The following is a 56310-nucleotide window of genomic DNA, read 5'->3' on the forward strand; positions in this document are numbered from 1 at the left end:
GGCGGGCCGACACCCATCGGGGTCGGCCCGCTTCGTGCCTGAGTCGCTGCCGGCCCGGAGTACGAACGTGGATCTTTGAATCCTCCCCTCCCTGAAGGGGAGGGGATTCCTGGCTCAGGCAGCCTCTGGGAGCAGCGCTCCGGGAGGTCTTACGCCCTCGGCACCAGCCGGGTTGAGACCAGCCCGGACGAGCATCACACGGGCGGAGTTCTTGTCCCTGGGGGAGACGGCTCCGCACGCGGTGCAGGTGTAGGTACGTTCGGACAGCGGCAGTGCGTGCTTGGTTCTCGCTCCGCACGACGCGCAGTCCATGGTGGTGTGCGCGGGGTGCACGAGGCGGACATCCCGCCCGTGCTTGCGGCCCATCTCGATCAGGGCCTTCTTCGTGGCGCCGATCGCGGCGTCGGCAGCTTTGCGGGCCATGGTGGTCCTGGCGAGGAACTTCGGACGGAAGTCCTCCACGGCGATGGCATCGTGGTCACGCACGACCTTCTTGGCCCATTTGCGGCCGGTGTCCTGCCGCTGCCGGGCGATCTTCGCGTAAGTCTTCGCCCGCCACTTCTTCGCCCCGCGGTAGCCCCTCGATCCGGCGTAACCCTTCTTCGGTTTGCGGCGGGCCATCATCCGGTCGTACCGCGACAGCTTCTGCCGGGCCTTCCTGCCGTGCTGCGCGTGGGGAAGATCGTGGGTGTTCGAGGTGGTGGTCGCGGTCTCTGTCACACCCCAGTCCACACCGATCACCGCGCCCGTGGCGGGGAGCGGCTGAACCTGGGCGGCTACCACGAAGGAGGCGTACCAGTGGCCGATGCTGTCGCGGTACACGCGCACGCTGGACGGCTCGGCAGGCAGGCCTCGAGACCACACCACGCTCAGCACGATGCCACCCGCGAGGTGCAGACGGCCGTCCTTCAGACGGAAACCGCGCCTGGTGTAGTTCAGCGTCGGCTCGGCTTCGCGCTTCTTCTTCCACCCTGGCATCCCGGCCCGCTGTCTGAGGGGCAGACGTTCCTTGATGTCCTTCTGCGCCTTCGCACGCGACTTGCCGAAGTCCCGGATGATCTGCTGCTGCGGCACCGAGCTCCCCCCGCGCAGCCACGGCGTGCGCTCGCGGGCCTCGGTCAGCATCTTGTCGAGCTGAGCCGGGCCGCAGGTCTGTCTGCCCTCGGGGTGCGCCTTGTTGTGCGCGTACACGGCCTTGGACTTGGCCACGCACTCGTTCCACGCCCACCGGCACCGGTCCCACTCCGCCAGCAGCGCCGCGCGGGCGGTCGACGACACACGCAGCCGGTAGGTGTACCGGGCATGCCCGCCCTCCTTCACCCCCGGCACAACATCCCCTCCCACGCCCCGCCCGCTCACACGGCTTTCACGACAAGACCGTACGTGCGACGTGCGTACACCCGTACCCTCCTCACGTCGGAGTCACCACAACCAGCGACCACAGGCACGCACGTTCGCTTCACCCGGCTCCGCCGGCGGTCCAGCGGGCGCTCCGCGCCCCGGGAAACCGGACACGGCGACACTCCGCGTCGCCGCCACAGGATGCGATTCCTCCCCGGCGTGAACGCCGGGGCATCCTCGCGAGAACGCAGGTGAAGCCCATCCCCGAGAAGGGTCGTTTCTGCACGTCAGGGGCCCGTCTTCACCCGCGTGAGTGATCCCCAACAGGACAGAGTCGGGGTTGAATCGCAGATGCCACAGGCGAACAGCCCGTGGCATTCAGACGAAGGGGCAACTCTCCATGACCCTGCCGACTCGACAGCACATCCTCGTTGGACAGCGCGTCCTCGCCCTCTGTGCCGCGCTCGCGGCGCTGATCGGCCTGGCGCTCAGCACTCCCGCCCAGGCGGCGCCCGCCGCCGCCATCGCTCCCTCGGGGCCCGTGGTGATCACCAGCGTGGCCTACACCAACTACCTCATCCCGGACGACGCCACAGGCGGCAACAACACGTACCTGCAGGTGTACTACCGGGCCGACCATCCGTTCCCGCGCACCTTCCGGTTCACCCCGACCCGGACAGCGCAGGGCGAGACCGTCTACGAGTGGACGATCACCACCACCGGTAACTGCGCGGAGGTCCGGGGCGACGCCGGCACCTTCGTCCACCTGGCCCCGTGCCAGTCCACGAAGAAGGCTCAGTGGTGGCGGCTGCGGCCCACCACCGATGGTGATGCCTGGGCCCTGGTGCCCTACCTCAACGAGGACCTCGCGGTCACCGCCACCTACGGCGACGACAACGTCGCGCCCCTACGGGAGATGCCCGGCGGACGCGCAACCGCGTCCCAGCTGTGGTTCCTGACCGGCTGACACGGAACGCTCGTTCGGGGCGCCGAACAAGGCCATCGTGCGCTCCTCCGGTTGAACTTCCCGTTCAACAGGGGGACTTGCACGGTGGCCTTCACTTGTTCAGGGAGCACTCACCGGCAGTGGGCGCAGTCGATACTCAGGAAGACCACGCCGCGAGGAGTTCCGCCGGGCCGTACGCGGCGTCGAGCCCCGGGCGGTCGGTCCCGCTGCGGAAGACTGCGATCACAGGCACGGGAGCAGGCGTGAGCGCGGCGCGGTGCCGGTGCAGCGCCGCGAGATCGCGCCGGTCGAACGGGGGGATGGGGAATTGATTGCGCTCCGAGAAGCAGGTGGCAATCAACGTTCCGGTTGCCAACCTCGGTCATGGCGAGCCGCGGAACCCCTTGCTCTCCCGCGAGTGACCACCAACCCCACCGAGGAACTCAGGAGCGTACGCACGTGAGAATCACACTCAAGAAGGCGGGAGTCGCCGCTTCGGCCGGCGTCATGGCTCTCACCGGCCTGCTGTCCACCGCCGGTCCGGCCCAGGCCGCGGGGCCGATGGGCGCCCACAACATCCGGGGCATCGACCCGGGCAACCCCGACTGGCTGATCCACCTGTTCTGCGACCAGGGCCGGGCGGACGACATCCACTTCGGCGCGTACAACGTGAAGACTGGTGAGTTCCGCAAGGAGAAGGACTACATCGGCAAGATCAGCAGGAACCGCGCCCCTCGCGGCGACTGGGAGGTCTTCGCCGGCCGCTGCTACTACCCGCAGGCCTCCACCTGGACCTACACGGGCAAGGAGGAGCGCATCTCGCAGTGGATCGCCAACCGGGGCCGCACCGACGACAAGGAGACCTTCGTCCGCGGCTACTCCAGCAAGACCTCCGCGACGAAGAGCATCGGCGGCTCCCTCGACTTCGGCCTCGCCAAGAGCATCTTCACCGGCAAGCTGGGCGGCAACTTCAGCTACCAGTGGGGCTGGGAGGAGACCCGGTCGTTCGAGCGGCGCAGCGAGAAGTCCATCCCGCCCTGCACCCAGATCGCCGTGACGTGGAAGCCGTACAAGCGCGTGGTGCGCGTCAACCCGGTCATCGAGATCGGCTCGTACGCCTGGGAGAGGAACGGCAGGATCACGCAGGTCGGCACCTGGCGCGGCCGTGACGCCTCGTACAAGCGCATCTACTCGTACGGCTACTACATCGACGGCGTCTCCGACCAGCTCATCAAGACCTGGAACGGCACCAAGGAGCCCGACGGCGTGGAGAGCAAGATCGAACAGAGGCTCAACCCCAGCCAGTGCTCCCGCTGACGCGGCCACACCCTGACTCCCCGAAGGTCCCCGCCGCTCACGGCGGGGGCTTTCGTCCATCAGCGGACGTCGACCGGCGCTCGGTCCTGGCGGGCGGCCGGTCGAAAGCGGCAGTCGTCGAAGCAGCCGTCGAAGCACCCGGTGTCGATAACCTGACCGAGTGAAGACCGAGTTGACCCTCCTGTCGGGCGTGGCCTACCGCGGGCGGGAGATCACCGCGCCCCGGCTGCGGGGGCTGCTGGCGCTGCTCGCGGGTGAGCTGCGCTCCGGTTGCAGCACCGCGAGGCTGGTGGACGGGCTGTGGCAGGACGAGTTGCCGGCCAACCCGGCAGGCGCGCTGCGGATCCTGGTCTCCCGGGCCCGCTCCCAACTCGGGGCCGACGTCGTCGTCAGCACCCCGACCGGCTACCGGCTGGCGCTGGATGAGGAGCAGGTCGACAGTTCGGCGGTGGTGCGGTGCGCCGAGGCGAGTGTCCGGCAGGCACGGGCAGGGGATCATGCCGCCGCCCTGGCGAGCGCGGAGGACGGCCTTGTCCTTTGGGTCGCGGCGCCGGACTGCGAGGCCGCGCCGGGCGACCCTGTGGCGGAGCTGCGGGCCGAGCGGGCGCCGCGCTACCACTCCCTCGTCCGCTCCCGTGCGCTCGCGCTCGCCCGGCTGGGGCGGCGGGGCGAGGCCATGGCGCCGCTGACCGAGGTCTTCGCCGGGGCGCCGCGTGACGAGGAGGTACTGGCCGAGCTGCTGCGCGCCGAGGCGGCCACGGCCGGGCCCTCGGCGGCGCTCGCCCGCTACGAGGCGTACCGGCGCGAGCTCCGCGACGATCTCGGCACCGACCCGGGCGGCAGGCTGAAGGCCGTGCAGCAGGAGCTGCTGCGGACCGAGGCGCCCGTGGTCCGGTACGGGGTGCCGCACGATCCGAATCCGCTGCTGGGACGGGACGAGGATCTCGCGGCGGTGGCCGGGCTGTTGCGCTCCTCCCGGCTGGCCTCGATCGTCGGCCCCGGTGGGCTGGGCAAGACGCGGCTCGCTCACGCCGTCAGCCGGCGGGCGGAGCAGCGGGTGGTGCACTTCGTGTCGCTGGCCGGGGTCCGTGCGGACGAGGACGTGGCCGGCGAGGTGGCGTCGGCGGTCGGTGGCGGGGAGGCGCCACGCGGTGGCGGCGGGGCGTACGGCGGTGGGGGGTACGGCGGCGGGGCGGATGTGCCCGCCGGGATCGTCGCCGCGCTCGGCGCCGGCCCCGCGCTGCTGGTGCTGGACAACTGCGAGCAGGTCGTCCGGGGCGCCGCCGACCTGGTGCGGGAGCTGGTGGCACGGTCCAAGGACCTTCGGGTACTGGTCACCAGCAGGGCACCGCTGGGGCTGAGTTCGGAAACGGTGTACCAGCTGCCGCAGCTGGGCCCGGCGACCTCGATCGAACTGTTCGAGCAGCGGGCCCGGGCCTCGCGCCCCGATGTCGAGCTGCCGCCCGACGCGGTGGCGGAGCTGTGCCGGCATCTGGACGGACTGCCGCTCGCCCTGGAGCTGGCGGCGGCACGGGTGCGGGTGTTGTCCGTACCCGAGATCGGCCGCCGCCTCGGCGACCGGTTCGCGCTGCTGCGCGGCGGGACCCGGGACGCACCCGAGCGGCACCGCACCCTGCACGCGGTCGTTGAGTGGAGCTGGAATCTGCTGGAGGAGGACGCGCGGGCGGCGCTGCGGGCGGTGTCGGTCTTCCCCGGCGGCTTCGACGAACAGGCGGCGGAACGACTGCTGGGCGACGGCGGCGACGCGCTGTACCTGCTGGAGCAGCTGGTGGACCAGTCGCTGCTGAAGGCCGTCGACACCACGGCCGGGATCCGCTTCCACATGCTGGAGACGGTGCGGGAGTTCAGCGCCGCCCGGCGGGCGGCCGCCGGGGAGGAGGAGGTGGTCACCGACCGGTTCCTCGGCTGGGCACGGGACTTCGGACTGGCCAACCACGACCTGATGGCCGGCCCCGAGCCGCTGCGGCACTGGGCGCGGCTGCGCGCGGAGCAGGACAACCTCGTACTCGCCCTGCGGTATGCCCTCGCCCGCCGGGACCAGGCCACCATCGCGTCGGCCGGCGCGGTGCTGGCCGGCATCTGGCTCACCGACGCCACGAGCTTCCACCGGGTCCTGACCCTGGCCACCGACACCGCGGCGCCGCTGTCGCACTACCGCCCCGACGCACGGCACACCGAGGTCACCCGCACCCTCAGCGCCATCTGCACCGCCGCCCCTTTCATCGGGTACGGCCCGCTGCGGGCGCGCCATCTCGTCACCCTGCGCAGGCTGCCGCCCGCGGAGCCGGACACCCTGCTGCGAGCGCTCGCCGTCGTGCTGTGCGCCCTTCCGGACATGCGCCCGCCCGGCTACGAGGCGCTGCGGGAACTGTGCGCGAGCGAGGCGCCCCTGCTGGCGGGCGTCGCCGAGTGCGTGGCCAGCTATCTCTGGGAGTACGAGCACCAGCCGGAGCGTGCTCTGTCCTCCGCCCGGCGGCTGCTCACCGCGGTCGACGCCGTGCCCAACCCGTCGCTCAGGCTGCTCGGCCACTCCCGGTGCAGCGAGCTGTGCGCGGACGCCGGTCTCGGCGAGGAGGCGTACCGGCATCTGCTGGCCGCGCTGGAGACCCTGGAGCACCTGAACGACCAGTCGCCCATGACGGGCCTGCACCGGGGGCTGGCGCTGGCCTGCCTGCAGCGCGGCGAGCCGGACGAGGCCGAGGAATGGCTGCGGCGCGTGGAGCGGAGCCAGCCGGCCGAGCAGACCTCGGCCGTCGCGACCGACCTGGCCGCCTGGGCCGAGATCGCGCTGGCCCGCGGGCTGACCGAGCTGGGTCTCAAGCGGTGGCGGACGGCCGTGGAGCGGCTGCGCGGGGGCGACTCGCCGGCCGTCGACCCCACGATGGACGTGTGGGCGCGGGCGATGGCCGCCTATGCGGTGGCCGCGCACGCGTACGCCGGGCGGCTGGGGCCGGTCGCCGGACTGGTGGCCGAGCTGGAGGGCCGGCTGCTCGCCGACGGCTCCCACCCGGCCGGGGAGAACCCGCAGTCCGGCATCGACGTACTGGCCCTCGGTCTGGTCCGGCTCACCGCGGGCGACACCTCCGCGGTACGGCTGCTGGCACTGGCGCGGCGGATGCATGTGCCGCAGACGTTCCCCACGATGTCCGCCGACCGTGTCCGGCGGGCCGCCGAGGAGGCCGACGGGGCGGCGTACGCCGACGCGGTGTCGGAGTACGCCGCCCTGGCGTGGGACGGGTTGTGGGAGGCGACCCGCGCACTCATTTCGGGTCGCGGTTGAACTGTGCTGTCGACCAGCGGTGGCCCAGCGCGGTCAGGCCGACGCACCAGGCGAGCGCGATCCACCCGTTGTTGCCGATCCCGGTGCCGAGCAGCAGGCCGCGCAGGGTCTCGATGGCCGGGGTGAACGGCTGGTACTCGGCGATCGGCCGGAACCAGCTCGGCATCGTGTCGGCCGGGATGAAGGCGCTGGAGATGAGCGGCAGGAGGATCAGCGGCATCGCCATGTTGCTGGCCGCCTCGGGGTTCGGACTGGCCAGGCCCATCCCGACCGCGATCCAGGTGAGCGCCAGGGCGAACAGCGCGATCAGCCCGAACGCCGCCAGCCACTCCAGGGCCGTGGCGTCCGTGGACCGGAAGCCGATGGCCACGCCTACGGCACCGACGAGGACCACACTGGCGATCGACTGCAGCACGCTGCCGAGGACATGCCCGACGATCACGGAGCCGCGGTAGACGGCCATCGTGCGGAAGCGGGCGATGAGGCCCTCGGTCATGTCCATGGAGACGTACACAGCGGCCCCGATCACGGTGCTGCCGATGGTCATCAGCAGGATGCCGGGAACGATGTAGGCGATGTAGTCGGAACGGTCCGCGCCCCCGCCGCCGATGCCCGTGCTCATCACGTCGCCGAAGATGTAGACGAAGAGCAGCAGCATCATGATCGGTGTGAGCAGCAGGTTCAGGGTCCCGGACGGGTAGCGCCACGCGTGCAGCAGGTTGCGGCGCAGCATCGTGGAGGAGTCGCGGACGACGAGGGAGAGGGCGTTCATCGGGCGGACTCCTTCTGCTGGTTCTGCTGGTTCTGCTGGGCGGGGACGTCGGCCGGGCCGGTGAGGGCGAAGAAGACGTCGTCGAGGTCGGGGGTGTGCACGGTCAGCTCGTCCGCCTCGATGCCTGCCGAGTCCAACCAGTCGAGGATGGCGCGCAGTTCGCGCTGGCTGCCGCCGCTGGGGATCTGCAGCGCCAGCGCCTCGTCGTCCCGGGTGACCTCGCGCAGTTCGACGGCGGCGTGCTGGTACGCGGCGGGGTCGGTGAAGCGGAGCCGGACGTGTCCGCCGGGGACGATCCGCTTCAGTTCCTCGGCGGTGCCCTCGGCGGCGATCGTGCCGTCGTGCAGGACGGCGATGCGGTCGGCGAGTTCGTCGGCCTCCTCCAGGTACTGCGTGGTGAGGAAGACGGTGACGCCGTCGGAGACGAGTTCGCGGATGATCTGCCACATGGTGTGGCGGGAGCGGGGGTCGAGGCCGGTGGTCGGCTCGTCGAGGAAGATGATCCGGGGGCTGCCGACCAGGGTCATGGCGATGTCGAGGCGGCGCTTCATACCGCCGGAGTAGGTGGAGGCGGGCTTCTTCGCGGCGTCGGTGAGGTCGAAGCGTTCCAGCAGCTCGGCGGCGACCCGCCGTCCCTCCCGCTTGGGGAGGTGGTGCAGGTCGGCCATGAGCCACATGTTCTCCTCGCCGGTGATCAGGCCGTCGACGGCGGAGAACTGACCGGTGACCCCGATCGCGGCGCGTACCGCCTGCGGGGCGGCGGCGAGGTCGTGGCCGCCGACGCGGATGTCGCCGGCGTCGGCGGTGATGAGGGTGGAGAGGATCTTGACGGCGGTGGTCTTGCCGGCGCCGTTCGGGCCGAGGAGGGAGAAGATCGTTCCCTCCGGGACGGCCAGGTCGACGCCGTCGAGGACGGTCTTGTCGCCGTAGGACTTGCGCAGTCCAGTCGCGGTGATGGCCAGGTCGGTCATGAGAGGTGCCCCCTGTTTTCTTCTCAATTGCTGAGTGGCTGCGGATTCACAGGCTGCGGGCGGTGATGTCGCCGTAGGTGGTGGTGGCGCGGATGTCGAGTTCGGTGGTGCCGTCGTTCTTGAGGGCGTTGCTGACGCGGCCGTGGCCGGTGCTCGCGTCCAGGGCGGCGGAGGCGCCGGCGGCGGCGGTGACCGCGATGTCGCCGGACTGGGTGGTGAGGACGACCGTGCCGCGTGCGGCTTCGGCGATACGGATGTCGCCCCTGGCGGTGCTGATCAGTGCGGCGCCGCCCAGGCGGCCGATCTCGATGTCCCCGTCGATCGCGGTGAGGTGGACGCTCGCGGCCTCGTCGATCTTGATCTGACGGTGGGCCCCGTCGAAGGCGAGGTCGCCGAGGCGTCCGACGCCGCGGAGTTCGGCTGCGGCGGACCTGCCCTCGACGCGGGAGCCGGCGGGCAGCTTGACGGTGACGTCGACGGATCCGGTGTGGCCGAGGATCCGGTTCTTCGGCGCGGGGGCCTCGATCCGCAGGACGCCGTCGGCGTAGGTGACCTCGATCTCCTCGGCCGCCTTCACGTCGCGGCTCTTGGCGGCGTCCGAGGGCCGGACCTCGACCGTGGTGTCCATCCGCTCGGCGGCGATGAACTGGACGCGTCCCGCGGGGATGTCGAGGACGGTGGAGACCGGGGCGGGGGTGTCGAACTTCTGCATCGTGCTCTCCTTGGCTCGTCGTTCCTGGCGTTCCTGTTCCTGTCGTTTCCGACGATGGAAAAGCTACGTTGCGTTCATGGATTCGGCAACAAGCTTGTTGCGTGAGTTTGATGTATGTGCAGGTGAGAGCTAGGAAATCGTTGCAATGTGCTGAAGGTTAATGCAACATTCCCGCTCTGCTCGTTGCAATGGGGTGAAGGTGAACGCTATGCTGCGGGTGCCACGAACCATGAAGGAGGCCGCGATGCCGGGAGGCCGACTCACCCAGCAGGAACGCCAGCAGATCGGGCTGGGACTGGCCGACGGTCTCGCCTACGCGGAGATCGCCAGGCGTCTCGACCGCCCGACCTCGACCGTCACGCGCGAGGTGATGCGCAACGGCGGTCCCACCGCCTACCGCGCCGACCTCGCCCACCGCGCCACGGAACACCGCACCCACCGGCGCAGGCAGACCGCGCCCCGCGGGCCGGACACGTCCCCGCAGGCCCACGGACGCGACGCCGAGGCGGTGCGCGCGTACGAGGAGACGCTCACCACCGTCTTCATGCAGTCCGGCACGCCCAAGATGACGGCCCGGGTACTGTCCGCCATCTGCATCAGCGACGCGGGCAGCCTCAGCGCGTCCGAACTCGTCCAGCGCCTCCAGGTCAGCCCCGCGTCCGTCTCCAAGGCGATCACGTTCCTGGAGGAACAGGATCTCGTCCGCCGGGAACGCGACGAACGCCGCCGCGAGCGCTACGTCGTGGACGACGACGTCTTCTACCAGTCCATGATCGCCAGCGCCCGCGGCACCGCCCAGGTCGCCGAGACCGCACGGCAGGGCGTCGGCGTCCTCGGCTCCGGCACCCCGGCCGCCGTCCGCCTGGAGAACATCGCCCGCTTCCTCGACTTCGTCTCCGAGAGCATCACCCGCGCCGCGGACCAGGCCCGCGAAATCCTCCACACGAAGCGCAACTGACACGACGTCCAAGGGCGTTGGTGTGAGACTTGCGTCATGCGTACTGCCTTCTGTGTGGACACGGTCCGGAGCGCGGAGCGGGAGCTGATGGGGCGGCTGCCCGAAGGGGCGCTCATGCAGCGGGCCGCCGCCGGGCTCGCCGCCGCCTGCGCGGAGCTGCTGGGGCGGGTGTACGGGCGGCGCGTCGTGCTGCTCGTGGGCAGCGGGGACAACGGGGGTGACGCCCTGTACGCGGGGGCGCGGCTGGCCCGGCGGGGGGCCGGGGTGAGCGCGGTGCTCCTCGCGCCCGAACGGGCGCACGGCGGGGGGCTCGCCGCGCTGCGGCGGGCGGGGGGTTCCGTGGTGGTGGGGGCGGAGGATGCCGAGGCGGTCGTACGGCGGGCCGATCTCGTCGTGGACGGGATCGTGGGGATCGGGGGGAAGGGCGGGCTGCGGCCGGACGCGGCGCGGGTCGTCGCCGCCGTCGAGCGGTCCGGGGCCGCCGTCGTCGCCGTCGACCTGCCCAGTGGGGTGGAGGCGGACAGCGGGGAGGTGCGGGGGGCCGCCGTACGGGCCGATGTCACCGTCACGTTCGGGACGCACAAGCCCGGGCTGCTGATCGATCCAGCGCGGGAGTACGCCGGGGTGGTGCGGTTCGTCGACATCGGGCTGGGGGACGTCCTGCCGGACGAGGCCGACCTGGAGGCGCTGCAGCACGCGGACGTCGCCGCGCTGCTGCCGGAGCCCGGCGGCGAGAGCGACAAGTACCGGCGGGGGGTGGTGGGGATCGCCGCCGGGTCCGCGCGGTATCCGGGGGCCGCCGTACTGGCCGTCGCGGGGGCCCTGCGGGGCGGGGCGGGGGCCGTACGGTACGTCGGGCCGGCCGGGGGTGCCGTGCTCGCGCGGTTCCCGGAGACGCTGGTGTCGGACCGGGGGCCGGAGAAGGCGGGGCGGGTGCAGGCGTGGGTGGTGGGGCCGGGAGCCGGGGACGACGCCGGGACCGTGGCGGAGGTGCTCGGGATCGATGTGCCGGTGCTGCTGGACGCGGACGGGTTGCGGCTCGCCGAGCGGGGGGCTGTGCGGGGGCGGAGCGCGCCCACCTTGATGACGCCGCACGCGGGGGAGGCCGCCGCTCTGTTGGGGGTGGCTCGGGAGGAGGTCGAGGGGGCTCGGTTGGCCGCGGTGCGGGAGCTGGCGGGGCTTTATTCGGCGACGGTGCTGCTGAAGGGGTCGACGACCCTGGTCGCTGATGCGGGTGGGGGAGCGGTGCGGGTGAACGCGACGGGGACGCCGTGGCTGGCCACCGCCGGGAGTGGGGATGTGTTGTCGGGGCTTGCGGGGTCGTTGCTGGCGGCGGGGTTGTCGGCGGTGGATGCGGGGAGTGTGGGGGCGTATCTGCATGGGCTGGCGGGGCGGTTCGCGGCGGCGGGGGCGCCGGTGGGGGCGCATGACGTGGCGGAGGCGATTCCGGGGGCCTGGCGGGATGTACGGCGCTGAGGCCGGGCTTTTCTCGCCCCCGCCGCCCTTACCCTTCCCATCCCCCAGGGGGCTTTGCCCCCTGGACCCCGGATCGGCCCTGAACGGGCCTCGTCCTCAAACTCCCCCAGAGGGGGCACCCCCAGACGGGCTGGAATGCAGTGAGCGGCGTTGCCGGGCGCAGCCCCCTCCGGGTGGGTGGGGGATCGGGATGGTGCGTGCTCGTCCTCAAACTCCCCCAGAGGGGGCACCCCCAGACGGGCTGGAGTGCGGTGAGCGGCGCTTGCATGTGTACGCCGGTGGGTTGGAATGCGCTGAGCGGTGTTGAAAGGGTGGGCGCTGCGGCCCGGCACTCAAGTGGGGTGGGGGCCCTCTGAGACACTGGGCGGCGATGAGTGAGAACGCCATGACGTCTGCTGCCCCGTTGCGTGCCCGTGCCGAGATCGATCTGGACGCGCTGCGGGCCAATGTGCGGACCCTGCGTGCCAAGGCGCCGGGGGCCGCGTTCATGGCTGTGGTGAAGGCCGACGGGTACGGGCACGGGGCCCTGGCGTGTGCTCGGGCGGCCGTGGAGGCGGGGGCCGGGTGGGTGGGGACCGCCACGCCCGAGGAGGCGCTTGCCCTGCGGGGGGCGGGGGTGCTGCCGGCCGATGTCAGGGTCATGTGTTGGCTCTGGACGCCCGGGGGGCCCTGGCGGGAGGCCGTCGAGGCCGATCTCGACGTGTCCGTGAGCGGGCTGTGGGACCTGGAAGAGGTCATGCTTGCCGCGCACGCCCTGCGGAAGCCCGCTCGTGTGCAGCTCAAGGCCGACACCGGGCTCGGGAGGAACGGGTGTCAGCCGGGCGGGGACTGGGAGCGGCTTGTCGCCGCCGCCTTGGAGGCCGAGGAAGGCGGGCTGCTGCGGATCACCGGACTGTGGTCGCATTTCGCCTGCGCCGATGAGCCCGGGCATCCCTCCGTCGCCGCTCAGCTCGGGCTCTTCCGCGAGATGGTCTCGTATGCGGAGGCGCGGGGGGTGCGGCCCGAGGTGCGGCACATCGCCAACTCGCCGGCCACCCTCACCGTTCCCGAGAGCCACTTCGATCTCGTACGGCCCGGTGTCGCCATGTACGGGCTCTCGCCCAGCCCGCAGCTCGGCTCCGCCGCCGACCTGGGGCTGCGGCCGGTGATGACGCTGACCGCCGCGCTGGCGTCGGTGAAGTCGGTGCCGGGTGGGCACGGGGTCGGTTACGGGCATCGGTATGTGACGCCCGGTGAGACCACTCTCGGGCTCGTCCCTCTGGGGTACGCCGACGGGATTCCCCGGCACGCCTCCGGGACCGGGCCGGTGCTGGTGGCCGGCAAGTGGCGTACCGTCGCGGGGCGCATCGCGATGGATCAGTTCGTCGTCGATCTCGGTGGCGACGAGCCGGGGGCCGGGGCCGAGGCCGTGCTGTTCGGGCCCGGCGACCGGGGCGAGCCCACGGCCGAGGACTGGGCCCAGGCGGCCGGAACCATCGGGTACGAAATCGTCACGCGCATCGGATCGCGGGTTCCCCGCGTCTATGTGAACAAGTGACGTAGGCACTTCGCCTCGTGGACAGGAGGAGCGGTACGTGAGCGAGAGCAGTGCGGAGGCAGTGGCGGACGCCGCCTCGGCGGCCGTCGCCGCCGCCTCCGCCACGGGGGCGGCGGGGGGCTGGCGCCGGGCGACCGGTATCGCCGGCGCCGCGATAGGTGTGATCGCCGCGGGTGCCGCGGCCGGAGTCGCCATCGAGCGGATGACCGTGGGGCGCGGGATGCGGGCCAAGGCCCGGCTCGCGCTCGACTCGGCGGGGCCGTACGGGGCCCTGCGCGGTACGCCCGGCACGGCCGTCGCCGATGACGGGACCGAGCTGTACTACGAGGTCGACGACGTGGAGCCGCAAGGGGGGCCCGCGGGGCGGCGGCGTCGGCTGTTCGGGCGGAAGGCACCCCTTCCCGTCACCGTCGTCTTCAGCCACGGCTACTGCCTCACCCAGGACTCCTGGCACTTCCAGCGGGCGGCGCTGCGGGGCGTCGTACGGACCGTGCACTGGGACCAGCGCAGCCACGGGCGGTCCGCACGCGGGGCGGCCCAGCTCCAGGACGGCGTACCGCTCACCATCGAACAGCTGGGGCGCGATCTGAAGGCCGTGATCGACGCGGCCGCGCCCGAGGGGCCGGTCGTGCTCGTCGGGCACTCCATGGGCGGGATGACCGTGATGGCGCTCGCCGCGCAGTATCCCGAGTTCCTGCGGGAGCGGGTGGTCGCCACCGCGTTCGTGGGGACCTCCTCGGGGCGGCTCGGTGAGGTCAACTTCGGGCTGCCCGTCGCCGGTGTCAATGCCGTGCGCAGGGTGCTTCCCGGGGTACTGAAGGCGCTGGGGCAGCAGGCCGCGCTGGTGGAGAAGGGGCGGCGGGCCACCGCCGATCTCTTCGCGGGGATCATCAAGCGGTACTCGTTCGCCTCTAAGGACGTCGATCCGGCCGTCGCGCGGTTCGCCGAGCGGATGATCGAGGGGACGCCGATCGACGTCGTCGCCGAGTTCTATCCGGCCTTCACCGATCACGACAAGACCGAGGCGCTCGGGCTGTTCACCGACATGCCGGTGCTCGTGCTCGCCGGGATCGGGGACCTTGTCACGCCGAGCGAGCACAGCGAGGCGATCGCCGATCTGCTGCCGGAGGCCGAGCTGGTGCTCGTCCCGGACGCCGGGCATCTCGTCATGCTGGAGCACCCGGAAGTGGTCACCGACCGCCTCGCCGACCTCCTCACCCGCGCGGGTGCCGTCCCGGCAGGGGCTACGGTGGGGGGCTATGGAAGCACCCGCGGCACCGCACAACCCGGCTGAGACCGAGCTGACCGTCAACTCCCCCGAGCAGATGCGGGAGTTGGGCCGTCGCCTGGCCAAGCTGCTGCGGGCCGGCGACCTCGTCATGCTCAGCGGGGAGCTCGGCGCCGGCAAGACCACCCTCGCCCGGGGGCTGGGGGAGGGGCTCGGGGTGCGGGGGGCCGTGACCTCGCCGACCTTCGTGATCGCCCGGGTCCACCCCTCCCTCGGGGACGGGCCGCCGCTCGTCCACGTCGACGCGTACCGCCTCGGCGGCGGGCTCGACGAGATGGAGGACCTCGACCTCGACGTGTCCCTGCCGGAGTCCGTGATCGTCGTGGAGTGGGGCGAGGGGAAGGTCGAGGAGCTGACCGAGGAGCGGCTCCAGGTCCGCATCCACCGGGCCGTCGGTGACACGACCGACGAGGTGCGGCACGTGACCGTCAGCGGGCTCGGCCTGCGGTGGGCCGCCGCCGATCTGAGCGTGCTGGCCGCCTGAGTTCAGGGCTCAGGCTCAGGGGCTCACTCGAGGTGTTACGCCGCCCGGGGGTGCCTGGCGGGTTTTCTTGTGACCGGGTCGGGCAGGCGGGGCGGGGTCGAGACGGCCTCGGCCGCGGTGCACGAGGCCAGCAGTTCGCGCATGGACAGCCCCGCGAGCGCGAACGGCCGCGACGGCTGGACCTTGGGGGTCTGGGGCTCGTCGGCCGGCATGGCACCTCCCGGGACGGGGGCTGGTTAGGTAGACCTAACTAGCGGTGGGATACCATGTGACCACGCACAAGACGCCGTACGCAACATCTTGCCGACCTGTTGTCGGAAACCTTCACGCAAGGTCACCGGATCACGACGACCCGCTGTCCGATCGTCGCGAAGTCCCACATCGCGTCGCCGTCCGCCCGTGTCTGACGGATGCCGCCCGTGCGCACCGCCGCGTCGGGCGCCGGACGCGAGTCCCCCACCGCCGCGCTGAAGCCGATGACCACCCCGTCCACCGAGGCGAAACGGACGACGTGCTCCACCGGGGTGCCGTCGGTGCCGGTGGTCGCGCCCGAACGGGAGGTCACCCCGTAGGCGCCGGGACGCGGGTCGACCCGGCCCGGGGTGACCCTGAACGTGCGCTCGACGTTGCCCGCCATGCCCACCAGCCACACCCGGTCGCCGTCCAGCGAGTACACGACCCGCCGGCCCGTGCCGGATTTCCGGGGCAGCGCGGTGGGGTTGGCCTTGTGCCGGGGCGCCTTGCGGGCGGCCGAGGAGGCGGCGTGCGGCTTGCCGAGGCCCGGGGGCACGTTCGCGGACGCCTGATAGGCGAGGAACCCCACCGTCGCGACGGACGCCGCCATGAGCCCGGCGACGACCGTCGAGCTGTTGACTGCCACCGGCGACCACCTCATCGTCGTACACGCTCGTCGTCGTACACCGAAAAATCATCGTATGTCCTGCTTCTCGGCGACCGTAGCAGCCGTCGCGGGCCCCGCCCGGACATCCGACACAGGCGCCCGGGAGCCGTAGGCTGTTTGCGTGCTCTTGCTCGCTCTGGATACCGCCACCCCCGCCGTCACCGTCGCGCTGCACGACGGCACGCACGTCATCGCCTCCTCCGCCCAGGTGGACGCCCGCCGGCACGGTGAGCTGCTGCTGCCGGCCGTCGACCGTCTGCTCACCGAGGCGGGGCGCGCGCTGGACGCCGTCACGGCGATCGTCGTCGGCGTCGGCCCCGGCCCCTACACCGGGCTGCGCGTCGGGCTGATGACCGCCGACACCTTCGGGCTCGCGCTCGGCGTCCCCGTGCACGGGCTGTGCACGCTCGACGGCCTCGCCTACGCCTCCGACCTCGAAGGACCCTTCGTCGTGGCGACCGACGCCCGGCGCAAGGAGGTCTACTGGGCGCGCTACGACGACTCCCGCACCCGGGTCACGGAACCCGCCGTGGACCGGCCCGCCGACATCGCCGAGCAGGTCGCGGGACTCCCGGCCGTCGGCGCGGGCGCGCTGCTGTACCCGGACACCTTCCCGAACGCGCACGAGCCCGAGCACGTGTCCGCGGCGGCGCTGGCCGCCCTGGCCGCCGAGCGGCTCGCGGCCGGCGAGGAGCTGCCCGCCCCGCGCCCGCTGTATCTGCGCAGGCCCGACGCCCAGGTCCCCAAGAACTACAAGGTGGTCACCCCCAAGTGACCGAAGCCGTGACTCCGCGCCTGCGCGAGATGCGCTGGTGGGACATCGATCCCGTGCTGGAACTGGAGAAGGACCTCTTCCCCGAGGACGCCTGGTCCCGGGGCATGTTCTGGTCCGAGCTGGCGCACTCCCGGGGGGCCGAGGCGACCCGCCGCTATGTCGTCGCCGTCACCGGTGAGCGGATCGTCGGGTACGCCGGGCTCGCGGTCGCCGGGACGGCGTCCGACAGCGGCTCCGACGGTGACTCCGGCAGCGGCTCCGGCGCGGGCGCCGACGTCCAGACGATCGCCGTCGCCCGCGACCAGTGGGGCACCGGCCTCGGCGCCCGGCTGCTGACCGAGCTGCTGAGGGCGGCGACCGCCTTCGACTGCGTCGAGGTGATGCTGGAGTGCCGGGTGGACAACGTCCGGGCGCAGAAGCTCTACGAACGCTTCGGCTTCGAGGCGATCGGCTTCCGGCGCGGCTACTACCAGCCCGGCAACGTGGACGCCCTGGTCATGCGGCTGACCGACCCGGCGGCGTCCCTACGCCAAGAAGACAACCAAGGAACCGACACCCATGGCTGACGAACCTCTCGTCCTCGGCATCGAGACCTCCTGCGACGAGACCGGTGTCGGCATCGTCCGGGGCACCACCCTGCTGGCCGACGCCGTCGCCTCCAGCGTCGACGAGCACGCCCGCTTCGGCGGGGTCGTCCCGGAGGTGGCCTCCCGCGCCCACCTGGAGGCCATGGTCCCGACCATCGACCGGGCGCTGAAGGAGGCGGGCGTCAGCGCGAAGGACCTCGACGGCATCGCGGTCACCGCCGGGCCCGGTCTGGCCGGCGCGCTGCTGGTCGGCGTCTCGGCGGCGAAGACGTACGCCTACGCCCTCGGCAAGCCCCTCTACGGCGTCAACCACCTCGCCTCGCACATCTGCGTCGACCAGCTGGAGCACGGCCCGCTGCCCGAGCCGACGATGGCGCTCCTCGTCTCCGGCGGCCACTCCTCGCTGCTGCTGTCCTCGGACATCACCTCCGACGTCCGCCCCATGGGCGCCACCATCGACGACGCGGCGGGTGAGGCCTTCGACAAGATCGCGCGTGTGCTGAACCTGGGCTTCCCCGGCGGGCCGGTCATCGACCGCTACGCCCGCGAGGGCGACCCGGCGGCCATCGCGTTCCCGCGCGGTCTGACCGGGCCGCGCGACCCGGCGTACGACTTCTCCTTCTCCGGGCTGAAGACGTCCGTCGCCCGCTGGATCGAGGCCAGACGGGCGGCCGGCGAGGAGGTGCCGGTGCGGGACGTGGCGGCCTCCTTCCAGGAGGCGGTCGTGGACGTCCTGACCCGCAAGGCCGTACGGGCCTGCAAGGACGAGGGCGTCGACCACCTGATGATCGGCGGCGGGGTCGCCGCCAACTCCCGGCTGCGCGCCCTCGCCCAGGAGCGCTGCGAGAAGGCGGGCATCCGGCTGCGGGTGCCCCGCCCCAAGCTGTGCACGGACAACGGCGCGATGGTCGCCGCCCTCGGCGCGGAGATGGTGACCCGGGGCCGCGCGGCGTCCAGCTGGGACCTGTCGGCCGACTCCTCCCTCCCGGTGACGGACCCTCACGTCCCCGGCCACGAGCAGGACGGTGGCCACGACCATGTGCACGAGATCAGCAAGGAGAACCTCTACTCATGACGGTCGCGCTGATGTGGGAGGCCCGGGCGGCGCAGGGCCGGGGCGCCGACCTGCTCACCTGGGCCGACGGCCAGTCCCTCGCGGAGCTCCCCCTGCGCCGCGAGACCTTCCGCGCGCCTCAGGACCGGGTCCTCGTCATCACCTGGTGGGACGCGGAGTACGACGCGGAACTCCCCGAACTCCCGGACCCCGCACCCGACTTGGTGTCCCGCCCGGTCCACCGCTGGCGCTTCGAGTCGGTCGGGCGGTCCTGACGCGCCCCGCTCAGTCCCACCAGAAGTGCCACTGGCGCAGGGTCAGGAGTTCTGCCGGGTAGGTGTTCTCCCAGTCGTCGAAGGAGTGGTGGAAGACGTCGGGGCAGGTGAGGTAGTGCTCGGCGGCGAGGACGTGGGCCTGGTGGAGATCGCTCGGGGGGATCGCGGCCGAGAGGAACAGATCACCGTGGCCGAGGCCGACGAGGCGGGCGGCGAAACGGTCCTCCCAGGAGCGCAGCACCCCTGAAAGGTCGGCCGTGGTCATACGGTTGGTCATCCCCGGCCAGTTGAGCGCCACCGGCACGTCGGAGCCGCGCTCGGCCCGGACCAGCGCCAGACAGGTTGCCCGGCCCTCGTCCACGACCGACGTGGCCGCCTCGGCCGCGCACGCGTCCGGGTCGGCTCCGGCCGGGGCGGGCGCCGCCAGGCCCGGCCACCGCGGGAAGCCCGGCCAGGCGTCCGGCCGCCAACGGGCGCTCAGGTAGGCGGCGGCGTCGACCGGGCCGTCCCCGCCGACCTTGTACGCGGACATGTCCTCCGGGTACTCCAGCAGCACCGGGTACAGGCCGGTGCGCGTCCGCTCGGCATAGAGGCGGCTCCACCAGGTGTCCGCGTCCGGCACCTCGCCGTCGCTCATCCACACCAGGCGGCCGCTTCGGCCGTACGACTCGACGATCCCGCCCGGCGGCAGGGACTTCGGCAGCGAGGGGTCCATGGCCGCACCGTAGGGGGTGCCGCTGACACAGGCTCCTACGGCTGGGGCGCCGACAGGAGCCACACCGAGGTGACGATCGTGCATCGCCTCGGGCGGGTGGTCGGCAGCGGCGTACGGGTCGATCGTGTCCTCGTCGGCGGCGGCGAGGGCGGCGCGACGGGCCCTGGACACCCACCCGGCGCACGTCAGTTTCGTACGACCTGCGTCCCGCACCGCAGCCGCCGGTCCGTGCCCACCTCGCGCACCGGCCCCGTCAGCCGCAGCCGGGCCGTCTCCCGCACGTGGGCGCTGGACGTCCCCAACCGCAGCTCCAGCTCCCCCGGTTCGACGATCCGGCGCCCGGAGCGGCCGGTGAAGGCGGACAGATCGGTGTGGAAGCGGAAGGTGACCCTGGCCGACTCGCCGTCGGCGAGGTCGAGGCGCTGGTAGCCGATCAGGCGTACGTCGGGGCGGGTCACGCTCGCCACCGGGTCGTGCAGATACAGCTGGACGACTTCGGTGCCGGGCCGGGGGCCGGTGTTGCGGACGGTGACGGACACGTCGTACGAGCCGTCCGTGCCGATCTCCGCCGGCCGGTTCGTGCCGGTCGCCGTCTCCGGGCCGCCGCCCGTGAAGTCCTCCCAGGTGAAGGAGGTGTACGAGCGGCCGTGACCGAAGGCGTACAGCGGGGTCGGGTCCAGGCTGCTGACCTCGCCCGCCAGGCCCAGCGGGGGCTGGAGGTAGGTCCAGGGCTGGCCGCCCGGCAGGCGCGGCACGCTGACCGGGAGGCGGCCGGAGGGGTTGAGGCGGCCCGACAGCACGCCGGCCACCGCCGGGCCGCCCTCCTCCCCCGGGAAGAAGGCCTGGACGACCGCGCCAAGGCGTCCGTGCCAGCGGCCGAGCGCGTACGGGCGGCCGGTGAGCAGCACCAGGACGACCGGGACGCCCGTCGCGACCAGCGCGTCGAGCAGCTCGCCCTGGACGCCGGGCAGGTTCAGGTCGGCCACGTCGCAGCCCTCGCCGGAGGTGCCCCGGCCGAACAGGCCCGCCCGGTCGCCGAGCACGGCCACGCACACGTCCGCCTCCGAGGCGCGCGCGATGGCCTCGGTGAAGCCGGAGGGGTCGGGGTCGGAGACCGGGCAGCCCTCGGTGAACGTCACCTTGGCGTCAGGGAGTTCGGTGCGCAGGGACTCCAGCAGGGTGGGGATCTCGATGCCGAGGTCCACCCCGGGGTGGTGGGGGAGGACATGGGACGGGAAGGAGTAGCAGCCGAGCATCGCCAGGGCGTCCGCCGCCCTCGGGCCGACCACCGCGATCCTGGTGTCGGGGGCGAGGGGGAGCAGCCCGTCCGGGTTGTCGAGGAGGACCACCGACTCCTCCGCCAGCCGGCGGGCCAGCGCGCGGTTCGCGGCCGGGTCGAGGTCCACGGACTCGGGGAGCTCCGGCTGCCAGTCCTCGTCCAGCAGGCCCAGTTCGCACTTCTGGAGCAGGACCCGGCGGGCGGCCCGGTCGATCAGTTCCCCGGGGACGGCGCCCGCCCGGACGGCGGCGACCAGCGCCTCGCCGTAGTGCTTGACCGTCGGCAGTTCGACATCGATGCCGGCCTCCAGCGCGAGGTGCGCCGTCTCGGCGGGGGTGCCCGCGACCCGGTGCAGGGTCTGCAGGAAGCCGATGCCGAAGTAGTCGGAGACGACCGTGCCGGTGAAGCCCCACTCGTCGCGCAGGAGGCGGGTCAGCAGCTCCGGGTCGGCGGAGGCGGGGACGCCGTCGCGTTCGGTGTAGGCGGCCATCACCGAGCGGGCGCCGCCCTCGCGGAGCGCCATCTCGAACGGGGGGAGGGTGACGTCCGCGAACTCGCGGGTGCCCGCCCGCACCGGGGCCAGATTGCGGGCTCCGGCGGAGGAGGCGTACCCGGCGAAGTGCTTCAGCGTCGCGACCACACCCGCCGACTCCAGGCCCCGGACGTACGCCGTGCCGATCGTGGCGACCAGATACGGGTCCTCGCCGATCGTCTCCTCGACCCGCCCCCAGCGCGGGTCGCGGACCACGTCCAGGACGGGGGCCAGGCCCTGGTGGACGCCGACCGAGCGCAGATCGCGGCCGATCGCCCGGCCCAGCTCCTCCACCAGCGGCGGGTCGAAGGCGGCGCCCCAGGCGAGCGGGACCGGGTAGGCGGTGGCCCGCCAGGCGGTGAAGCCGGCCAGGCACTCCTCGTGGGCGACGGCCGGAATGCCGAAGCGGCCCGCCGCGGCGATCCGGCGCTGGGCGGCGGCCAGGGCGCGGGCGCCGGTCGCCGGGTCCACGGGCGCCGTGCCGAAGGAACGGGTCAGCTGGCCGAGCCCCCGGGTGATCAGCTCGTCCCATGTGTAGTCGGAGGTCATGTCGTGCTGGTGCGGGGCGACGCCCTCGCCGTCCGTCGCGGCGCCGACCCACACGCCGTACAGCTGGGCGGTCCGCTCCTCCAGGGTCATCCGGGAGAGCAGGTCGTCGACTCGGGCGGCGGCGGGCAGCGCGCGGTCACGCCAGGGGGCGGTGGTCATGAAACTCCTGTCCCGGGGGATCCTGTCCCGAAGGATTCGAATGTTTCGTAACACACTTCGAATGTTCCGGGAACCTATGGCGCTGAGAGGGGTTAGTCAAGAGGCCGCGCGGGGATACGATCGCCGCCATGACACGCTCCGAGCCCGCTGAAACGCGGCCGCAGACCGCCACGCTCGCGGAGATCGCCCGCGAGGCCGGTGTCTCGGCCCCGACTGTTTCGAAGGTCCTCAACGGCCGCGCCGACGTCGCCCCCGCGACCCGCACCCGGGTCGAGGAGCTGCTGCGCGCCCACGGCTACCGGCGCCGGCGGGCCGAGGCGACCCGTTCGCCCCTGATCGACCTGGTCTTCCACGAGCTGGAGAGCGCCTGGGCGATGGAGGTCATCCGGGGTGTGGAGAACGTGGCGCGGGACGCCGGGCTGAGTGTCGTGCTCAGCGAGAGCGCCGGGCGGCTCACGCCCGGGCGGACCTGGGCCGACCAGGTCGCCGCCCGCCGTCCGCACGGGGTGGTGCTGGTGCTGTCCGGCCTCGACGAGTCCCAGCGGGCGCTGCTGACCAGCCGCACCATCCCGTTCGTGGTGATGGACCCGGCCGGCGACCCGGGCGCCGACGTGCCGTCGATCGGGGCCACCAACTGGCAGGGCGGCCTGGCCGCCACCCGGCATCTGGTGGAGCTGGGGCACCGGCGGATCGGGGCGATCAGCGGGCCCCCGCAGATGATGTGCAGCCGGGCCCGGATCGACGGCTACCGGGCCGCCCTGGAGACCGCCGGGCTGCCGGTCGAGCAGGGACTGGTCAAGACCGGCGACTTCCACCACGAGACCGGCTACCGGCTCGGCCGTGAGCTCCTCGACCGCCCCGACCGGCCCACCGCCGTCTTCGCCGGCAACGACCTCCAGGCCCTCGGCGTCTACGAGGCCGCCCGTGAGCTGGGGCTGCGGATCCCGGAGGACGTCAGCGTGGTCGGCTTCGACGATCTGCCGGTGGCGCGCTGGGTGGGGCCGCCGCTGACGACCGTACGGCAGCCGCTCACCGAGATGGCGGAGGCGGCGGCCCGGCTGGTGCTGGAGCTGGGGCGGTCCACGGCGCAGGAGACTCCGGCGGCGACGCGGGTGGAACTGGCGACGAGTCTGGTGGTGCGGGCGAGCACCGCGTCGCCGCCCCTGGCTGGAAGTTGACGTATTGACGGGTGTGGTGGGCGCCTCCACACTCCTCCGAAGTCAATCGGTTGCACGGCCGAAACTTTCGGAGGCACCCGCATGAGATCTCTGAGAACAGGCCTGTCCCTGACCTCCACCCTGACCTCCCTCGTGGCCGGCTTCGCGCTGCTGCTCACGGCACCCGCCGCCCACGCCGCCGACACCCCCCTGCGCGACCTCGGCACCGCCAAGGGCAAGGTCATCGGTACGGCGGTCACCGGCTCCAAGCTGACCGGCACCTACGGCGACATCGCCGGGGCGCAGTTCTCCTCGCTGACCCCGGGCAACGCCATGAAGTGGGGCTCGGTGGAGCCGACCCAGGGCTCCTTCAACTGGACCGAGGCCGACCAGATCGTGGCGTTCGCGCAGGCCCACAACCAGCAGGTGCGCGGCCACACCCTGGTCTGGCACAGCCAGAACCCGAGCTGGCTGACGAACGGCAGCTGGACCTCCGCCCAGCTCGGCACGCTGCTGCAGAACCACATCAACACCGAGGTGGGCCGCTACAAGGGGAAACTCGCCGCCTGGGACGTCGTCAACGAGCCCTTCAACGAGGACGGCACCTACCGCTCGACGCTCTGGTACAACGGCCTCGGCGCCGACTACATCGCGAGCGCCCTGACCTGGGCGCGGGCCGCCGACCCGGCCGCGAAGCTCTACATCAACGACTACAACGTGGAGGGCGTCAACGCGAAGTCGACCGCCCTGTACAACCTGGTCAAGTCGCTGAAGGAGCGCGGGGTCCCGATCGACGGGGTCGGCCTCCAGGCCCACCTCATCCTCGGTCAGGTCCCGGCCACCCTCCAGCAGAACATCCAGCGCTTCGCCGACCTCGGCGTCGACGTGGCGATCACCGAGCTGGACATCCGGATGACCCTGCCCTCCGACAGCACGAAACTCGCCCAGCAGAAGGCCGACTACAAGGCGGTCACCGCCGCCTGCGTGGCGGTCGCGCGCTGTGTGAACCTCACGGTCTGGGGCTTCACCGACTCCGACTCCTGGGTGGAGAGCACCTTCCCGGGACAGGGGGCGGCGACGCCGTACGACGCGAACTACGCGCCGAAACCGGCGTACTACGGCATCGCGGAGGCGCTCGGCGGCACGAGCACGCCCCCGCCGACCGGCGCGTGCACGGCGTCGTACAGCGTGGGCAGCCAGTGGAACACCGGGTTCACCGGGAACGTGACGATCTCCTGCTCGGGTGCCTCGCTGTCGTCCTGGAAGGTGACCTGGACGTACGGCGCCGGGCAGCAGATCACCCAGGCCTGGAACGCCACCTGCACCCAGTCGGGGGCGGCCGTGTCCTGTGTGAACGCCTCGTACAACGGGACCGTGCCGGACGGGGGTTCGGTGAGCTTCGGGTTCAACGCGAGCTGGAGCGGGAGCAATCCCGTGCCGACGGTGACGCTGGGTTGAGTGACGCCGGGCTGAGAATCGTGAGATTTTCACGAGAAATCCCGGTCGGGCTCTCCGTCCTAACAGTTAGCTAATAATCCGCACCTACCTTCCTCACCGTGACGCGACACGAGGAGCACGGCGAAGCAGGCAGAAGAGCGGGCCGGCGGTCCAAGGTGCTGAAGGCCGCCGGCCTCACCCTGGCCGCCGCCCTGGTGCTGGGCATCGGGACGGCGGGCTGGGCCTACTGGCACCTCAACGACAACATCAGAAGCGTCGACATCGACCAGGCGCTCGGCGACAACCGCCCCGCGAAGTCGGTCACGACGCCGACGCCCTCGGCGTCCGCCTCGGCCGCCGCGCTGCCCACCGAGGCCGTCAACATCCTGGTGCTGGGCTCGGACTCGCGCAGCGGCGAGGAGAACCAGGAGCTCGGCGGCGGCGACAGCTCCGGCGCCCGCTCCGACACGGCGATGGTCGTGCACATCGACGCGGGCCGCACCAGCGCGACCGTGGTCAGCATCCCGCGCGACACCCTCGTCACCCGCCCGTCCTGCCCGCTGTCCTCGGGCGGTACGTCGGCGGAGGCCTACGGCGTGATGTTCAACTCGGCCTACTCGCTGGGCGGCCCCGTGTGCGCGGTGAAGACCGTCGAGTCGATCACGGACGTCCGTATGGACCACTACATCGAGGTCGACTTCTCCGGCTTCGCGAAGCTGGTGAACGCGCTCGGCGGGGTCACCGTCACCACCGACGAGGACATCGACGACGACGACAGCCACCTCCATCTCGAGGCCGGCACCCATCACCTCAACGGCAAGCAGGCCCTGGCCCTCGCCCGCACCCGGCACGGCATAGGCGACGGCAGCGACCTCGGCCGCATAGGCCTCCAGCAGAAGCTGGTGAAGGCCCTGCTGGAGCAGATCGCCTCCACGAACCTGCTGACCAGCCCCACCAAGCTGTACGAGGTCGCCGACGCCGTCACCGGCAGCCTCACCACCGACACCGGCCTGAACTCCCTCTCCGAACTGATGGAACTCGGCCAGAGCCTCAAGGGCCTCACGGCCGACGAGGTCAAGACCGTCACCATGCCCGTCGTCACGGCCCCCTCCGACCCCAACCGGGTGGTCGCCGAGGAACCGGCGGCGAGCAAGCTGTGGAAGTCGTTGAAGTAAAAAAGTTCGGGACGGGTGTCGATCCGGCCGTCTCCCGTTCGACGCAGGGGTGAGAGGCCGGGAAGGACCCGGTCGCCGTGAGTCATGAGGAGTCACCATGCCCCGCTATCTGTCGCTCGTGAGGATCGACGAGAACTCCGCCCCGGCCGAGGGCCCCAGCCCGGAGCTGATGCAGCGGATGGGCGAGCTGATCGAGGAGGTCACCAAGGCCGGCGTCATGCTCGACACCGCCGGGCTGCTGCCGTCCGCACAGGGCACGCGGGTGCACTGGGAGGGCGGGAAGATCTCGGTCACGGACGGGCCGTTCACCGAGGCCAAGGAGGTCGTCGGCGGGTACGCGATCATGCAGTGCAAGGACAAGGCCGAGGCGATCGAGTGGACCACCCGGTTCCTGAAGGTGCACGAGGAGTTCTGGACCGTCACCTGTGAGGTGCGGGAGATCGCCGAGGGGTGAGCCCGTCCGCTTCGCGGACGTGCGGGTTTGCGGTCGTACGGGCAGGGTGTTCGATGGTGGGTTGTGGAACCACAGCGCACCACCGACACCCGGCCCGACACCCGGCCCGACCCCCGGACCGCCATCGAGACCGTCTTCCGCATGGAGTTCCCTCGGGTCGTCGCCGCCGTCACCCGTGTCGTCCGGGACATCGGCATCGCCGAGGAGCTGGCCCAGGACGCCCTGGTCGCCGCACTGGAACAGTGGCCCCGCGACGGCGTGCCCGACCGGCCGGGCGCCTGGCTCACCGCCGCCGCCCGGCATCGCGCCGTCGACCTGGTCCGCCGCCGGGAGAACTACGCCCGCAAGCTCCAGGAGATCGGCCGGACCCTGGAGGACGTACCCCCGCCGCAGGAACCGCAGGACCCGGACGCCATCGACGACGATCTGCTCCGGCTCGTCTTCACCACCTGCCACCCCGTGCTGTCCCCCGAGGCCCGCACCGCCCTCACCCTGCGCCTCCTCGGCGGTCTGACCACGGCCGAGATCGCCCGCGCCTACCTGGTCCCCGAACCCACGGTCGCCCAGCGCGTCGTCCGGGCCAAGCGGACCCTCGCCACGAGGAACGTCGCCTTCGAGGTGCCGTACGGCCCCGACCGGGAGGCACGGCTCGGCTCGGTCCTCGACGTCATCTACCTGATCTTCAACGAGGGGTACGCGGCCACCGCGGGCGACGACTGGCTGCGCCCGGCGCTGTGCGAGGACGCGCTGCGCCTGGCCAGGCAGCTGGCCGCACTGATGCCGAAGGAGCCCGAGGTGCACGGCCTGGTCTCGCTGCTGGAGTTCCAGGCCTCCCGCACAGCCGCCCGCACCGCACCCGACGGCACCCCCGTCCTCCTCGGGGACCAGAACCGGCGCCGCTGGAACCGCATGCTGATCGCCCGCGGCATCACCGCCCTGGACCGGGCCGGCGCCACCTCCGTCGGCGCCCCGGGCCCGTACGCCCTCCAGGCCGCCATCGCCGCCTGCCACGCCCACGCGCACACCTACGAGGACACCGACTGGGCCGCCATCGCCACCCTGTACGGTCTGCTGGCCGTGCGCGCCCCGTCCCCGGTCGTCGAGCTCAACCGCGCGGTCGCCGTCTCCATGGCCGACGGCCCGGGACCCGCCCTGGAGCTCGTCGACACCCTGGCCGCCGGGCCGGCCCTGAGCGACTACCACCTGCTGCCCAGCGTCCGCGGCGATCTGCTGCTGCGCCTCGGGCGTACGACCGAGGCGAGGGCCGAGTTCGAACGGGCCGCCACCCTGACCCGCAACGAGCGGGAACGGGAGCTGCTGCTGGCACGGGCGGCGGCCTGCGATTCGTAACTCTGTTCTCACTGGGGCCAGTTGACGCCTAAGGTGTTCGAGCCGTTGCGAAACGGCTGTGACTTGTGATCCCTGGGGGGACGACAACTTGAGAATGTTCACGCGCCGCCGTGCCGCGGCGCTCGCCACCGCGGCGGCGCTCGCCGCCGTGGGCACCCTGGCCACCGCGCCGGGTGCCGCCGCCGACGACGCGGGCCCCTGGCCCGGCACCGAGGGACGGATCCTCAACGACGGGGGACTGCTGATCGACCCGGCCACCGGCTCGGGCACCCAGATCCCCAACGTCAACACCTACGCCACCTGGGCCCCGGACGGCAGCCGGGTGATCTCCGCCTCGGGCCAGATCTCCAGCGTCCGGCCCAACGGCACCGGAAAGATCACCCTGCCGTGGGCGGAGGGCACGCGCTCCAGCGCCTCGTACGAGGACCTCGCCTTCTGGTGGGGCGGACGGTACGTCGTGTTCGCCACCGGCGGCCAGATCGTCTACGGCCCCTCCGACGGCTCGTGGGCGCCGCGCCCGCTGCTGACGTCGGCCCAGGAACCGTCCTCGGTCTGCGACAGCGAGCCGACCGTGAGCTCCGGCGGCCTGCTCGCCTTCGAGCGCCGTACCGGCAGCTGCACCGGCACGCCCGGCGTGTACGTCTTCGACAGCGCCGCGCAGACCGTCAAGCGCGTCCTGACCGACGCCGAGCAGCCCGCCTACTCGCCGGACGGCACCAAGCTCGCCTTCGTCCGCAAGGACGCCGACGGCAACCCGCAGGTCTTCACCGCGAAGGCCGACGGCACCGAGGCCAAGCAGCTCACCACCGGCCCGCGCCGGTACGCCAACCCGTCCTGGTCGCCGACCGGCACCCGGATCGTCCTCGACGCGCACACCTCGCCGAACAGCGACGACGTGCACACCATCGAGTACGTGGACGTGGCGACCGGCACGCTCACCCCGGTCACGGACGCCTCGCGCAGCAGTTCCGTCAACAACCCCAGCTGGCAGCCGCTGCGCAAGAACAGCACCGTCCGGGTGTGGGGCACCGACGCCTACGGCACCAACATCGCCTCCTCCCGCTGGACCTGGAACACCCTCGGGCAGAGCGTGCCGGGCCTGATGAACGCCAAGTCCGCCGTCCTGGTCAACCGGGACGACGCGGCGTACTCCCTCACCGCGCCCGCCCTGGCCGGCAAGAAGGCCGGCCCGGTGCTGATGACCCCGAAGACGGGGCTGTCGTCCGCGGTGAAGAAGGAACTCAAGCGGATGCTGCCGAAGGGCAAGTACGTCTATCTCGTAGGCGGCACGTCCGTTCTCAGCGGCACGGTCGCCACGCAGCTGAAGACCCTCGGTTACGTCCCGAAGCGGCTGTCGGGCGCCGACCGCTACGCGACGTCCGTCGCCGTCGCGAAGGCCGTCACCTCCGCCCCCAAGTACGTCTTCCTGGCCGGCGGCAGCGAGGTCCGGGCCGCCCTCTCGGCGGCCGCCGCGGCCGGCGCGGACGGCACCGCGAGCGCGGGCAGTGTGGTCCTCACCAACGGCAACAAGCTGACGGCGTCGGTGAAGTCGTACCTGAACAACCTGAACCCCGACAAGACCATGGTCATCACGGTCGGTTCGGCGGCGAAGTACGCGCTCACCCACTCGAGTTTCCCGCGGTGGCCGTCGACGTACTACTACTACCCGATCTCGGGCGGCAACGACGCGGCGATCTCGGTCAACATCGCCAAGTTCTGGTGGACCGCGCCGAACCTGTCGGCCCTCGCCTACACCGGCTCCTGGCGGGACGGCGTGTCCGGCGCCGGCGCCTTCAACGTCTTCGGCCCCCTGCTGTGGACGTCCCGACCCGCCCTGTCGTCTGAGGTCAACAGCTATCTGGCGCGCGAGTCCGCGAGCATGAACTCCACGGTCGCCTTCGGCACCACCGGCTCGGTCACCGCGGGCGCGCTGAACAGCGTGGGCGCCTCGATCAGCGCGGGCAGCAAGTACTTCGAGTACCGCCCGTACTACAACGGCGTCGTCCCGACGACCAGTGCGCTGACCGCGCTGAGCGCCGGTTCCGGCAGCGTCGGCACGCTGTCGCGCTCCGGCCCGGCGGGCGCCGACCCGCACCTGGGCGACCTCAGGACGCCCCACCGGCAGTAGCGTCCGCAGCCGGGGCCCCGAGCAGCATCGTCGGGGCCCCGGCCACCCGCGTGAGGAACACCGTCGCCGCGTGCGGGCCGTGTCCCTTCGGCAGCACCTTCCGGCGCAGCTCCTCCGGCTCCACGGCGGAGCCGCGCTTCTTCACGGTCAGGATCCCCACCTCCCGCTCCCGCAGCACTGCCTTCAACTTCTTGACGTTGAAGGGCAGTTGGTCGGTGATCTCGTACGCGGAGGCGTACGGCGTCGGGCGGAGTCCGTCGGCGGTGACGTATGCGATGGTCTCGTCGACGAGCCCGCCGTCGAGGTCCCGGGCCACCTCCGCGACCAGATGGGCGCGGATGACGGCGCCGTCGGGCTCGTAGAGATAGCGGCCGAGCGGCCGTACGTCCGGGTTCGGCAGGCCGGTGCCGAGCAGGGTCCGCGGCCCCGGCAGCAGTGTCGCCCGCACGGCCCCCGGCTCGGTGCCGAACCACAGCACCGCCTCCTTCACGTCCCCGCCGTCCGAGATCCACTCCGCCTCGGCCTCGGCGGGGATCGCCTCGTGCGGTACGCCGGGTGCGATCTTCAGGGCGGCCCGGGGCGCGGCGAGGGCGGCACCGACGGCCCAGGACAGGGGCGGGGAGTAGGCCTCCGGATCGAAGATCCTCCCCCGCCCGCCGCGCCGCGCGGGATCCACGAACACCGCGTCGTACCCGCTCGTGTCGACCTCGGTGACATCCGCCTCGCATACGTCGATCAGGCCGGCGAGCCCGAGCGCCTCGGCGTTGGCCCGGGCCGCCGCGGCCGTGACGGGATCCCGGTCCACGGCCAGCACCCGGATCCCCGCCCGGGCGAGCGCGATCGCGTCGCCGCCGATCCCGCAGCACAGGTCGGCCACCGAGGTCACGCCGAGTTCCTTGAGGCGTCCGGCGCGGTACGCCGCCACACTCGCCCGTGTCGACTGCTCCACCCCGTTGGGGGTGAAGAACATCCGCCCGGCGTCCTCGGCCCCGAACTTCGCCACGGCCCGCTGCCGCAGCCGCGCCTGCCCGAGCGCCGCCGACACCAGCTCGGCGGGATGCTCGCGGCGCAGCCGCGTGGCCACGGCGAGTTCGTCGGAGGGCGCGGTGCCCCGGACGGCGTCGAGGAGGGCGAGGCCTTCGGGGGTGAGGAGGGGGGCGAGGTCGGTCACGGGGTCATTGTCGGTCAGGTGGGCGGGTGGTGGGGTGGTCGGGTGCCGGCAGGTGATCTTGTCGGACAGCCGGTCGTCCTGTGGGCCGGTCGGGGGATGGTCGGCGTCGGCGGCGGTGTCGAGCGGGGGGCGCGGGGGCGGGGCTGGGAAGATCCGGCGCCATGGGAGTTGTCGTACAAAATGATGAGAATGGCGCTTCTTGGGTCAGGCTGCGCGGCGGCATCGCCCTGCTCGTCCTCACCGCGATCGTGGCGGGCTGCGCGGAGGGCGGTGACGCCGACGGCAACGACCCGGCCCCCGGCCAGCAGGCCGGAGAGGCCGCGCCGCCGGTGCGCGCCCTGCACTCGTACGCGGACCGGCTCCGCGCCGCACAGACGGCCAGGGTGGCCGCGGCCCGGCGCTGGGGCCTGCGGAAGGTCCCGCTGACCCCGCCGCCCCCGCCCGCGCCCGCGAAGAAGCCCCGGATCACCACCCGCGACGGCTTCGAGGTGCGGGACCACGAGGAACTCGGCCTCCCGCCCGTCTTCACCACGATCCCCACCCGGGACAAGGTCGTCTTCCTCACCATCGACGACGGCGCCGAGAAGGACCCGCGGTTCCTGCGGATGATGAGCGAGCTGAGGATCCCGTACACCGCCTTCCTCAGCGACTACCTCATCCGCGAGGACTACCCGTACTTCAAGAAGATGCAGGCCGCCGGGGTGACCCTGAACAACCACACCCTCCACCACCCCTACCTGCCCGGACTGTCCTACCGGGAGCAGCGGCACGAGATCTGCGGCATGCAGAAGGTGATCGGCGAGCAGTACGGCCGCCGCCCCGTCCTCTTCCGGCCGCCCTACGGCAACTACAACCGCGACACGCTGGTCGCCGCGAAGTCCTGCGGGGTGAGGTACGCCCCACTCTGGGACGAGGAGGTCTTCGCCGACCACTGGGAGTACCGCGAGTGGGACCGCGACCTCCACCCCGGCGACATCGTCCTGACCCACTTCCGCGGCCGGGGCGACTGGAAGGGCACCATGCCCGACATGGTCCGCCGGTTCCTGAACAAGGTCACGGAGAAGGGATACGCGGTGGCACGCCTGGAGGACTACCTGTGAGGACGCGGGCGCTGACCGCCGTACTGCTGGCGCTGTCGGTGACGACGCTGACCGGCTGCGCCCAGTCCGTCGACCCGATCGAACGCCTGGGCAGGAAGGCGGCGCAACGGGTGCACCACGCCCGGACCCCGCCCACCGAACAGCCCTACCACCGCCGGGGCCGCACCGGCCACCTTGGCCAGGAGTTCCTCCCGCCGGTCGTCGATCGCGTCGCCACCCGTGACAAGGTCGTCTTCCTCACCTACGACGACGGCGCCGAGCGCGACCCGCGTTTCGTCGACATGGTCCGCGGACTGCGGCTGCCCGTCAGCGTGTTCCTCACCGACAGCGTGGTCGGCCCCGGCTACGGCCACTTCGCCCGCCTTCGCTCGGTCGGCGCGACGCTGCAGAACCACACCCTCGACCACGCGGCCCTGCGCGGCCTGCCCTACGCCGGCCAGCGCGCCGAGATCTGCGGCCAGCAGGAGAAACTCCACGCCCGTTTCGGGCTGCGCCCCCGCCTGTTCCGCCCGCCCTACGGCACGTACGACACCACCACCCTGCGCGCCGCCGCCGACTGCGGCATCACGGCCCTCGTCCTGTGGCGCGCCGCCCTCGGCCCCACCGGCCTCACCTACGCCCACGGTGCCCCCGGCCTCCGCCCCGGCGACATCATCGCCGTGGACCCGGACGAGTCGACGGGCCCGAGCCTGCGGGAGCGGACGACGCGCCTGCTGCGGGTGGTGCGGGAGCGGGGCCTGACGGTGGGCCGGTTGGAGGACTACCTGTAGGGACTACCTGGATGGGCTGTCCGAAGGGGGCTTCAGGACCGAAAAACCTGCCGACGCGCCGTCGGCATTAGCAGTCCGCTTGACCGAGTGCTAATCGCGGTCATAGTCTCGGCTCTGGCACTCCCCACCGGAGAGTGCCAACAACGCGACGGGCAGGTCCGGCACCCGCGACGACGGATCCACCTGGTCGCCACCTCAGACAGTTAACCCCGTGAGATCTCCGAAGGGGGAGGTCGGATCGTGACGACCGCCAGCTCCAAGGTTGCCATCAAGCCGCTCGAGGACCGCATCGTGGTCCAGCCGCTCGACGCCGAGCAGACCACGGCCTCTGGCCTGGTCATCCCGGACACCGCGAAGGAGAAGCCCCAGGAGGGCGCCGTCCTCGCCGTGGGCCCGGGCCGCTTCGAGAACGGCGAGCGCCTGCCGCTCGACGTCAAGGTCGGCGACGTCGTCCTGTACAGCAAGTACGGCGGCACCGAGGTGAAGTACAACGGCGAGGAGTACCTCGTCCTCTCGGCTCGCGACGTCCTCGCGATCATCGAGAAGTAGTTCCACCTCAGGCACATTTGATGCTTGACGCTGCGCCCCTGGCCCCCGCGACCACACAAGAAGCCGGGCGCCCGGGGCGCAGTGCCTTTTTCACCCACAAGTTTCCGAGAGGGCTCCCGCTGTCATGGCGAAGATCCTGAAGTTCGACGAGGACGCCCGTCGCGCCCTCGAGCGCGGCGTCAACAAGCTGGCCGACACGGTCAAGGTGACGATCGGCCCCAAGGGCCGCAACGTCGTCATCGACAAGAAGTTCGGCGCCCCGACCATCACCAACGACGGCGTCACCATCGCCCGTGAGGTCGAGATCGAGGACCCGTACGAGAACCTCGGCGCGCAGCTGGTGAAGGAGGTGGCGACCAAGACCAACGACATCGCGGGTGACGGTACGACCACCGCCACCGTGCTGGCCCAGGCGCTCGTCCGCGAGGGCCTGAAGAACGTCGCCGCCGGCGCCTCCCCGGCCGCCCTGAAGAAGGGCATCGACGCCGCGGTCAAGGCCGTCTCCGACGACCTGCTCGCCTCCGCGCGCCCGATCGAGGAGAAGTCCGACATCGCCGCCGTCGCCGCGCTGTCCGCCCAGGACCAGCAGGTCGGCGAGCTCATCGCCGAGGCGATGGACAAGGTCGGCAAGGACGGTGTCATCACCGTCGAGGAGTCCAACACCTTCGGTCTGGAGCTGGACTTCACCGAGGGCATGGCCTTCGACAAGGGCTACCTGTCGCCGTACTTCGTGACGGACCAGGAGCGCATGGAGGCCGTCCTGGAGGACCCCTACATCCTCATCAACCAGGGCAAGATCGGCTCCATCGCCGACCTGCTGCCGCTGCTGGAGAAGGTCATCCAGACCAACTCCTCCAAGCCGCTGCTGATCATCGCCGAGGACGTCGAGGGCGAGGCCCTGTCGACCCTGGTCGTGAACAAGATCCGCGGCACCTTCAACGCGGTCGCGGTCAAGGCCCCCGGCTTCGGTGACCGCCGCAAGGCGATGCTGCAGGACATGGCCACCCTCACCGGTGCCACCGTCATCTCCGAGGAGGTCGGCCTCAAGCTCGACCAGGTCGGCGTCGACGTGCTGGGCTCCGCCCGCCGTGTCACCGTCACCAAGGACGACACCACGATCGTCGACGGCGCCGGCGACTCCGCCGACGTGCACGGCCGCGTCGCGCAGATCAAGGCCGAGATCGAGAACACCGACTCCGACTGGGACCGCGAGAAGCTCCAGGAGCGCCTCGCGAAGCTGGCCGGCGGCGTGTGCGTGATCAAGGTCGGCGCCGCCACCGAGGTGGAGCTGAAGGAGAAGAAGCACCGTCTGGAGGACGCCATCTCCGCGACCCGCGCCGCGGTCGAGGAGGGCATCGTCTCCGGTGGTGGCTCCGCGCTGGTCCATGCCGCCAAGGTGCTGGACGGCGGTCTGGACAAGACCGGCGACGAGGCCACCGGTGTCGCCGTGGTCCGCCGCGCGGTCGTCGAGCCGCTGCGCTGGATCGCCGAGAACGCCGGCCTGGAGGGCTACGTCATCACCTCCAAGGTCGCCGAGCTCGACAAGGGCCAGGGCTTCAACGCCGCCACCGGCGAGTACGGCGACCTGGTCAAGGCCGGCGTCATCGACCCGGTCAAGGTCACCCGCTCCGCCCTGGAGAACGCCGCCTCCATCGCCTCCCTCCTCCTGACGACCGAGACCCTGGTCGTCGAGAAGAAGGAAGAGGAAGAGCCGGCCGCCGCGGGCCACGGCCACGGCCACGCCCACTGACGTACGGCAGCGCATCACCGTAACCGAGGCCCGGCACCCCGCAGAAACGGGGCGCCGGGCCTCGGCGCGTCAGCGCCAAAAGGGGCGCGGGGCTGTGTCGATGTGCGGCTCCGCCGCGTGGGCGCGACCAGCCACGACGGACCCGCAGATGACGCACTGGACTTTCAGCGGAGCGCTTCCGTCGGCGTTAGGCGGGCTGCGCGCAGGGAGGGGTAGACGCCGGCGAGCATGCCGATCAGGATCGCGCCGCCGAACCCGGTGCTCACCGAGGTGAGGGGGACGACCGGCGGCCAGTGCTGATGGGTGGCGTAGGCGATGGTGGCCAGGGTGCCCAGGACCGTTCCGGCCAGCCCGCCCAGTCCCGACAGGACGACCGACTCGGTGAGGAACTGGGCGCGTATCTGGCCCCGGTTGGCGCCCAGGGCGCGGCGCAGGCCGATCTCCCGGCGGCGTTCCAGAACGGAGATGACCATGGTGTTGGCCACTCCGATGCCGCCGACGAGGAGGGCGACCCCGGCGAGTCCCAGGAAGAGCGCGGAGAACGTGGACTCGGTGGCCCGTTTCGCGGCCAGCGCGTCGGACGGGCGGCTGACCTGGACCAGGCCGGGCAGTTCGGGGTTGATGGTGGCGGGCAGCACGTCCCGTACGGCCTCGATCTGCGACTCCTTCGCCTTGAGGTAGATCACGGTCGGGTGTCCGTCGAACTTCAGCAGGCCGCGCGCGGCGTCCCAGCCGACCAGGACCGAGCGGTCGATGTCCGGCGACAGCGGGGTCTTGTCCAGGACACCGATGACCGAGAACCAGCGGCGGTTGATGAAGATCTGCGGGGCGGGCTGCCCTGCGGTGATCTTCGGAATGCCGAGCCGGGAGGCGGCGACCGAGCCGAGCACGGCCGTCGGGAACTTCTCCGTACCCGCGCTGAGGAACCGTCCCGAGCCGACCTCGGCGTTGATCACCTGAAGCAGATCGAGCTTGCTGGCCAGCACGGTCAGCCCCGCGTAGTCGGCGGCGCTGACGCGGTCGTTGCGGAAGACCTCGGCATGGGTGTTGGCCACCCCGCTGGCCGCCGTGACCGGCCCGATCCGGCGGGCCATGTCCACCGATTCCGGCGGCAGCAGCACCGGAGGGTCCTGGCGGGCGGGCACGGCCTGGAGCATGTTGGTGCCCAGCGCGGAGAGCTCCTTCATCAGGGCTTTCTGACTCGACGCGGGGATCCCGGTGACGACGATCAGGGTCGCGATGCCGATCGAGATGCCGAGGGCGGACAGGGCCGCCCGCACCTTGCGGGTACGGATCCCCAGCAGCCCCAGACCCAGGATGTCCAGCGGTGCCAGCCGTACCGGCCTGCTGTCGGTGACCCGGGCAGCCGACCTCGTGGATGTGATGGTCATGACCAGCTTTCCGTACGGGCGGGGGCGTCGGCGGGGGCGTCGGTGCGGGTGTCGGAGAGGAGGCGGCCGTCGCGGATCTCCACCCGGCGGGGCAACTGAGCCGCGATGTCCCGGTCGTGGGTGATGACCGCGATGGTGGTGCCCTCGCGGTTCAACGTGGTCAGCAGATCCAGTACGGCCACGCCGTTCGCGGTGTCGAGCGCGCCCGTGGGCTCGTCCGCGAGCACCAGGACGGGCCGGTTGACGAGCGCGCGGGCGATGGCCACCCGCTGCCGCTCACCGCCGGAGAGCTGCTGCGGCAGATGCCGGGCACGGCGGGCCAGCCCCACCCGGTCCAGCGCCTCCAGGGCCAGCGGGCGGCGCCTGCCGCGCGGCACCCCGGCGTACAGCAGACCGGTGGCGACGTTCTCGGCGGCGGTCAGCCCGTCGGTGAGGTGGAACTGCTGGAACACGAAGCCGAGCCGACGGCCGCGCAGCGCCGACAGCCTGCGGTCGGAGAGTTCCGCGACGTCCTGGCCACCGATCTCGACGGTGCCGCCGGTCGGCCGGTCCAGCGTGCCCATGATGTTCAGCAGGGTCGACTTGCCGGACCCGGACGGGCCGACGATGCCGAGCAGTTCGCCCTGCTCGACGGCGAGCGAGACATCGTCGAGCGCCGTTACCCCGCCGGGGTACACCATGCTCGCGCCGCGCACCGCCAGGACCGGGCGCGCGCTCATGAGGTCGTCACCACCTTGGTCCCGGCGCCGATACCCGCGCCGCTGATCTCCACCAGGCCCTTGGAGAACATCCCCGTCTTCACCGCCACCAGCCGGCCGCCCGGCAACTGGACCGCGTAGCCGCCCTCGCGCAGCGCCATCAGGGCGCCGACGGGCACGGTGAGCACGCCCTTGCGGGTCTCCGACGTGAAACTCACCCGCACGGGGGCGGAGTTCAGTCCGCGCACCGCCCCGGTGTCGCGCAGGGAGATGGCGACGGTCAGCCGGGGCTGTCCGGAGGTGTCGTCGCCGCTCGACGCGTCGCTGGTGCGGACGGTGGCGCCGATGGAGGCGATGGTGCCCTCGGCCGTGGAGTCGTCGGGCAGGCTCACCGTCACCGTGTCGCCCCGTCGCATCGAGCCCGCCGCGTCCGGATCCACCGAGACGGTCACCGACTTGGTGGTGGACGTGACCGTCATCAGCGTCCCGTCGGCCGGGTCGGCGAGCTGCGCCTGTACGCCTTCGACCCGTACGGCACCGGAGAGCACCGTGAGATCCCCGACGCCCAGCGAGCCGGTGGACGGGATACCGGCCGCGGTCTGCCACCGCTTGATCGCGGCGACGAGGCTCGCGGTCAGCACACCGTCGCCGCGCTTGACCCGCACAGGGGTGGTGGAGGTGGCGGGCGGGGCGCTCGACGGGGGCGCGGCCGAGGCCGTACTCGAAGCCACGGGTTCGCTCGTGCTCGGCTGCGGGGTGACCCACGTCCCCACCGCGGGCTGTACGCCTATGTCGTAGCCGAGTTCCTCGAGGTTGTCGGCCACCGTCTTCACGTCCGGGCCGGTCGTGTTCGTGGCCTCCAGCGTCCGGTACAGCGGTGTACTGCCGTAGAAGACCGGAACCGGAACGTTGTCCACCCGGTACAGCGGCTCGCCCCGCCGGACCGTGGTCCCCGTCGCCGGGAGCCAGGTGATCAGGCCCGCCTTGCCGCCCTTCACCGTGGTCGCCCGGCCGTAGCCGAGGGTCCCGTCCAGCGTCTGGGCGTTGGAGAGGTCGCTCCTGGTCACGACGGCGGTCGCGGTCCGGACGGCGTCGCCTTTCGCGGTGTCCGCCTTCCCGCCGTCGTTCTGCCACGCGGTCACGGTGAACGCGCTCGCCACGACGACCGCCAGCGCCACCACCCCGATGACCAACCGCCGTCCGCCCGGCCGGCGGGCGGCCCCGGTGTCGTTACTTGTCTTCACCGAACGCCTTCACCTGACAGTCGAGCTCGTATTCGTCGTAGTGGGGGCGGTTCATCTCGTTTCCGGTTTCCAGGGCCCAATTGCCTTCGTAGACGAGGGCTTTGATGCCGTGGCTCTTCATGCACTTCACCATCTCGCGTACGTCGTCGCTGTAGTCCGGGTTCTTGGCCGGGTCCAGCTCCGGCGGATTGAGCGGTTCCTTCCCCTTGCAGGCCAGTACCGAGGGATCGTTCGGCTTGCGTTTGTACTTCTCCTCCGCCCCGTGCTCCTTCAGACACGCGAGCCAGGCGTCGTACATGCGATTGACTTCCTCGTTGGTGCTGTCCAGCCGGATCTGCGGACGGCCCGCGTCGGGATCGGCGCTCGCGCTCGCACTCGCGTTCGCCGAACCGCCGTCCGCCGCCGGTGTGGTGAGCGAGGCGACCTCGCCGTCACTGTCGTTGCCCGCGTCGTCGCTTCCGCCGACGCCCCCACAGGCGGTCAGGAGGATCAGCCCGGCCGCGCCGACGGAGGTGAACACCGCGGCTCGATTGAAGAGGTTCAACATGGCGCAGACCATGGCCCGAAGTTATGACGATCCTGTCAGGACGCGGTCAGAAAGCCGTCTGGCCTGATCGCCGCGTGCCTACGCTGACCCCATGAACGCCCGTGTCCTCGTGGCCGAGGACGACACCAAACAGGCCGAGGTGATCCGCCGCTATCTGGAGAGCGAGGGCCACACCGCCCTGCTCGTCCACGACGGGCGCGCCGCGCTCGACGAGGTGCGCCGCCACCGGCCCGACCTGCTGGTCCTCGACGTGATGATGCCGGTCGTCGACGGTCTGGACGTGTGCCGCATCCTGCGCCGCGAGAGCGACCTGCCGGTGCTGATGCTGACCGCCCGCAGCACCGAGGAGGACCTGCTGCTCGGCCTGGACCTCGGCGCGGACGACTACCTCACCAAGCCGTACAGCCCGCGCGAGTTGATGGCCCGCATCCGTACGCTGCTACGGCGGACCCGGGCGTCCGGCACCGCTGCGGAGGACCCCGTCCTGCGGGTCGGCGCCCTCGCCGTCGACCCCGTCCGCCGCGCCGTCGAGATCGAGGGCCGGCAAGTGGCCTGCACACCGGGTGAGTTCGACGTCCTCGCCACGATGGCCGCCGAACCCGAACGGGTCTTCACCCGGCGCCAGTTGCTGGCGAGCACGCGCGGGGACGACCGTTACATCACCGAGCGCACCATCGACGTGCACGTGCTGAACCTCCGCAAGAAGATCGAACCCGTTCCCCGGCAACCGGTCTATCTCCAGACGGTGTACGGCGTCGGCTACCGCCTGACCGACGGCACCCGTGCCCGCTGAGACGGGCCGGACCGGGCGCGCGGGCCGGACCAGGCGTGGGGTCGGGGCAAGGGTCCACGGCAGAATGCCCCTGCGCCGGAGCCTGCTGGTCCGGCTGCTGGCGGCGTCGGTCACCATCGCCGTCTGCTCGGTCGCCGCCACCGCCTGGCTCGCCGCGCGCACCACCACCAGCGCCATCCAGCAGGAGCAGGGACAGGTCCTCGCCGACGACGCCCAGATCTACGACACGCTCATCGGCTACGCGGCCGACCACACCGACTGGTCCGCGGTGGCGCCCACGCTGAAACGGCTGGCCGAGCGGACCGGCCGTCACATCACCCTGACCACCCAGGACCGCAGGCCCATCACCGCGTCCGGCACCGCCACCCAGGGGCTCCCCACCAGGGCCTCGGCGCTCGTCGACCCGCTGCGGGCCGACCCGGCGCTGCTGCCCGGTGTCAAGGCGGACGGCATCGACCCGCGCGCGGTCGGCCCGTACCGGTTGCCGGGCGCCGAACGCAAGGAACTGCAGTACATCGCACGGAAGTTGCAGACCTGCCTGCGCGGTTCCGGTTTCGCCGCCGGAGTCACCGAAGGGGCGAGCGGCAGGCCCTCCCTCGTCATGACCGGCGACAGCAGCGTCCAGCGGAAAGTCGGCGAGGTGTGCGGTGTGTTCGAACTCGACGTTCCCACCAAGACCGAGAAGCGGGCGCTCGACCGGCTCAACACCCTGGTCGGCGGCTGCCTGAAACGCCAGGGACTGGACCCCCTCGAGGTCGGTCTCGGCTTCGCTCCCGCCAACAGCGTCAGCGAGCCAGTGCAACGGTGCGTCGACACCGCCCGCCGCGAGCAGCTCGCCCCGTACGTCGCTCCTCCCGCGCTGCTGTTCGTCGCGACCCCGGCCGGATCGGCCGAGCCGGGCTTCCACCTCTCGTCGGCCAACAAGGTCCGGCTCGCCGGTGTCGCCGCGCTCGTCCTCGTCCTCACCGTGGCCGTCACCGTCACCGTCGGCACCCGGCTGGTCAGACCGCTGCGGGCGCTGACCGACGCCGCCCGCCGCCCGACACAGCAGCACCTGCGGGTACCGGTGACCACCCACGACGAGATCGGCCATCTGGCCGCCGCCTTCAACGACCTGTCGGAGCGCCGTGAGCGCGTGGAGGTCCAGCGCAAGGCGATGGTCAGCGATGTCGCCCATGAACTGCGCACCCCGCTCAGTACGATCCGCAGCTGGCTCGAAGCGGCCCAGGACGGCCTGGCCGCCTCCGACGAGGCGTTCGTCGCCTCCCTGCTGGAGGAGGCCCTGCTGCTCCAGCACATCGTCGACGACCTCCAGCACCTGGCACAGGCCGACGCGGGCCGGCTCCGGCTGCACCCCGAACCCCTGCGTCTGCGGGAACTCCTCGACCAGGTGACCACCGCCCACCGCGGCCGGGCCGAGACCGCCGGCGTCACGCTCACCACCCACACCGAGGACGCCCCCACCCTCTACGCGGACCCCGTGCGCCTGCGCCAGACCATCGGCAACCTGCTGTCCAACGCCATCCGGCACACCCCGCCCGGAGGAGCCGTCACCCTGCGCTGCCGCCGCGTCGGCGACGAGGTCGTGATCGAGGTCGCCGACACCGGCACCGGTATCGCCGCCGCCGACCTGCCCCGCGTCTTCGACCGCTTCTGGCGCGCCGACAAGTCCCGCAGCCGCCAGACCGGCGGCAGCGGCCTGGGCCTGGCCATCGTCCGCCAGCTCACCGAGGCCCACGGCGGCACGGTCTCGGTGACCAGCACCCCGAACACGCGGACGGTCTTCACCCTGCGCCTCCCACTCACCTCCGACGAAGGGCCGACCGAAACGGCTCACTGAGATCCGGTCGTGCGTCGGCGGGTCAACTCCCCTCGGGCACGGCCACCAGGGCCCACACGGTCTTCCCGGGCGCGGATGGCGTTGGCCGCCGGCTCGGCGACGACCAGTTCGACGGTGTCATTGGCCGCAGTGCCGTACGGCCACCCCCAGGCGTCCATCTGCTGTGCGGCGAGCCGTCGGGCGAGGCGGGCGCCGCGCGGGGTCGCGCTGAACCGGAGGGACAGCGGTGCTTCCGGGCTGTGGCTGTGGCCGTGGCTGTGGCTGTGGCCGGGAGCGGTGTCGGGGAGTGGGGTGGTGTGGGGGCTGTCGGCCCACTCAGAACAGGAGCGAACAGTTATCGAAAGTAAGCGGAAAGCTGTTGGCAGTAGAGGGTCGGTAGCGGCTAGGCTGCTGGGTGTGAGCGGGCCGCCGGTGTCCGCGTCGAAGGAGAGTGGACTGTGGTGATCAAGGTCAGCATTCACGCGAGCCCGGAAGAACTTCCCGCGCTGATCGACGCGCTGGCCGCGCACGGGGCCGAGTTCAGTCTGCATGCCACGGCGCCTGCGGGGGACAAGCCGGCCCCGTCCGTGCTGGAACCGGAGGTGCTCGCGCTGCTGCGGACGCGGGCCGCGTCGCAGTACGCGGACCTGTTCGTCTCCTTCGTGGAGCAGGAGGTCCGTGAGCACGGGGCCGTCGCCGAGCTCGGGACGGAGAAGACGAGCTATGTGAAGCTCTATGTGCCGGGGCCGCGCAAGGTGGGCGCCTACTGCTACGTGCGGCCGGATCGTACTTACCTCGACTTCCGGCTGCCTCTTGAGGCCGCGGAGGGCTGCCGTTTCGCCGCCCCACGCAACGTCCAGGCGGACAACGCGCACGCGGTTCGCCTCCCCTTGACGACAGCCGACGCCCTGCCCGAGGCGCACCGCCTCGCTCGCCGGGCCGCGGAGGAGGCGGAGGCGGCGTAACCAGGGATGACGGCGCCGCCTACCTGCGCCGCGGCAACACCTTCCAGCGGACCAAGACATGGAAGGAATCCCCGACCCCGAGCGCGACGCCAAGCTCGACCGTATCGAGCAGGTGCTGGAACGCCAAGAGGCCCACTTCTGACCGCTGCGGCAGTTCACCCTGGCCAACTCCCACCACCGCAGCCACCCCGCGCAGACCCGGGTCCTGCACGCTTACCTGCGCTGGTGCAACGCCCACGCCCGCCACCCCGACGTACCCGCCGCCCAGCGCAGGCAACGCGCCCGCGTCCGCAGCGAGAGGGGCATCCGCTGGGGCGGACGTGCCAGATGCCCGGCGGCGTGAAGGATCGACAACCGGCACACCCCAGTCCCACAACACGGACCGCGAGGAGCTCTGCATGGACCATCAGGACGTCGACGCCGCCGTGGCAGAGATGCTGCGGGTGCTCGGCCCCCATACCGCCGAGGACTGGACGGTGCCGGCGGGGCCGCTCGAATGGACCTGCCGGCAAACAGCCGCCCACATCGGCCACGACCTGTTGGCCTACGCAGGGCAGCTGGCAGCACAGCCCGCCGACGCCTACCTTCCCATCGACCTGAACGTTCGCCCCACCGCCTCACCCTCTGAGGTGCTCCAGGCCGTCACCGCCTGCGGCGGACTGCTCAGCAGCGCCCTGGCCACAGCCACCCCGACCCTGAGGGCCTGGCACTGGGGCCCGTGCGACCCCGAAGGGTTCGCGGCGATGGGCGTCGCCGAAACCCTGCTGCACACCTACGACATCACGCAAGGACTGTCCGTGGACTGGCTGCCACCAGCACCGCTGAGTGCAGCAGTACTCGACCGGCTCTTCCCCGCCGCCCCGCCCGGAGACCCCACCCGGGTACTCCTCTGGTGCACCGGCCGCGGAGAACTCGACGGCCTCCCTCGCCAAACCTCATGGAGGTGGGAAGCAGCACGATCGGACTGATCGAGCTGATCCCGCGAACGTTCCCGGCCACAGCACTAGAGGCCGCCGCTGTCAGCCGCCCGTCCAGCGGTACCGGCGTTCGGGGCGGCCGGTTCCGCCGTAGCGCAGGCGTACCTCGGCCCGGCCGGTCTGGGTGAAGAACTCCAGGTATCTGCGCGCGCTCACGCGGGACAACTCGGCGGCCGTCGCGCAGTCGGTCGCCGACATGTCGGTCTCCGCCGATCGCAGCACACGGGCCACCACCTCGGCGGTCTCCGACGTCAGGCCCTTGGGCAGCGGGGTGGATCTGCGGGGCCGGCTCCCGAAGACCTGGTCGACGTCCGCCTGCGCCGCCTGTTCGAGGGAGCCGAGCTTGGCGTGCAGCGTGGCGAAATGCTGCAGCTGCTCGTGCAGTGCCTCGTAGGTGAACGGCTTGATCACATAGTGCAGGGCACCGCCGCGCATGGCACCGCGGACGGTGTCCACATCGGTGGCGGCACTGATCACGATCACGTCGGGCTGGACCTCGCTGTCGGTCCGGATGCGCCGGAGCACGGAGAGTCCGTCGAGGTCGGGCAGGTAGATGTCCAACAGGACCAGGTCGGGCCGCAGCTCGGTGACCATGCGCAGGGCGTCGGTCCCGCTGTGCGCCAGTCCGGCCACCTCGAACCCCGGGGTCTTCGCCACGTACCCGCTGTGCACCTTGGCGACCATGAAGTCGTCGTCGACGACGAGCACTCTGATCACGTCCGTACCTCCGGAGTGATCGGCAGCGTCGCGGTGAACACGGCGCCGTCGGAGTGATGCACCCCGACCGTGCCGCCGCGGCGCACACAGGTCTGCCGGGTGATCGCCAGACCGATGCCGAGCCTCCCGCCCTGTTCCGCGGCCTTGGTGGTGAAGCCGTTGCGGAACACCTCCTCGGCGATCCCGGGGGCGGCACTGGGGCCCGAGTCACGGACCGTCACCCGCACCATGTCGTCCTCTTCACTCAGCCCGACCTCGATCCAGCCCGCATCGTCCCTGGCGTGCCCGCGCAGCGAGTCCAGTGCGTTGTCCACCAGGTTTCCGAGCACGGTCACCAGGTCCGCGGACAGGGTGTCGCCGACGGGACCGAGCTCGGACGACTCGGACAGTCGTAGATCGACTCCCTGCTCCGACGCGAGGCTGGCCTTGGCGATGAGCAGCGTGGCCACCCCGACGTCGGCGATCTTCGCGGTCACCTCGGCCTGCCAGTGGCTGCCGCTGGCGGACACCTTGCGGACGTAGCGGCGGACCTCGTCGTACTCGCCGAGCTCGATCAGCCCGGCGATGGTGTGCAGCCGGTTGCTGAACTCGTGAGTCTGCGCGCGCAGTGTGTCGGTGGCGCTCTGGTTGGCGTCGAGCTGGTCCTGCAGCATTACCAGCTCGGTGCGGTCGCGCAGGGTGACCACGGCGCCGAGGCTGCGGTCGCCGCGGGTGACCGGCATCCGGTTCATGACCAGCACCCTGCCGCGGCGCAGGCCGATCTGGTCGCTTCCGGCGGCCGTACCGGTGAGCACGTCGACCAGGCGTTCGTTGAGGCCGAGGTCGTGCACCGAGCGGCCGACCGCGTCCTCCGACAGCGTCAGGAGCTCCTTGGCCGAGTCGTTGACAAGGGTGATCCGGTGTTGCTGGTCGAGGCCGATCACGCCCTCGCGGATGCCGTGCAGCATGGCTTCCTGGTGCTCGGCGAGTCTGGTGATCTCGGCGGGTTCGAGCCCGAGGGTCTGCCGTTTCACCCACCAGGCCAGCGACAGCGAGCCCGCGGCGCCGAGCACGCCGGCGACGCCGAGCAGGACCAACAGCTGGGGGAACGTGCTGGTCAGGTTCTGCCAGCTGTTCGGCGGAACCTTTTCCGCCACCACATAGCCGCTGACGCGCTGGGTCTGCGCCGAGATCACCGGGACATGGGCGACGACCGAGCCGTCGATGACACCGACCCAGGCGCGGCCCTGGGTCACCGTGGACCCGCCCAGTCGCATCGGCCTGCCGACCTCGTCCGGGTTCTGCGAGGTGAGCACCGTGCCGTCGGCCCGGGCGATGGCCACCGCGCTCGCCCCGGACAGCATCTGCGCCCTGGTGGCGAAGGGGGCCAGCGCCGAGTGCTGCTGGGGGTCGGCGAGCAGCTCGCGCAGACTCGGGTTGGCCGCCACGTCCTCGGCGACCCCCAGCATCCGGCGGGATTCGGTGGCTCGAATCGTACGGTCGGCCTGCGCCAGTCCGATCGCGACGACGGCGACCAGCAGCACCAGCACGATCAACAGCTGCAGCACCAGGAGCCGACGCGCCAGTGAGCCCTTTCTGCCCACGTCTTACGCACCTCCCGGCCTCGTTACCTGCAGTGTGACTCTCCCCGGCGCAACGCGTACACCTGGTGGAGTGAACGAGATGACCACGATCCCTGCGACCACCCTGCAGACAGGCGAGGCGCGACGTCGCATGATTCTGGACAGTCCAGCGTCGTGAGACAAGGGGTCACAGTGACGACAACGACGAGAACGCGTCGCGGCCTCGCGGCTCTGACGAGGTCGCTCGTCATGCTGGTCGCCCTGGTCACAGCCCTGGCCGCGACCACGGCGCTGAGCGCCTGTGACGCCATCGGCCCGGACGGCAGGCTGAGCGGACTGCGGATCATGGTGCCGAACAACCCCGGTGGCGGGTACGACATCACGGCGCGCACCACGGCGAAGATCATGGGGGACGCGGGTGTCGCCCGCACGGTCGACGTGTTCAACCTGCCGGGCGCCGGCGGCACGGCCGGCCTCGGGCGGCTGGTCGGCGAGGACGGCAACGGCAAGCTGGTCATGCAGATGGGCCTGGGAGTGGTCGCCGGCACCCACGCCAACTCCTCGAGGATCACCCTGGCCGACACCACGCCCATCGCCCGGCTGCTGGAGGAGCCCGACGTCGTCGTGGTCTCCAACAGCTCCCCGTACACCGACATAGGGCAGCTGATCGACGCGTGGAAGGCCGATCCGGGCAAGGTCGCGGTCGGCGGCGGATCCGCCCCCGGCGGTCCGGACCACCTCGCGCCGATGCTCGTGGCCAAGGCCGTCGGCCTGGACCCGAAGAAGGTCGACTACGTGCCGTTCGACGGGGGCGGTGAACTGCTCGCGTCGGTACTCGGCGGCGACGTCGCCTTCGGCGTGTCCGGTATCGGAGAGCACATCGACCAGGTCAAGGCGGGCAAGCTGCGGGTCCTGGCGGTGACGGGACCCGAGCGGGTCGACGGGGTGGACGCGCCGACCCTGCGGGAAGCGGGCGTCGACGTCGAGTTCACCAACTGGCGCGGCGTGGTCGCGCCACCGGGGATCAGCGACGCCGAGCGGCAGGCGCTCATCGACGCCTACTCCGAGATGCACCGGGCACCGCAGTGGAGAGCGGCGCTGGCCCGCAACGGCTGGGACGACGCGTTCCTGACCGGCGACGACTTCGGCGCCTTCATACGGCAGCAGACCGACCGGGTCGAGTCGATGCTGAGGCAGCTGGGACTGGCCTGAGCCCAGGGAAGGCGCGGCTGTCCGGCCCTCGCGGACGGCATGGTTTTGAGGGTGACGACCGCCATGACCAGAACGACCAATAAGACCAGTACGACCCTTTGCGGCTGAACCATTTACCGAGGTGACGCGGCTCTCTAACCTCCCGGCAACAGGTGCCAGTGGGCACGCTCGAGGAGGAAACCCATGCCCAGAATCACCCAGCCCGGCCCCCGACGCCCCGCCGTCACGGGTATGGCGACCGCGCTCGTCCTGACCCTCGGCGTCGCGACGCTGACCGCCTGCGGAGGCGGCGACGACTCTCCCACGGTGGCGGAGAACAAGATCTCCGCGGGCCAGGTGCCCGACTACTACCCCGAGGACTACGCGGACCTGATCGAGGCGGCCAAGAAGGAGGGTGGCAAGGTCACCCTCTACTCCAACCTCGGCGACGACAACATGGCGCCCATCGTCCGGGACTTCAAGAAGAAGTACGACTTCATCAAGACCGTCGACGTCAACGAACTCGACAGCGACGAGCTGTTCCAGAAGGTCCTCTCGGAGAACGCGGCCGGCGAGTCGCCCGCGGACATCATGATCTCCAGCGCGGCCAGCGCCTGGGCCGACTTCTCCGGGCGCAAGGACACCGTGCTGGAGTACGACTCGCCCGAGGCCGCCAAGCTCGGCGACGAGTCGGAACTGCTGCCCAGCGTCTACTCGATGTCCAAGGACCCGATGACGATCGCCTACAACACCTCCCTGGTGGAGAAGGCGCCGACCGGCATCTCCGACCTGGCCGCGATCATGAAGGCCGACGAGGGCACGTACAAGAACAAGGTCACCGTCCGTGACCCGTCGGGCTCCTTCGGCTTCTCGGTGACCCGTGCCCTCACCGAGGGCAACCCCGAGGCGTGGGACGCCCTGGAGACCATGCTCCCGCTGACCCGCCCGGAGACCTCCTCCGGCACCCAGCTGGAGAAGATCGTCGCCGGTGAGTACTCGGCCGGCTTCCTGATCAGCGCCTCCCCGGCCTACCCGGTCGTCGAGGACAGCGCGGGCCTGGTGAAGATCGTCTTCCCGAAGGACGGCACCGTCGTCCTCCCGCGCGGCATCGGTATCGCCGCCGAGGCGCCGCACCCGGCGACCTCGAAGCTGTTCCTGGACTTCGCGCTGTCGGAGGAGGGCCAGCGCGCCGTCGCCGAGGGCGGTCTGTCGTCCTACCGGGAGGGCGTCTCGGGCGAGGGTCTGCACACCTACCAGGAGGTCGTCGACGCGGTCGGCGAGGACAACATCATCCCCGTCAAGTACACCGCCGTCTCCAAGAGCGACGCCGACGCCTGGCTCGACCGCTTCAACGGACTCGCCAAGAAGTAGGCACGGCTGACGCGACGATCGGAGCCAGAACAGATGTCAACCCTGACCAAGCCGCCCGGCACGCCGGCCGACGAACACCTCCAGGAGTTCAGGCCGCCGCGCTACCGCCGAATTCTCGGCATCGGACGGGACCAGGTCGTCCAGTACGCGGTCCTCGCGATCCTCGCGGTCCTGGTACTGGCTCCGATCGTCCCGACCCTCTACCAGAGCATCCGCAACCGCCCGCTCTACGAGGCCGGGGGAGCCTTCACCCTCAGCGGCTACAGCAGGCTCTTCACCGAGGCCGGCTTCGGCGAAGTGGCCCTCAACACGCTGCTGTTCGCCACTCTCACCACGCTGCTGAGCCTGGCCATCGCCATCCCGATGGCGATCGTGGTGGTCCGCACCAAGCTGCCGGGCGGCCGGGTGGTCGCCCTGGCGATGCAGTGGCCGTTCTTCATCTCCTCGCTGATCCTGGGCTTCGGCTGGATCATCATGTACGGCCCGGCCGGGTTCGTCAGCATCAAGGTCCAGCAGGTCTTCGGCGGAGTGCCGTGGAACCTGTACTCGATCCCCGGGATGGCGCTCACGGAGGCCGTGGCCCTCGCGCCGATCGCCTACGTGTTCTGCGCCAACGCGCTCCGGCAGTCCGACGCGTCCCTGGAGTCGGCGGCCCAGGTCTGCGGGGCCGGCCCCTTGCGGATCCTGGCGCAGGTGGTCGTCCCGATGCTCAGGCCGCCCATCGTCTACAGCGCCATCCTGGTCTTCTCCGTGTCGCTCGAAACCCTGAGCGTGCCGCTGCTGTACGGCCAGCCGGTGAAGATCGACGTGTTCTCGACGTTCCTCTACCACAACGGCCTCACGTCGGTGGACCCCGACTACACGGTCCTGGGCGCCGCCTCCACGATCATCCTGCTGGTCGCGCTCAGTCTGGTGGCGGTGCAGGCGAAGCTGCTCAAGAACGCCGCCCGGTTCGTGTCCGTGCGCGGCAAGGCGACCCGCCCCCGCAAGCTCGACCTGGGCTGGCTGAAGTGGGTGAGCATCGTGTGCATCTGGTTCTACGTCATCGCCGGTGCGCTGATCCCGATCGTCGGCCTGGTCTTCCGCTCCTTCACGCTGATCTTCACCCCGCTCCAGTCGCCGCTGAAGACCGTCACCACCCAGAACTACGAGATGGTGTTCGAGTCGGACAACTACGTCCGGTCCATCTGGAACAGCGTCATCGTGGCCGGGGTCGGCGCGGTGACGATCAGCGCCCTCGCCGTGGTCGCGGTCATGGTCGCCCGCCGCTCCACCTTCCGCTTCGGCCGGGCCGTGGAGTACCTCGCGCTGATCCCGCAGTCGATGCCGGGCATCATCGTGGGTATCGGTTTCTTCTGGGCCCTCGCCCTCGCCCCGTTCGGCATCGGCTCGGTGCTGCAGGGCACGATCTACGCCGTCATCATCGCCTTCGGCATCCGCGCCCTGCCCAGTGCGTTCGGCTCGGTCGCCCCGGCGATCATGCAGATCGGCGGCGAACTGGACAACGCGGCCCGGGTGTCCGGCGCCGACTGGGTGATGACGTTCTTCCGCGTGCTGCGGGCCCTCCTCACGCCCGCCTTCGCCGGTGCGCTGATCCTGACCTTCGTGATCATGCTCAAGGAGTACTCGCCCGCGGTGTTCATCAGTTCCGCGGACAACAACATCCTGGGAACCACCATGCTGCGGCTGTGGACCCAGGGCCGGGCCGGATCCGTCGCCGCTCTGGCAACCCTCCAGATCGCCATCACCGCGGTCTTCGTCGCACTCGCCGGCCTGCTCATGAAGGGAAAGCACCATGCCTGAGGTGACCGTGAAGAACCTGGCCAAGACGTTCGGGGACAACTCCGTCCTGCGCGACGTCACCTTCACCATCAAGGACGGCGAGTTCTTCACCCTCCTGGGAGCGAGCGGCTGCGGCAAGTCGACCACGCTCAACTGCATAGCGGGTCTGGAGCAGCCCACCGAGGGTTCCATCTCGGTCGGCGGCAAACCCTTCGTCGACGCCGCGTCCGGCGTCTTCCTCCCACCCGAGGAACGCAACCTCGGCATGGTCTTCCAGTCCTACGCGCTGTGGCCGCACATGACCATCGCGAAGAACCTCGCCCTGCCCCTGAACATCCGCAAGGTCCCCAAGGAGAAGCAGAAAACGCTGATCCACGACGCGCTGGACAAGGTCGGCCTCGCCGACCTGAGCGGCCGCTACCCGCACCAGCTCTCCGGCGGTCAGCAGCAGCGCGTCGCCCTCGCCCGCGCCCTGGTCTACTCCCCGACGGTCCTCCTCCTCGACGAACCGCTGTCCAACCTGGACGCCAAACTGCGCGAACAGGCCCGTGCCTGGCTCAAGCGCCTCCAGGTGGAGCTCGGCATCACCACGGTCTACGTCACCCACGACCAGGAGGAGGCCCTCGCCCTCAGCGACCGCATCGCGGTGATGGAGGGCGGCAACATGATCCAGATCGGTACCCCGCACGAGATCTACGAACGCCCCGCCGCCCCCGCGGTGGCCGCCTTCGTGGGCCGCTGCAACTTCCTCACCGGCCGGGTGACCGGCCAGGAGGGCACACGCCACCGCATCCTCCTCGACTGCAGCGCCGACACGGTCCAGGTCGAGAGCGACCGGTCCGTCCCGGGCGGCGACTCCGTCACCGTCGCGATCCGGCCCGAGCGCCTCAAGGTCGTTCCGGCGGCGACGGCGGCCTCCGCCGTCAACCAGCTGAAGGCCGAGGTCATCACCAGCTCCTACGTCGGCTCCCGCTACGAGTACGACGTCCGGCTGGGCGAGCAGATCGTGCAGGTCCTCAGCGACCACGGCGGGCTGTCCGGCGAAGTGGCCCTCGTCTTCGAGCCCGACCAGGCCCTCCTCTACGCCGAGACGGTCGAACTCCCCGAGGAGCAGCGCGAGTTGCTGACCGCGGCCTCGTAGAGGCGCACGAGGAAGCAGGGCGAAGAAGCCCCCGTCCCGGTGGTGCGGAACGGGGGCTTCCCCCTTCGCGGGCGGTCTGTACGGGCGTACGACTCAGGTCTCCAGCGCGTCCAGGGCGCCCAGTTGGCCCATCAGCCCCAGTCGGTCGTACTGCCACCAGGCCTCGGCCATCCTGCCGTCCGGCCGGCAGCGATGGATCGTCGTGCCGGTCATGGAGACCTTCCGTCCGCTCGCCGGGATCCCCATGAACTCGCCGGTGTGGGTGCCGTTCCAGGTCCACCGGGTGCACACACGGTCGTCCTGGGCGAGCTGGTCCTCGACGGTGAACGAGAAGACGAAGCCGCCCTTCCACATCTCGATCTCGCGCCGCACCGCGTCCATGCCGATGACGTCCTGCTCATTGGCGGGATCGTGGTCGTGGTAGTCCTCCACGAGCAGATCGTCGAGCGCGGGCAACGGCCCCGGAGCGCCCAGCGTCTCGAAGAAGCGGCGCGCGTTGGCCGCGTACAGCTGCTCGTCCCGCACCACGTCCAGATCGGTGAAGGTCGGCATCTCGTCGCACAGGGCGACCATCTGCTGGAAGACCCTGTCGGTCTCCGGCAGGTTCGAGTTCCGCATCGCGTCCTCGTACGACGGGAACTCCACGATCTCGATGAAGTGCGACGCGTCGGACCGGTCCTTGCCGATCACGTTGTGCGTCGCGGTCCGCTTCCCCTTGGTCTGCTCGACCCATGAGTCCATCAGCCGGTTCATCTCGTCGAACCGACTGGTCTTGCAGTCGATGAGCTGTACGAATGTCATGACGCCGCCTCCGGTCCCCCTGGGTCCGGTCTTCTGACAAGCCCATTTTCCCACCGGAGCGCCGACGTCACCCGCGTAACCGAGGACGCCGGCTACTGAGGCCCGTACTTCCGGCCCGTCCTGGAGCTGATCCCGCCCAGCAGCGCGCGCGGCGTCACCTTCACCAGAGCCATCAGCGTCTTGTAACGCGGGTCGGGGATCGACAGCGACTTCCCCCGCGCCAGATCGTCCAGCGCCGCCGCGACCAGCTTGTCCGCGTCCAGCCACATCCAGCCCGGGATGTTGTCCGTGCCCATCCCGGCCCGCTCGTGGAACTCCGTGCGCACGAAACCCGGGCACAGCGCCATCAGCCGCACCCCGCTGCCGGCCAGATCCTTCGCCGCGCCCTGCGTGAACTGCACGACCCACGCCTTCGACGCCCCGTACGTCCCGCGCGGCAGGAACGCCGCCACCGACGCCACGTTCACCACACCGCCGCGCCCGCGCTCCCGCATCGACGCGACCGCGGCAGACGTCAGCCGCAGCACCGCCTCGCAGTGCACCTTGAGCATCTTCAGCTCGTCGGCCATCGGTACGTCGAGATAGCGGCCCCTGTTGCCGAAGCCCGCGTTGTTGATCAGCAGGTCGACCGGGTTCTTGCGGTCACCGAGCCGGGCGGCCACCGCCTCGATGCCCGCGTCGGTGGCGAGGTCGGCGGTGAGCACCTCCGCCTCGATGCCGTGCCGGTCGTGCAACTCGGTCGCCTGCTCGCGCAGCCGCTTGGTGTCCCGGGCGACAAGGACGAGATCATGCCCGTCCGCCGCCAGTCTGCGGGCGAACGCGGCGCCGATGCCCGCGGTCGAACCCGTGATGAGAGCCGTTGTCATGGCTGAAGAGTAATGACCCGGACCATGCGGATCCGCTCCGCGCACACGGCCTCGCACACGCCCTCCCGAACGTGAAGAACCGGTGCGGGCCGGGGACCGTGACCGCCGCCGTGACCGCCGTTCAGCGGTCTGTTCGGTCGCCGTACTTCTCGACGTACTCGCGTGCCGCCGCCCGCGCCTCCGGGTGCAGGGCCTCGCCCGCCGCGAGCAGCCGCGGCAGCAGTTCGCGGTGCGTGGTGACCGCCTGGAACTGCATCCGGGCCGTGACCTCGTGCTCCGGCACATGGACGATCTCGATCGCGTCCCCCGCGCGGACCTCGCCCGGCTCGATCACCCGCAGATACGCGCCGGTCGCCGCCTTCGCCGTGAACCGCCTGACCCACTTCTCCTCACCCATGTGGCCCTGGAAGGTACGGCACGGGATCCGCCCGGAGGTGACCTCCAGCACCACGTCGGGGCCGATCCGCCAGCGCTCGCCGATCCGGGCCCCGGAGACGTCCAGGCCGGTGGTGGTGAGGTTCTCGCCGAACGCGCCGGCGGACAGCGTGCGCCCCAGCTCGCGCTCCCAGTCGTCGAGATCCTCGCGCGCCACGGCGTACACCGCCTGGTCGTCCCCGCCGTGATGGATCAGGGAGCAGATCTCGTCCCCGGCCAGCCCGCTGCCGGCGACGCCCTTCGGACCGGGCGCCGAGATCCGCACGGGTCCCTCGACCGGCCGCTTGTCGATGCCGGTCAGCTTCTGCGGATGGTCGGTGTACGGGACGGCCCGCGCTCGGCCCAGGTTGACGGAGAGAAGCCTCATGACGTCACGGTAGGTCACCGCACCTCAAAGTGTCGACGTGTTTTTGGACGCCGTACCCAAGGTGCGCTTATGCTCGAAGCGTGATCGAGGCCCGTCATCTCCGTGTGCTGCGCGCCGTCGCCGCCACCGGCTCGTTCTCGGCGGCCGGGCGCGAACTGGGCTGCACCCAGCCGGCCGTCAGCCAGCAGATGAAGGCCCTGGAGACCTCCGTGGGCACCCCTCTGCTGGTCCGCAGCGGCCGTGAGATGCGGCTGACCCAGGCGGGCGAGGCCCTCGTACGGCACGCGGCCGGGATCCTGTCCGGCCTCACCGCCGCCGAGGAGGAGGTCGCCGCGATCGCGGGGCTGCGCGCCGGCCGGGTCCGGCTGGTGTCCTTCCCCAGCGGCAGCTCCACCCTCGTCCCCACCGCCCTCGCCGCCCTGCGCGCGGACCACCCCGGCACCCGGGTCTCCCTGGAGGAGGCCGAACCCCCCGAGTCGGTCGAGGCGCTGCGCGCCGGGGACTACGACATCGCCCTCGCGTTCCGCTACGCGCGCGTGCCGGGCGCCGGGCAGGCCGAGGAGTGGGACGACCTGGTCGTACGGCCCCTGCTGACGGACCGGCTGGTCGCCCTCGTACCGGAGCGGCACCGGCTCGCGCGGGCGGAGGCCGTCGCCATCGGCGAACTCGCCGCCGAACCGTGGATCGCGGGCTGCCCGCGCTGCCGGGGCCAGCTGGTGGAGGTGTGCGAGCGCGCGGGCTTCACGCCCCGCATCGACTTCGCCACCGACGACTACCCGGCGGTGGTCGGCCTGGTCGGCGCCGGTCTCGGTGTGGCCGTCCTGCCCCAGCTCGCGATCGAGTCCGTACGGCCCCGGGGAGCGCGCGCGGTGACGCTGGAACCGGCGGTGCGGCGGGAGATCGTCGCGCTCACCCTGCCAGACCTGGCCCAGGTGCCGGCGGTCGCGGCGACGCTGGAGCGGCTGGCGCGGGCGGCGCGGGCGGCGCGGGCCAAATAGCCAACGGCGGGCACGTACGCGTGCCCGCCGATTGCCCATATGGCTTGCAGAAACGTTCCTTCAATGTCCTTCGGCGTTCCTTCACGTGTCCGACGACGCGTCTCTCGCGCCCGTCGACGCCGACACCAGGCGATTGCGCGCCCGGCCCATCAGCTCCTCGCGCTCGTCCTCGGTCAGCCCGCCCCACACGCCGTACGGCTCGCGTACGGCCAGCGCGTGAGCCGCGCACTGCGCGCGGACCGGGCACCTCATGCAGACCTCCTTGGCCGAGTTCTCTCGAGCGCTCCGAGCCGCCCCGCGCTCACCCTCCGGATGGAAGAAGAGCGAACTGTCCACCCCGCGGCAGGCAGCCAGGAGCTGCCAGTCCCACAGGTCCGCGTTCGGTCCGGGAAGGCGGGAGAAATCTGCCATTGCGTGACCCCTTGTAGCCGTTCTGAGCGGATACGGTGCCAACGACCGTACAACTACGATCTAAGGAGATGAAAATATGACTCATTGCGAATCTAGCCTCAGACACCAGCTAAAGGGAAGAAATAGGGCTGAATGGGGCACGGGTTGTGATGAAAGCTTGAGGGTCAGCGCGGCAGCCTCCACCGTGTCCGCACCCTCACGTAGAGTGCCGAAGACTGCATGCGGCCCCGTAACTCTTTCGAGTGACCGTCGTTGAGAGTGCGAGGCGGTTGAAAACACAAACGCTCGGGCAGGCGTCCGAGACGGTCGACCGCACAGGTGACGATTTCCCACCAGCCTGGAGGCACAAGGTGACGCGCATCAGCTGCGGAGGGCGGCCATGACTTCCGTCCTCGTCTGCGACGACTCCCCGCTTGCCCGAGAGGCGCTCCGCCGCGCGGTCGCGACCGTGCCCGGCGTCGAGCGCGTGACGACGGCGGCCAACGGCGAGGAAGTCCTCCGCCGCTGGGGCGCCGACCGCTCGGACCTCATCCTGATGGACGTGCGCATGCCCGGACTGGGCGGTGTCGAAACCGTACGGCGGCTGCTGTCCGCCGACCCCGGTGCGCGCATCATCATGCTCACCGTCGCCGAAGACCTGGACGGTGTCGCCCTCGCGGTGGCCGCCGGCGCCCGCGGCTATCTGCACAAGGACGCCTCGCGCGCGGAGCTGCGCGCGACCGTCACCCAGGCGCTCGCCGACCCGACCTGGCGGCTGGCCCCGCGCCGGCTGCGCTCCGCCGAGATGGGCGCCGCGCCCACGCTCACCGCGCGCGAGATCCAGGTCCTCGAAGGCATGAGCCACGGCCGCTCCAACGCGGAGATCGGCCGCGAGCTGTTCCTCTCCGAGGACACCGTCAAGACGCACGCCCGGCGCCTGTTCAAGAAACTCGGCGCCTCGGACCGCGCCCACGCGGTGGCCCTGGGCTTCCGGTGGGGACTGGTCCGCTAGGGCGTGTCCGCAAAGTCCCGTCGTCCGCCCGGAGGGCGGGCCGGGCGGCGTCAGGTGCGTGCTCTGGGGGTCCCCCCGGCCGGAGGCTGGGGGAGTGCCGGGCACGGACCCTCGTACTGGTTGCACGTGGGTTCGTGCCCGGTGCGGCGGGTGGGGGTGGTACCCCCTCTGGGGGAGTGTGCATGGCGTCGCCGGGCAGGCGGGACTTTGCGGACACGACCCAGGGCGTGTTTCGAAAGTCCCTCCCCCAGAGGGGGTGCCCCCAGCCCGGCG

51 protein-coding genes and 2 pseudogenes are annotated in these 56310 nt (G+C 71.3%); 33 read left to right on the top strand and 20 right to left on the bottom strand.

Annotation, left to right across the window (positions count from 1 at the left end):
• Nucleotides 1–114: 114 nt before the first annotated feature.
• Entirely contained in the window at nucleotides 115–1329 is a 1215-nt protein-coding gene (locus ACLZN2_RS41610) for an RNA-guided endonuclease InsQ/TnpB family protein (protein ID WP_416984926.1), read from the bottom strand.
• Nucleotides 1330–1741: 412 nt separating this feature from the next.
• Here ACLZN2_RS41610 and ACLZN2_RS41615 point away from each other — a divergent pair, with 412 nt between their 5' ends.
• A complete protein-coding gene (locus ACLZN2_RS41615; RefSeq protein ID WP_416984927.1) occupies nucleotides 1742–2308 on the top strand; it encodes an RICIN domain-containing protein in 567 nt (188 codons plus the stop codon).
• Nucleotides 2309–2444: 136 nt separating this feature from the next.
• On the opposite strand, the pseudogene ACLZN2_RS41620 reads toward ACLZN2_RS41615, so the two are convergent.
• Nucleotides 2445–2603: pseudogene (locus tag ACLZN2_RS41620) on the bottom strand (ATP-binding protein); the annotation flags it as partial.
• A gap of 143 nt (nucleotides 2604–2746) precedes the next feature.
• Between ACLZN2_RS41620 and ACLZN2_RS41625 the strand changes: the two are divergent.
• Nucleotides 2747–3604 carry a hypothetical protein gene (locus ACLZN2_RS41625; RefSeq protein ID WP_416984928.1) on the top strand — a complete coding sequence of 286 codons (858 nt, stop codon included), beginning with the start codon at nucleotides 2747–2749 and terminating at the stop codon, nucleotides 3602–3604.
• A gap of 160 nt (nucleotides 3605–3764) precedes the next feature.
• Entirely contained in the window at nucleotides 3765–6905 is a 3141-nt protein-coding gene (locus ACLZN2_RS41630; RefSeq protein ID WP_416984929.1) for an ATP-binding protein, read from the top strand.
• On the opposite strand, the gene ACLZN2_RS41635 is transcribed toward ACLZN2_RS41630, so the two are convergent.
• Genes ACLZN2_RS41635 through ACLZN2_RS41645 form a run of 3 tightly spaced genes read right to left on the bottom strand, consistent with a single transcriptional unit; the run spans nucleotide 6886 to nucleotide 9360 of the window.
• Entirely contained in the window at nucleotides 6886–7677 is a 792-nt protein-coding gene (locus ACLZN2_RS41635) for an ABC transporter permease (RefSeq protein WP_416984930.1), read from the bottom strand. The two genes, ACLZN2_RS41630 and ACLZN2_RS41635, sit on opposite strands and share 20 nt — an antisense overlap.
• Complete coding sequence (locus ACLZN2_RS41640) at nucleotides 7674–8648, bottom strand: ATP-binding cassette domain-containing protein (protein WP_416984932.1); 975 nt, start codon at nucleotides 8646–8648, stop codon at nucleotides 7674–7676. The genes ACLZN2_RS41635 and ACLZN2_RS41640 overlap by 4 nt, the downstream gene beginning before the upstream one ends.
• A gap of 46 nt (nucleotides 8649–8694) precedes the next feature.
• The gene (locus tag ACLZN2_RS41645) at nucleotides 8695–9360 is read right to left on the bottom strand and encodes a DUF4097 family beta strand repeat-containing protein (RefSeq protein ID WP_416984933.1); all 666 of its coding nucleotides are present in this window, start codon (nucleotides 9358–9360) and stop codon (nucleotides 8695–8697) included.
• A gap of 244 nt (nucleotides 9361–9604) precedes the next feature.
• On the opposite strand from ACLZN2_RS41645, the gene ACLZN2_RS41650 reads away from it, so the two are divergent.
• From ACLZN2_RS41650 to tsaE, 5 genes are all read left to right on the top strand, one after another.
• Nucleotides 9605–10318 carry a helix-turn-helix domain-containing protein gene (locus ACLZN2_RS41650; RefSeq protein ID WP_416984934.1) on the top strand — a complete coding sequence of 238 codons (714 nt, stop codon included), beginning with the start codon at nucleotides 9605–9607 and terminating at the stop codon, nucleotides 10316–10318.
• Nucleotides 10319–10354: 36 nt separating this feature from the next.
• Nucleotides 10355–11794, top strand: a complete 1440-nt coding sequence (locus tag ACLZN2_RS41655; RefSeq protein WP_416984935.1) for an NAD(P)H-hydrate dehydratase — start codon at nucleotides 10355–10357, stop codon at nucleotides 11792–11794.
• Between the two features lie 370 nt (nucleotides 11795–12164).
• Nucleotides 12165–13331, top strand: coding sequence for an alanine racemase (gene alr / locus ACLZN2_RS41660; protein WP_416984936.1), 1167 nt, complete (start codon nucleotides 12165–12167; stop codon nucleotides 13329–13331).
• Nucleotides 13332–13368: 37 nt separating this feature from the next.
• A complete protein-coding gene (locus ACLZN2_RS41665) occupies nucleotides 13369–14625 on the top strand; it encodes an alpha/beta fold hydrolase (RefSeq protein ID WP_416984937.1) in 1257 nt (418 codons plus the stop codon).
• Entirely contained in the window at nucleotides 14591–15103 is a 513-nt protein-coding gene (gene tsaE, locus ACLZN2_RS41670) for a tRNA (adenosine(37)-N6)-threonylcarbamoyltransferase complex ATPase subunit type 1 TsaE (protein ID WP_416984938.1), read from the top strand. Before ACLZN2_RS41665 ends, tsaE begins: the two co-directional genes overlap by 35 nt.
• A 35-nt stretch (nucleotides 15104–15138) precedes the next feature.
• Here tsaE and ACLZN2_RS41675 read toward each other — a convergent pair whose 3' ends face one another.
• Together ACLZN2_RS41675 and ACLZN2_RS41680 are read right to left on the bottom strand one after the other, a co-directional pair.
• Nucleotides 15139–15315 (bottom strand): hypothetical protein, encoded by a 177-nt coding sequence (locus ACLZN2_RS41675; RefSeq protein ID WP_416984939.1) that lies wholly within the window; start codon nucleotides 15313–15315, stop codon nucleotides 15139–15141.
• 122 nt (nucleotides 15316–15437) lie between these two features.
• Nucleotides 15438–15983, bottom strand: coding sequence for a hypothetical protein (locus ACLZN2_RS41680; protein ID WP_416984940.1), 546 nt, complete (start codon nucleotides 15981–15983; stop codon nucleotides 15438–15440).
• Between the two features lie 142 nt (nucleotides 15984–16125).
• On the opposite strand from ACLZN2_RS41680, the gene tsaB reads away from it, so the two are divergent.
• From tsaB to ACLZN2_RS41700, 4 genes are read left to right on the top strand one after another with little or no spacing between them, the layout of a single operon-like run.
• Nucleotides 16126–16779 carry a tRNA (adenosine(37)-N6)-threonylcarbamoyltransferase complex dimerization subunit type 1 TsaB gene (gene tsaB / locus ACLZN2_RS41685; RefSeq protein WP_416984941.1) on the top strand — a complete coding sequence of 218 codons (654 nt, stop codon included), beginning with the start codon at nucleotides 16126–16128 and terminating at the stop codon, nucleotides 16777–16779.
• Complete coding sequence (locus ACLZN2_RS41690) at nucleotides 16776–17345, top strand: GNAT family N-acetyltransferase (protein ID WP_416984942.1); 570 nt, start codon at nucleotides 16776–16778, stop codon at nucleotides 17343–17345. The genes tsaB and ACLZN2_RS41690 overlap by 4 nt, the downstream gene beginning before the upstream one ends.
• Nucleotides 17338–18441 carry a tRNA (adenosine(37)-N6)-threonylcarbamoyltransferase complex transferase subunit TsaD gene (tsaD, locus tag ACLZN2_RS41695; RefSeq protein ID WP_416984943.1) on the top strand — a complete coding sequence of 368 codons (1104 nt, stop codon included), beginning with the start codon at nucleotides 17338–17340 and terminating at the stop codon, nucleotides 18439–18441. Before ACLZN2_RS41690 ends, tsaD begins: the two co-directional genes overlap by 8 nt.
• Nucleotides 18438–18695, top strand: a complete 258-nt coding sequence (locus ACLZN2_RS41700) for a hypothetical protein (protein WP_416984944.1) — start codon at nucleotides 18438–18440, stop codon at nucleotides 18693–18695. Before tsaD ends, ACLZN2_RS41700 begins: the two co-directional genes overlap by 4 nt.
• A 10-nt stretch (nucleotides 18696–18705) precedes the next feature.
• On the opposite strand, the gene ACLZN2_RS41705 is transcribed toward ACLZN2_RS41700, so the two are convergent.
• Nucleotides 18706–19581, bottom strand: coding sequence for a DUF4253 domain-containing protein (locus ACLZN2_RS41705; protein ID WP_416984945.1), 876 nt, complete (start codon nucleotides 19579–19581; stop codon nucleotides 18706–18708).
• A gap of 14 nt (nucleotides 19582–19595) precedes the next feature.
• Nucleotides 19596–21929, bottom strand: coding sequence for a glycoside hydrolase family 3 N-terminal domain-containing protein (locus tag ACLZN2_RS41710; RefSeq protein WP_416984946.1), 2334 nt, complete (start codon nucleotides 21927–21929; stop codon nucleotides 19596–19598).
• A gap of 128 nt (nucleotides 21930–22057) precedes the next feature.
• Between ACLZN2_RS41710 and ACLZN2_RS41715 the strand changes: the two genes are divergently transcribed.
• From ACLZN2_RS41715 to ACLZN2_RS41740, 6 genes are all read left to right on the top strand, one after another.
• On the top strand, nucleotides 22058–23107 hold the full coding sequence (locus tag ACLZN2_RS41715; RefSeq protein ID WP_416984947.1) for a LacI family DNA-binding transcriptional regulator: 1050 nt from the start codon (nucleotides 22058–22060) through the stop codon (nucleotides 23105–23107).
• A gap of 81 nt (nucleotides 23108–23188) precedes the next feature.
• The gene (locus ACLZN2_RS41720) at nucleotides 23189–24544 is read left to right on the top strand and encodes an endo-1,4-beta-xylanase (protein ID WP_416984948.1); all 1356 of its coding nucleotides are present in this window, start codon (nucleotides 23189–23191) and stop codon (nucleotides 24542–24544) included.
• A gap of 98 nt (nucleotides 24545–24642) precedes the next feature.
• Nucleotides 24643–25698: an LCP family protein gene (locus ACLZN2_RS41725; protein ID WP_416984949.1), complete on the top strand. Its 1056-nt coding sequence runs from the start codon at nucleotides 24643–24645 to the stop codon at nucleotides 25696–25698.
• Between the two features lie 97 nt (nucleotides 25699–25795).
• On the top strand, nucleotides 25796–26152 hold the full coding sequence (locus ACLZN2_RS41730) for a YciI family protein (protein ID WP_416984950.1): 357 nt from the start codon (nucleotides 25796–25798) through the stop codon (nucleotides 26150–26152).
• Between the two features lie 63 nt (nucleotides 26153–26215).
• Entirely contained in the window at nucleotides 26216–27502 is a 1287-nt protein-coding gene (locus ACLZN2_RS41735) for an RNA polymerase sigma factor (protein ID WP_416984951.1), read from the top strand.
• A 94-nt stretch (nucleotides 27503–27596) separates the two neighbouring features.
• Complete coding sequence (locus ACLZN2_RS41740) at nucleotides 27597–29630, top strand: cell wall-binding repeat-containing protein (RefSeq protein ID WP_416984953.1); 2034 nt, start codon at nucleotides 27597–27599, stop codon at nucleotides 29628–29630.
• On the opposite strand, the gene ACLZN2_RS41745 is transcribed toward ACLZN2_RS41740, so the two are convergent.
• On the bottom strand, nucleotides 29608–30801 hold the full coding sequence (locus ACLZN2_RS41745) for a THUMP-like domain-containing protein (protein ID WP_416984955.1): 1194 nt from the start codon (nucleotides 30799–30801) through the stop codon (nucleotides 29608–29610). The two genes, ACLZN2_RS41740 and ACLZN2_RS41745, sit on opposite strands and share 23 nt — an antisense overlap.
• Before the next feature lie 161 nt (nucleotides 30802–30962).
• Between ACLZN2_RS41745 and ACLZN2_RS41750 the strand changes: the two genes are divergently transcribed.
• The 4 genes from ACLZN2_RS41750 (at nucleotide 30963) to groL (ending at nucleotide 34970) form a co-directional block, all read left to right on the top strand.
• Nucleotides 30963–31901 (top strand): polysaccharide deacetylase family protein, encoded by a 939-nt coding sequence (locus ACLZN2_RS41750; protein ID WP_416984956.1) that lies wholly within the window; start codon nucleotides 30963–30965, stop codon nucleotides 31899–31901.
• Nucleotides 31898–32671, top strand: a complete 774-nt coding sequence (locus ACLZN2_RS41755; RefSeq protein ID WP_416984957.1) for a polysaccharide deacetylase family protein — start codon at nucleotides 31898–31900, stop codon at nucleotides 32669–32671. The genes ACLZN2_RS41750 and ACLZN2_RS41755 overlap by 4 nt, the downstream gene beginning before the upstream one ends.
• A gap of 240 nt (nucleotides 32672–32911) precedes the next feature.
• Entirely contained in the window at nucleotides 32912–33220 is a 309-nt protein-coding gene (gene groES / locus ACLZN2_RS41760) for a co-chaperone GroES (RefSeq protein ID WP_039652762.1), read from the top strand.
• 124 nt (nucleotides 33221–33344) lie between these two features.
• Nucleotides 33345–34970: a chaperonin GroEL gene (gene groL, locus ACLZN2_RS41765; protein WP_416984959.1), complete on the top strand. Its 1626-nt coding sequence runs from the start codon at nucleotides 33345–33347 to the stop codon at nucleotides 34968–34970.
• A 164-nt stretch (nucleotides 34971–35134) separates the two neighbouring features.
• On the opposite strand, the gene ACLZN2_RS41770 is transcribed toward groL, so the two are convergent.
• From ACLZN2_RS41770 to ACLZN2_RS41785, 4 genes are read right to left on the bottom strand one after another with little or no spacing between them, the layout of a single operon-like run.
• A complete protein-coding gene (locus ACLZN2_RS41770; protein ID WP_416984960.1) occupies nucleotides 35135–36361 on the bottom strand; it encodes an ABC transporter permease in 1227 nt (408 codons plus the stop codon).
• Nucleotides 36358–37080: an ABC transporter ATP-binding protein gene (locus ACLZN2_RS41775; RefSeq protein ID WP_416984962.1), complete on the bottom strand. Its 723-nt coding sequence runs from the start codon at nucleotides 37078–37080 to the stop codon at nucleotides 36358–36360. Before ACLZN2_RS41775 ends, ACLZN2_RS41770 begins: the two co-directional genes overlap by 4 nt.
• Entirely contained in the window at nucleotides 37077–38303 is a 1227-nt protein-coding gene (locus ACLZN2_RS41780; protein WP_416984963.1) for a hypothetical protein, read from the bottom strand. The genes ACLZN2_RS41775 and ACLZN2_RS41780 overlap by 4 nt, the downstream gene beginning before the upstream one ends.
• Complete coding sequence (locus ACLZN2_RS41785; protein ID WP_416984964.1) at nucleotides 38290–38850, bottom strand: hypothetical protein; 561 nt, start codon at nucleotides 38848–38850, stop codon at nucleotides 38290–38292. Before ACLZN2_RS41785 ends, ACLZN2_RS41780 begins: the two co-directional genes overlap by 14 nt.
• 91 nt (nucleotides 38851–38941) lie before the next feature.
• Here ACLZN2_RS41785 and ACLZN2_RS41790 point away from each other — a divergent pair, with 91 nt between their 5' ends.
• From ACLZN2_RS41790 to ACLZN2_RS41810, 5 genes and pseudogenes are all read left to right on the top strand, one after another.
• Complete coding sequence (locus ACLZN2_RS41790; RefSeq protein ID WP_416984965.1) at nucleotides 38942–39643, top strand: response regulator transcription factor; 702 nt, start codon at nucleotides 38942–38944, stop codon at nucleotides 39641–39643.
• A 64-nt stretch (nucleotides 39644–39707) separates the two neighbouring features.
• Nucleotides 39708–41483, top strand: a complete 1776-nt coding sequence (locus ACLZN2_RS41795; RefSeq protein WP_416984967.1) for a sensor histidine kinase — start codon at nucleotides 39708–39710, stop codon at nucleotides 41481–41483.
• A gap of 437 nt (nucleotides 41484–41920) precedes the next feature.
• The gene (locus ACLZN2_RS41800) at nucleotides 41921–42427 is read left to right on the top strand and encodes a hypothetical protein (protein WP_416984969.1); all 507 of its coding nucleotides are present in this window, start codon (nucleotides 41921–41923) and stop codon (nucleotides 42425–42427) included.
• 142 nt (nucleotides 42428–42569) lie between these two features.
• Nucleotides 42570–42770 (top strand): annotated as a pseudogene (locus ACLZN2_RS41805) (hypothetical protein); the annotation flags it as partial.
• 55 nt (nucleotides 42771–42825) lie between these two features.
• Nucleotides 42826–43395: a maleylpyruvate isomerase N-terminal domain-containing protein gene (locus ACLZN2_RS41810; RefSeq protein ID WP_416984970.1), complete on the top strand. Its 570-nt coding sequence runs from the start codon at nucleotides 42826–42828 to the stop codon at nucleotides 43393–43395.
• A gap of 51 nt (nucleotides 43396–43446) precedes the next feature.
• Here the strand turns inward: ACLZN2_RS41810 and ACLZN2_RS41815 are convergent, their stop codons facing one another.
• Nucleotides 43447–44121: a response regulator gene (locus tag ACLZN2_RS41815; RefSeq protein ID WP_416984971.1), complete on the bottom strand. Its 675-nt coding sequence runs from the start codon at nucleotides 44119–44121 to the stop codon at nucleotides 43447–43449.
• Nucleotides 44118–45704, bottom strand: coding sequence for an ATP-binding protein (locus tag ACLZN2_RS41820; RefSeq protein ID WP_416984973.1), 1587 nt, complete (start codon nucleotides 45702–45704; stop codon nucleotides 44118–44120). Before ACLZN2_RS41820 ends, ACLZN2_RS41815 begins: the two co-directional genes overlap by 4 nt.
• Nucleotides 45705–45932: 228 nt before the next feature.
• Between ACLZN2_RS41820 and ACLZN2_RS41825 the strand changes: the two genes are divergently transcribed.
• From ACLZN2_RS41825 to ACLZN2_RS41840, 4 genes are all read left to right on the top strand, one after another.
• A complete protein-coding gene (locus ACLZN2_RS41825) occupies nucleotides 45933–46895 on the top strand; it encodes a Bug family tripartite tricarboxylate transporter substrate binding protein (protein WP_416984984.1) in 963 nt (320 codons plus the stop codon).
• Nucleotides 46896–47078: 183 nt separating this feature from the next.
• Nucleotides 47079–48245, top strand: a complete 1167-nt coding sequence (locus ACLZN2_RS41830; RefSeq protein WP_416984974.1) for an ABC transporter substrate-binding protein — start codon at nucleotides 47079–47081, stop codon at nucleotides 48243–48245.
• Between the two features lie 33 nt (nucleotides 48246–48278).
• Nucleotides 48279–50048 carry an ABC transporter permease gene (locus ACLZN2_RS41835; protein WP_416984975.1) on the top strand — a complete coding sequence of 590 codons (1770 nt, stop codon included), beginning with the start codon at nucleotides 48279–48281 and terminating at the stop codon, nucleotides 50046–50048.
• Entirely contained in the window at nucleotides 50041–51168 is a 1128-nt protein-coding gene (locus tag ACLZN2_RS41840) for an ABC transporter ATP-binding protein (RefSeq protein WP_416984977.1), read from the top strand. The genes ACLZN2_RS41835 and ACLZN2_RS41840 overlap by 8 nt, the downstream gene beginning before the upstream one ends.
• Nucleotides 51169–51261: 93 nt before the next feature.
• On the opposite strand, the gene ACLZN2_RS41845 is transcribed toward ACLZN2_RS41840, so the two are convergent.
• From ACLZN2_RS41845 to ACLZN2_RS41855, 3 genes are all read right to left on the bottom strand, one after another.
• Entirely contained in the window at nucleotides 51262–51969 is a 708-nt protein-coding gene (locus ACLZN2_RS41845; RefSeq protein ID WP_416984978.1) for an ester cyclase, read from the bottom strand.
• A 92-nt stretch (nucleotides 51970–52061) separates the two neighbouring features.
• Entirely contained in the window at nucleotides 52062–52835 is a 774-nt protein-coding gene (locus ACLZN2_RS41850; RefSeq protein ID WP_416984979.1) for an SDR family NAD(P)-dependent oxidoreductase, read from the bottom strand.
• A 121-nt stretch (nucleotides 52836–52956) separates the two neighbouring features.
• Nucleotides 52957–53637, bottom strand: a complete 681-nt coding sequence (locus ACLZN2_RS41855; protein WP_416984980.1) for an MOSC domain-containing protein — start codon at nucleotides 53635–53637, stop codon at nucleotides 52957–52959.
• Nucleotides 53638–53717: 80 nt separating this feature from the next.
• Here ACLZN2_RS41855 and ACLZN2_RS41860 point away from each other — a divergent pair, with 80 nt between their 5' ends.
• The gene (locus tag ACLZN2_RS41860; protein WP_416984981.1) at nucleotides 53718–54635 is read left to right on the top strand and encodes a LysR family transcriptional regulator; all 918 of its coding nucleotides are present in this window, start codon (nucleotides 53718–53720) and stop codon (nucleotides 54633–54635) included.
• Nucleotides 54636–54716: 81 nt separating this feature from the next.
• On the opposite strand, the gene ACLZN2_RS41865 is transcribed toward ACLZN2_RS41860, so the two are convergent.
• Nucleotides 54717–55046, bottom strand: a complete 330-nt coding sequence (locus tag ACLZN2_RS41865; RefSeq protein ID WP_055638477.1) for a WhiB family transcriptional regulator — start codon at nucleotides 55044–55046, stop codon at nucleotides 54717–54719.
• A gap of 379 nt (nucleotides 55047–55425) precedes the next feature.
• Here ACLZN2_RS41865 and ACLZN2_RS41870 point away from each other — a divergent pair, with 379 nt between their 5' ends.
• The gene (locus tag ACLZN2_RS41870; RefSeq protein ID WP_003948568.1) at nucleotides 55426–56037 is read left to right on the top strand and encodes a response regulator transcription factor; all 612 of its coding nucleotides are present in this window, start codon (nucleotides 55426–55428) and stop codon (nucleotides 56035–56037) included.
• Nucleotides 56038–56310 lie beyond the last annotated feature (273 nt).

Origin of the sequence: Streptomyces sp. T028 (assembly GCF_048159505.1) — a bacterium.
Taxonomy (GTDB): Bacteria; Actinomycetota; Actinomycetes; order Streptomycetales; family Streptomycetaceae; genus Streptomyces.

What these genes read in the sequence shown, in the direction of transcription:
- ACLZN2_RS41615 (WP_416984927.1), top strand. Translation starts at nt 1,742, where the DNA reads ATGACCCTGCCGACTCGACAGCACATCCTCGTTGGACAGCGCGTCCTC.
- ACLZN2_RS41635 (WP_416984930.1), bottom strand. Translation starts at nt 7,677, where the DNA reads ATGAACGCCCTCTCCCTCGTCGTCCGCGACTCCTCCACGATGCTGCGC.
- ACLZN2_RS41640 (WP_416984932.1), bottom strand. Translation starts at nt 8,648, where the DNA reads ATGACCGACCTGGCCATCACCGCGACTGGACTGCGCAAGTCCTACGGC.
- ACLZN2_RS41645 (WP_416984933.1), bottom strand. Translation starts at nt 9,360, where the DNA reads ATGCAGAAGTTCGACACCCCCGCCCCGGTCTCCACCGTCCTCGACATC.
- ACLZN2_RS41650 (WP_416984934.1), top strand. Translation starts at nt 9,605, where the DNA reads ATGCCGGGAGGCCGACTCACCCAGCAGGAACGCCAGCAGATCGGGCTG.
- ACLZN2_RS41655 (WP_416984935.1), top strand. Translation starts at nt 10,355, where the DNA reads ATGCGTACTGCCTTCTGTGTGGACACGGTCCGGAGCGCGGAGCGGGAG.
- alr (WP_416984936.1), top strand. Translation starts at nt 12,165, where the DNA reads ATGAGTGAGAACGCCATGACGTCTGCTGCCCCGTTGCGTGCCCGTGCC.
- tsaE (WP_416984938.1), top strand. Translation starts at nt 14,591, where the DNA reads ATGGAAGCACCCGCGGCACCGCACAACCCGGCTGAGACCGAGCTGACC.
- ACLZN2_RS41675 (WP_416984939.1), bottom strand. Translation starts at nt 15,315, where the DNA reads ATGCCGGCCGACGAGCCCCAGACCCCCAAGGTCCAGCCGTCGCGGCCG.
- tsaD (WP_416984943.1), top strand. Translation starts at nt 17,338, where the DNA reads ATGGCTGACGAACCTCTCGTCCTCGGCATCGAGACCTCCTGCGACGAG.
- ACLZN2_RS41700 (WP_416984944.1), top strand. Translation starts at nt 18,438, where the DNA reads ATGACGGTCGCGCTGATGTGGGAGGCCCGGGCGGCGCAGGGCCGGGGC.
- ACLZN2_RS41710 (WP_416984946.1), bottom strand. Translation starts at nt 21,929, where the DNA reads ATGACCACCGCCCCCTGGCGTGACCGCGCGCTGCCCGCCGCCGCCCGA.
- ACLZN2_RS41715 (WP_416984947.1), top strand. Translation starts at nt 22,058, where the DNA reads ATGACACGCTCCGAGCCCGCTGAAACGCGGCCGCAGACCGCCACGCTC.
- ACLZN2_RS41720 (WP_416984948.1), top strand. Translation starts at nt 23,189, where the DNA reads ATGAGATCTCTGAGAACAGGCCTGTCCCTGACCTCCACCCTGACCTCC.
- ACLZN2_RS41730 (WP_416984950.1), top strand. Translation starts at nt 25,796, where the DNA reads ATGCCCCGCTATCTGTCGCTCGTGAGGATCGACGAGAACTCCGCCCCG.
- ACLZN2_RS41740 (WP_416984953.1), top strand. Translation starts at nt 27,597, where the DNA reads ATGTTCACGCGCCGCCGTGCCGCGGCGCTCGCCACCGCGGCGGCGCTC.
- ACLZN2_RS41750 (WP_416984956.1), top strand. Translation starts at nt 30,963, where the DNA reads ATGGGAGTTGTCGTACAAAATGATGAGAATGGCGCTTCTTGGGTCAGG.
- groL (WP_416984959.1), top strand. Translation starts at nt 33,345, where the DNA reads ATGGCGAAGATCCTGAAGTTCGACGAGGACGCCCGTCGCGCCCTCGAG.
- ACLZN2_RS41770 (WP_416984960.1), bottom strand. Translation starts at nt 36,361, where the DNA reads ATGACCATCACATCCACGAGGTCGGCTGCCCGGGTCACCGACAGCAGG.
- ACLZN2_RS41775 (WP_416984962.1), bottom strand. Translation starts at nt 37,080, where the DNA reads ATGAGCGCGCGCCCGGTCCTGGCGGTGCGCGGCGCGAGCATGGTGTAC.
- ACLZN2_RS41785 (WP_416984964.1), bottom strand. Translation starts at nt 38,850, where the DNA reads ATGTTGAACCTCTTCAATCGAGCCGCGGTGTTCACCTCCGTCGGCGCG.
- ACLZN2_RS41790 (WP_416984965.1), top strand. Translation starts at nt 38,942, where the DNA reads ATGAACGCCCGTGTCCTCGTGGCCGAGGACGACACCAAACAGGCCGAG.
- ACLZN2_RS41795 (WP_416984967.1), top strand. Translation starts at nt 39,708, where the DNA reads ATGCCCCTGCGCCGGAGCCTGCTGGTCCGGCTGCTGGCGGCGTCGGTC.
- ACLZN2_RS41810 (WP_416984970.1), top strand. Translation starts at nt 42,826, where the DNA reads ATGGACCATCAGGACGTCGACGCCGCCGTGGCAGAGATGCTGCGGGTG.
- ACLZN2_RS41825 (WP_416984984.1), top strand. Translation starts at nt 45,933, where the DNA reads ATGCTGGTCGCCCTGGTCACAGCCCTGGCCGCGACCACGGCGCTGAGC.
- ACLZN2_RS41830 (WP_416984974.1), top strand. Translation starts at nt 47,079, where the DNA reads ATGCCCAGAATCACCCAGCCCGGCCCCCGACGCCCCGCCGTCACGGGT.
- ACLZN2_RS41835 (WP_416984975.1), top strand. Translation starts at nt 48,279, where the DNA reads ATGTCAACCCTGACCAAGCCGCCCGGCACGCCGGCCGACGAACACCTC.
- ACLZN2_RS41840 (WP_416984977.1), top strand. Translation starts at nt 50,041, where the DNA reads ATGCCTGAGGTGACCGTGAAGAACCTGGCCAAGACGTTCGGGGACAAC.
- ACLZN2_RS41845 (WP_416984978.1), bottom strand. Translation starts at nt 51,969, where the DNA reads ATGACATTCGTACAGCTCATCGACTGCAAGACCAGTCGGTTCGACGAG.
- ACLZN2_RS41850 (WP_416984979.1), bottom strand. Translation starts at nt 52,835, where the DNA reads ATGACAACGGCTCTCATCACGGGTTCGACCGCGGGCATCGGCGCCGCG.
- ACLZN2_RS41855 (WP_416984980.1), bottom strand. Translation starts at nt 53,637, where the DNA reads ATGAGGCTTCTCTCCGTCAACCTGGGCCGAGCGCGGGCCGTCCCGTAC.
- ACLZN2_RS41865 (WP_055638477.1), bottom strand. Translation starts at nt 55,046, where the DNA reads ATGGCAGATTTCTCCCGCCTTCCCGGACCGAACGCGGACCTGTGGGAC.
- ACLZN2_RS41870 (WP_003948568.1), top strand. Translation starts at nt 55,426, where the DNA reads ATGACTTCCGTCCTCGTCTGCGACGACTCCCCGCTTGCCCGAGAGGCG.